The sequence below is a fragment of the Hydrogenophaga palleronii genome, from assembly GCF_031457455.1.
GTDB classification, from domain to species: domain Bacteria; phylum Pseudomonadota; class Gammaproteobacteria; order Burkholderiales; family Burkholderiaceae_C; genus Hydrogenophaga; species Hydrogenophaga palleronii_A.
The window spans coordinates 1-57,212 of the sequence record NZ_JAVDWU010000005.1 but is presented as its reverse complement, the minus strand read 5'-3'; the positions used below and the strand labels follow the sequence as shown (position 1 = coordinate 57,212).

The following is a 57,212-nucleotide window of genomic DNA, read 5'->3' as shown; positions in this document are numbered from 1 at the left end:
CGCCGCCACAGTGCCACCTGTCGCCGGTCGAGCCTGACCTCCTCGGCGATGTCCTTGTTCTGCCAGCCTTGCGCCGCCAGCAGGATGACGCTGGCGCGCTGCTGCACACGAGCCTCTACGCGCCTTCCCTTCGACAACACATGCAATCCGCGCTCGGTTTGCGCATCCAGTTCGATCGCCTCTGCCACTCGCATCGTTTCAACCTCCCGGCGTTTCGGATAGGACCTGTAAATATAAGTTCAATCATTTATGGCGCACTCAACGACACACGAGGGGGCATCGTAGCCAAGCCAGCGCGATCGAACGCAAATCCTTGTGAACGAACTCATAGCTCGTTACATACCGCTGGGTCACAGCTTCTAAAAATGAAGCAACCGGTGCAGGCCTGCCTGCGCAAAACCAATGAACCCTGGGAGTCCATGTATGTCGTGCTACAGCCAGCAGACTTTTCTGCGCGCCATGCGTGTGCATGCCACGCACCTTCACGGTGCCTGCCCTTTGACCTCCTCGATCCGCAGTGGGCGTTGACATGGCACGCGCACACACCCAGTCCCTTGAGGCGCCCGCGCCGGCGGAAGGCGTGCCGGGCACCGTCATTCCTGGCACCGTCATTCCTCTCTACAACGAACACGACCTCGCCCGCAGCCTTGCGCCTTGGGCCAACCTCACCCAGCGCCAGAACCAGGTCAAGGCATTGCTGGTGCTCACCGACCTGAGTGTGCTTGCATTCTGTTTCATCGCCGGGCGTCTGCCGGCATGGTTTCGCGACGATGTGAGCCTCTCGCAGACCATGAGCGTCTGGTTGGAAGCCAATGGTCACCTGCGTCCCACGCTGTTTGCCGCGATTGCCCTGACCATGGTGAGCTGGATGTGGACGGTGCAGGGCCACTACTCCGCCCACCGTCGAAAGCCCTGGTGGGACGAAGCGCGTCAGATGATCCAGGTGATCGTGCTGGCGGCGCTGCTTGACGCCATGGTCATGTACCTCGCCAAGTGGCCGCTCTCTCGTCTCTGGACCGGCGCCACCTGGGGCCTCGTTCTCGTCTGCCTGCCGTTGGCGCGCCTGGCCGTGCGCACCTGCTTGCTGCGCACGGGCATGCTCACCCAGCCTTACGTGCTCATCGGCCACCCCGATGACGTTGAAAAAGCCGCCGCCGCCCTGGCCAGCGAACCGCTGCTGGGCTACCGGCCCGTGGCCGTCGTCTGCCCTGACCCGGGTGCACGGCTGGTCGCGCTCGGGGACGGGCAAGTGGCTGCGCCCACTGCGCTCACGCCTGGCGTGCGCGCCTTCCTCGCCCGGCCCGGGCCCCACCAGCTGGTGGGCGTGCTCGGCATCCGGGACAACAACTGGCTGCGCGAACTCGCGCAGGACCTCATGCTCACCCGCGACGACCTCGTGATGGTCCCCGCGATCGGTGGCCTGCCGATCTACGGCATGGAGGTCTCGCACTTCTTCAGCCACGAAGTCCTGCTTCTGCGCGCCCGCAACAACCTCAATCGCCCCGGTCCGCAGGTCCTCAAGCGCGTGCTTGACGTGGTGGGCGCCGCCGTTCTGCTGGTGTTGCTGGCACCGCTGTTCGCCTGGGTCGCCTGGCGCATCAAGCGCGACGACGCCGGCCCGGTGTTCTTTGTGCAGAAACGCATCGGCGTGGACGGCCAGCTGTTCGACTTCATCAAGTTCCGCAGCATGGTGATGGACGCCGACGGTACGCTCGAACGCTGGAAGACAGAAAACGAGAAGCTCTACGTGCAATACCTGGCCAGCAACTTCAAGCTCGCCAACGATCCGCGCATCACGCGCATCGGTCATTTCATCCGCCGCACCAGCATCGACGAACTGCCCCAGCTCATCAACGTGCTCAAGGGCGACATGAGCCTCGTCGGCCCGCGTCCGCTGCTCGCTCGCGAACTGGGCGAATACGGCAAAAGCATCGCCGCCTATGGCAAGGCCCGTCCTGGCATCACCGGCCTGTGGCAGATCAGCGGTCGCAGCGCCAGCACCTTCCAGCACCGCATCAACATGGACCTCTGGTACGTGCGCAACTGGTCGCTCTGGTACGACCTCGTGATCATGTTGCGCACCGTGCGCGTTGTCCTTCGGCAGGAGGGTGCGTGTTGACCGCAGCCCCAAAACATCCTCAACGCATGAACACCATGATCACTCCCGTCGTTCTCTGTGGAGGCTCCGGCACCCGCCTGTGGCCGCTGAGCCGCAAGAGCTTCCCCAAACAGTTTGTGCCGCTGATCAATGGCAAGAGCCTGCTCCAGCTCACGCTGGAACGGGTTCGCCCGCTGGGCCCCGGCCTCATGATCGTCACCGCCGATGGGCACCGTTTCATGGTGGCCGACGCGCTGCAGGAGATGCCCGGCGCGGCGCAGGTGATCCTGGAGCCCGTGGGGCGCAACACCGCCGCTGCCATGGCGCTGGCTGCCCTGCTGTCGGCGCACAACGGCGAGCCCGATACCCTGCTGCTTTTCTGCCCGTCAGACCACCACATCCCCGACGCCCAGGCCTTCGCCCGCACCATCGAGCAAGGCGTGCCCGCAGCCGAGTCCGGCGCCATCGTCACCTTCGGCATCGTGCCCAGCGCGCCAAGCACGGCCTACGGCTACATCGAGCATGGCGCAAAGCGCGACGACGGCGCCCACGAGGTCAGGCGCTTCGTGGAAAAGCCCAACGCCGAGCAAGCCCTGCAACTGCTGCTCAGCGGCGAGGTACTGTGGAACGCGGGCATCTTTCTGTGTCGCGCCAGCACCCTGCTGCAGGCCCTGCAGCAACACGCACCCGACATCCTCGCCAACTGCCGCGAAGCCCTGCCCGCAACGTTGGCCTGCCCGCCAGAACCCGCAGCCGCCGCCCGGCGCAGCACGGCGATCGAGTGGATCACGCCATTGCCCGGCGCCTTCGCCGCCTGCCGATCACAGAGCATCGACTACGCCGTGATGGAACACCATGCCGATGTGGCCGTGGTGCCCTATCCCGGCGCCTGGAGCGACGTCGGCAGCTGGAACGCCGTGGCCGAACTCTCGCCCACCGATGCCGATGGCAACCGCATCGAGGGCCAGGGCCTCGCCCCGCTTTCGCGCGACACCTACATCCACGCGCCGCACCGCCCCGTGGTGGCACTCGGCACCCACAACCTGCTCATCATCGACACGCCCGACGCCCTGCTCGTGGCCCACCGGGACAGCGCCGAACAGGTCAAGGACGTGGTGGCCCAGCTGGAGCGTCAGCGCTGCGCGCAGGCCGTGGTCCATCGCAAGGTGGCTCGCCCCTGGGGCTGGTACGACAGCATCGATCTGGGCGAACGCTTTCAGGTCAAGCGCATCGGCGTGCGGCCCGGCGCCAGCCTCAGTCTGCAGAAGCACCACCACCGCGCCGAACACTGGATCGTGGTCAAGGGCACGGCCGAAGTCACCTGCGGCAGCGAGACCTTCCTCCTGGCTGAAAACCAGTCCACCTACATCCCCATCGGCGAGCTGCATCGCCTGAGCAACCCCGGCAAGCTGGAGCTGGAAATGATCGAGGTGCAATCCGGCAGCTACCTCGGCGAAGACGACATCGTCCGTATCGAAGACAGCTACGGCCGCGCCACCCTCAACCCCGTGACCACCCCATGAACCAGCCTGAAACCATTTATGTGGCGGGCCACCGCGGCATGGTCGGGTCGGCCATCGTGCGCCACCTGCTCGACGCCGGCCATCCCGCCAGCCACATCGTCACCCGCACCCACGCCGAGCTCGACCTGACCGACCAGGCGTCGGTGCGTGCCTTCTTTGCGCAGACCAAGCCGCAACAGGTGTACCTGGCCGCGGCCAAGGTGGGCGGCATCCACGCCAACAACGTTTACCCCGCTGACTTCATCTACCAGAACCTCATGATCGAGGCCAACGTGATCGAAGCGGCGTTCTGTAACGGCGTGCAGAAGCTGTTGTTCCTGGGCTCCAGTTGCATCTACCCCAAGCTCGCCGCGCAACCCATGAGCGAACACGCCCTGCTCACCGGTCCGCTCGAATCCACCAACGAGCCGTACGCGGTGGCCAAGATCGCCGGCATGAAGCTCTGCGAAAGCTACAACCGCCAGTTCGGCGCCAGCCATGGCGTGGACTACCGCTGCGTCATGCCCACCAATCTGTATGGGCCGGGCGACAACTACCACCCCGAAAACAGCCACGTCATCCCCGCGCTGATCCGCCGGATCCATGAAGCCAAGGTCACGGGCCTGCCCGAGGTCGCCATCTGGGGCAGCGGCCGGCCGATGCGCGAGTTTCTGTACGTGGACGACATGGCCGCTGCCTGCGTGCACGTGATGAACCTGCCCAAGGCCAGCTACGAACAACACACCCAGCCCATGCTCAGCCACATCAATGTGGGCTACGGCAGCGACCTGACCATCGCCGATCTCACCCGCAATGTGGCCGACACCGTGGGCTACGCCGGGGAGATCCGGTTTGACACCAGCAAGCCCGACGGCACGCCCCGCAAGCTCATGGACAGCAGCCGCCTGCACAAGCTGGGCTGGCGAGCCAAGGTCGATCTGCCGACCGGCCTGGCCCTGACCTACCAGGATTTCCTGACGCAATAGCCTCCCCGCGCCCTCTCCCGCCTGCGCAATCGGGCGGGTCGAGCCAACTCAACTTCAACCACCTAGCGAGCGAAACAAGATGACCAAAAACCCCCCCTTCGGTGTCTGGCCCAAAGTCGCCCTCATCACCGGCATCACCGGGCAAGATGGCTCCTACCTGGCTGAGCTGCTGCTCGAAAAGGGCTACATCGTGCACGGCATCAAGCGCCGCAGCAGCCAGTTCAACACCCAGCGCGTGGACCACATCTACCAGGATCCGCACATCGACAACGCGCGCTTTCACCTGCACCACGGCGACCTCAGCGACACCAGCAACCTGATCCGCATCGTGCAGGAAACGCAGCCCGACGAGATCTACAACCTGGGTGCCCAGAGCCACGTGGCCGTGAGTTTCGAAAGCCCGGAGTACACGGTGGACGTGGACGGCCTGGGCACGCTGCGCCTGCTCGAAGCCATCCGCATCCTCGGGCTGGAACACAAGACGCGCTTCTACCAGGCCAGCACCTCCGAGCTCTATGGGCAGGTGCAGGAAATACCGCAGAAGGAAACCACCCCCTTTTATCCGCGCAGCCCCTACGCCGTGGCCAAGCTTTACGCCTACTGGATCGTGGTGAACTACCGCGAGGCCTACGGCATGTACGCCTGCAACGGCATCCTGTTCAACCACGAATCCCCGCGCCGCGGCGAGACCTTCGTCACGCGAAAGATCACGCGCGGCCTGGCCAATATCGCTCAGGGTCTCGAAGAATGCCTCTACATGGGCAATCTGGATTCGCTGCGCGACTGGGGCCACGCCAAGGACTATGTGCGCATGCAGTGGCTGATGCTGCAGCAGGAGCAGGCCGAAGACTTCGTCATCGCCACCGGCGTGCAATACAGCGTGCGCCAGTTCATCGACATGGCCGCCAAGGAGCTGGGGGTCACACTGGCTTTCAAAGGCAAGGGCGTGGATGAACAGGCCGTGGTCGTGAAGGTGGAAGGCGACAAGGCCCCTGCGCTCAGTCCCGGCGACGTGATCGTGAAGGTCGATCCGCGCTACTTCCGCCCCACCGAAGTGGAAACCTTGCTGGGCGATCCATCCAACGCCAAGGCCAAGCTCGGCTGGGTGCCCAAGATCGCGCTGCAGGAGATGGTGTCGGAGATGGTGATCTCCGATCTGAACGACGCACAGCGTCACGCCCTGCTCAAGACCCACGGCTTCGCCTCAACGGTGTCCAGCGAATACTGATCGTCACCTCCCTTCAATGTCTGTTTCACAACCCTTGCGCACACCCGCCCCCGGTCTCTCGTCCATCGCCGGGCGCATCGCCTCGGGCGCGGGCGCATACGGCTATGCGCAAGTCGTCAGCATCGGCACGCAACTGGTGTCGCTGCCGCTGTTCCTGCATTACTGGGACATGGCCACCTACGGCTATTGGCTGGCCCTCACCGCCCTGCCGTTCTACCTGTCGTTGGCCGACGCTGGCATCTCCACCGCGTCAAGCAACCAGATGATCAGCTTGATCACGCAGGGCCAGAAGGCGCGTGCGGCCGAGGTGTTCCAGAGCGCCGTGGCCTTTCTCGCTTCCGTCTCGCTGCTGATCCTGCTGATCATCGGTACCACCCTGCTGCTGCTGCCCGCCACCACACTGACAGCGCCTGAGTGGAAGACGGTGCTCATGCTGCTGTCCATCAGCGTGGTGCTCGGCTTGTTCTGCAGCCTGGCCGAAGTCATCTACAAGGCCACCGGGGGCTATGCAGCGGGCACCTACCTGGTCACCACCGGCCGTCTGGTCGAATGGGCCGGTGGCCTGACCGGCCTGGTGCTCACGCGAAGCTTCATCGGCGTCGCCAGCACGGCGCTCCTGGCCCGACTGGCCTACACGCTGCTCTGCATTGGCCTGAGCCAGCGGCGCACCGACTTCTTGCGATGGGGCGTGCGGCGGGCCAGCCTGACCGACATCAGGCAGGCCGCGGCGCCAGGCGCGCTGTTCCTCTCGCTCTCGCTGACCAACGCCCTGAGCCTTCAGGGCTTCACTTTGCTGGTGGCCGCCACCCTGGGCCCCGCTGCCACCGCCGTGTTCAACACCTACCGCACCGTGGCGCGGATCGTGGTGCAGGTCACCAACGCGCTGAGCAACCCGCTCTGGCCGGAACTCACCGCCCTCAAGGGTCAGAGGGACGATGGGGCTTTCTGGAAGCTCTACCGCAGAGCCAACCGCTTGGGTTTGCTCATTGCGGCCGTCGGTGCCCTGCTGGTGTACGGCGTATCGCCCTGGCTGCTGGAGATCTGGACACACGGCCAGATTCCCTTCACCGCCACCAGCATGGCGCTGTTCCTGTGCTACGCGGCCGTGTGCTCGGCCACCCAGGTCCCTCGCGTCGTGCTCATGTCCATCAACCGCCATGCGGGTCTGGCGGCGCAGAGCCTGCTCGCCGCCGTGTTCTCGCTCGGGGTGGCCTGGCTGGCATGGCGCAGCGCCGGCATGGCTGGCGTGGTGGGCGCCATGGTGGTGGGCGAGGCCCTGGTGTGGCTCACCGCCACGCGTGCCGTGCGTCGACTGCACACGAAAAAGACTGCGAAGACCGCGCCATGATCGTCGACCTGAACCACGCCCCGCCACCTGACACCCACCACGACGTCGTCATCGTCGGCGGTGGCACGGTGGCCTTGTTGCTGGCCGTGCTGCTGGAACGCCAGGGCCAGCGCGTGCTGGTGCTGGAGACCGGTGGTGGCAGCTTCGAGGCGCCGGCACAGGATCTCAACGAAGCCACCGTCACCGGCCGGGCCCATACCGGCATTGCCGTGGCGCGGGGGCGTGCGCTGGGGGGCACCTCCAACCTCTGGGGTGGCCAGCTCACGCTGTTCGTGCCGTCCGACTTCGAGGCCCGCGAAGGCGTGTCCGATGCGCCCTGGCCCATCACTTATGAAGAGCTGCTGCCTTGGTACGAGGCCGTGGCCAAGGAGCTGCGTCTGGCCGATGCGCTCGATGAAAGCACGCCACAGGCGCACAAGCTCTTTGGCGACCATTACCCCGACATCCCCGGGTTCACCCTGTTCCTCACGCGCTGGCTCAAGGAACCCGCCATGGCCCGGCACTTCCGTGAACGCCTGCAGCACGCGCCCGGCCTCACCGTCCTCTTGCATGCCCACGCCACAGGGCTGCACCTGGCGCCCGAAGGCAGCGGCGAGATTGCCTCGGTTCGTGTGGCACGGCCCGACGGCAGCACCCTGCGCATCGGGGGCTCGCGCTTCGTGCTGGCCAACGGCACCATCGAGATCGCGCGCCTGCTGCTCGCCAGTGCGGCCGAGCAACCCGAGGCGCCCTGGGCCGGCAATTCATGGGTGGGTGCGGGCTTCCAGGACCACCTCGAAATGCGCGGTGGCCGGGTGCACCTGCTGGACAAACCCCGCTTCCTGCGCACCTTTCAGAACATCGTGCTGGCGGGCCACAAATACCAGCCCAAGCTGCGCCTGAACACCCCCGCAGGCGCCACGGGCGCTGAACCAGCGCTCAACGTCACCGGCTACTTCGCGTTCGAGTCCAGCGTCGGCGAACACCTGCAGCACCTGAAGGTGCTGGTGCGCTCGCTGCTGCGCGGTGGCCTGCCAAGACAGGGCATGGGCGAGACGCTGCGCCACCTGCGTGGCATGGGCAGCGCCTGGGTGCCGATGATCGTTCAGTACCTGCGGCACCACCGCATCTACAACCCGGCCGACCGGGGGGTCTGGCTCGTCATGCACGCCGAACAACTGCCGCGCAGCGACAGCCGCATCACCCTGGACCCCCGACGCAGAGACCGCTTCGGTGTGCCGCTGGCGGCGCTGGACTGGCGCATTGGCGGTGCACCCGAAGTGCACGCCATGGCGGCCTTTGTGCGCCGCATCGGTGCCAGCCTGCAGGCCGCCGGACTGGCCCGCGTGGAGATCGATGCCATGCTGGACGCCGAAGACGCCGGCGTGCTGGCGCAGGCCACCGACACCTACCACCAGTGTGGCGGCGCACGCATGGGCCACCACCCGCAGGACGGTGTGGTCGACAGCGAACTTCGCGTGTTCGGCACCCGCAACCTCTACGTGGCCGGTGCCGCCGTGTTCCGCACCTCCAGCTACGCCAACCCCACGTTCACCGCCATGGCCCTCACGGCCCGCCTGGCTGACCAGCTCACAGCGAGGACCCCCGCGTGAACACCGCCGCCACCTCCTTGCTGACCAGCCGGCTGGGCTTCGGTTGCGGCCGCCTCAAAGGCGGCGGTGACAAGGCGACCTCCCTGCGGCTCGTTCACGCCGCGCTGGATCAAGGCATCCGCTACTTCGATACGGCGCCCCCCTACGGCTTGGGCGCGTCCGAATCCGTGCTGGGCGAGGCGCTCAATGGCCGGCAGGAAGAGGTGATCGTCGCCACGAAAGCCGGGCTGGCCCGCCCCGCATCACCCGGCCTCATGCAGACAGCCAGGGCCATCGTGAAGCCATTGGCCCGCTGGGTTCCCGGGCTGCGGAACGCGGTGCTCAAGGGCATGTCGCGGCGGGCGTCCCCCGGCAATTTTGAATTCGAGTTCATCGCCCGGTCGTTCGAGGCCAGCCTGACGCACCTGCAACGCGATCGGGTGGACTGCCTGCTGCTGCACGAAGCACGGCCCAGCGATCCGTTGACCCCCCTGCAGCTGCTGCTCGATCGTTATGTCGCCAGTGGTCAGTTGGGCACCTACGGCAGCTCCACGGGCGAACCGGCGAGCGAGCTCGTGCGCTTTGGCGCCGTGTTGCAGTACCGCTGTCCGGCACCAGGTGCCGCAGACACGACGGTCGCCCCCTCCGACGTGCTGCATGGCGCCTTGCGGTTCATCGCACCGGCCATCGGGATCGCGCTGGAGCGCGATCCACAGCTCAAGGCCCAGCTGGCCAGCCTGCTGCCTGCGGGCACCGACCCGGCCACCGCGACGGGGTCGCTGGCCCTGGCCTACGCCCTGGCCCGGTTCGAGAGCCGGGTGCTGCTCTCGACCAACCAGCCGCCACGCCTGATCACCACCCTCGAACAGGTCCGGCACATCACGGCATCGACCGAATGGCGACCCGCCATGTTGGCCCTTCACGCGGCGCTCGAACAGGAGGCAGCGCCATGAACGCGGCCATCCGGTTCGTCTCTTTGTCCATGCTCGGCCTGGCCATCTATGTGGGCGGCTGGTATGTGGGCGGGTCGCTTTTCCAGATCGTGCAATTGGGGGCGATCGGCCTGTTTCTCGCCGCCGGCTTTTTTGCGTTGATCGCCGGCGGCACCCGCCGCATCCAGCTGTGTGCTGCCGAATACATCATCGGTGGTGCGTTCGTGTTTGCGATGCTGGTCGCTTTCGTTCGAGGAAACGCGCTGTCCACCGAGTTCGGCGCGATGTTCCTGCTGGTGCTGGCGGCTGCTGGCATTCTGGCGCGGCAGGACTGGGTGGCCCGCCTCGACCATGTGTTTCGATGGGCCTACATCGCCCTGATCGTCTCCGTGCTGGTGGTCCAGCCAGGTGAGTACCTGACATCGGTGGCGGGCACAGTTGAGCGCAGTGTCGGGTTGGTGCGCTTTGAACCGCTGGGCATGCACCCCAACCTCTGCGGCCTGGTGTATGGCGGTGGCAGCCTGCTGTTCTTCCAGAACTTTCTGGCCACCCCCCGGCTTCTCCAGAAGCTGTTCGCGCTCCTGATGTCCGCGCTGTGCCTGAGTCTGGTCCTGGCTGCCTCTTCGCGGGCCAGTCTGCTCGCCCTGGCCCTGACAGGCGTTGTCGCCGGGCTGCTCATCACATGGCGCGGCTCTCGCCGGGCCCGGATCACCTTGATCCTGTCGGCCATCACGCTGCTGGCCGTGGCCGTGTTCCAGGCAACGGCCATCGCCGACTACCTGACCGTCATCCTCGACCTCGACTCGCCCACGCGCGGGGTGAATTCGGGCGCCACGGGCCGGGAGGTGATCTGGCAGGAAGGCGTGGAGCTGGTGTTCTCCGACCCTGTGCTCTTCTTCACCGGCAGGGGGGTTCGCGCTGCCGGCCCCGAGGTGATCGGTTTTCCGGTGGAGAGCTCCTACATCAATCTTGCGCTCGAGCATGGCGTGGTCTTCGGCCTGCTGATCACCCTGACATTCCTGGTCACCGCATGGCGCACACTTGGCCGCAGCTTCGCGTCGGGTGCGATGAACCCGGTCCTCTTTGTCAGCGGCCTGATGCTGGTGTTCGTGATGCTGCAGTCGATCTTCAACCGCTACCTGGTCGCTGTGGGCAACCCGTATTCGTTGTGGGTGCTGCTGTTGCTGGTGCGACTGAACCTGAACCCCGATCGGCTTGCTTCCCACTCGACCGCCACGCCGCCCTGGCGAGATAACCCCACGCTACAGCACGCCGTTGGCACCCACGCCGCCTCACCACAATGACCTACGTCTTCTGGCATTCCTACCTGATGTTTCACCAGGCCGCTTACATCCGCGCCCTGGCGGAGGTGCCCGGCAACACCGTGCGCTGGTGCGTGACGGAGGACCTGCCCGCCTACTACCGCGAACGCGGCTACCCAGTCCCCGACACCGGCAAGGTGCTCGTGCACATCGCCCCCACGCCGGAGCGCACCGAAGAACTGGCCCGGCTGCCCGGCTCGGTGCAGGTGTTTTTTGGCCTGCGTGGCTTTGCGCTGCCGCTGACCGCCTTCAAGGCCAGCCTGGGTGCGCCGGTGCACCGCTTCCTGATGACGGAAAACCGCTATGAGCCCGGCGCTCAGCTGCTGCCCCGCTGGCTGGTCTACACCTGGGACGCCTTGCGCTACCGGCGCCATCTGAGCGGTGTGTTCTGCATCGGCCATTCGGGCCGCTACGGCGGCGCACGGTTCTTCTCGGCCTGTGGTTACCCCGCGGAGCGCATCGTGCCCTTCGTGCACGTGGTGGACAGTCTGCCGGTGCAACACCGGCCCGTTCAGCGCGACCACAAGGAGATTCTCTATGTGGGGCAGCTGATCGTGCGCAAACGGGTCGATCTGCTGTTGCAGGCCTTCAGCCAGCTCGACCTGCCAACCGCTCGCCTGCGCATCATCGGCAAGGGCGACCAGGAGCAGCACCTCCTGGAGCTCGCGCACCAGCTCGATATCGCCGAACGGGTGGATTTCTCGCCGGGCATGCCCAACGCCGACATTGTCGCGGCCATGGCTGCGGCCGACGTGCTGGTGTTGCCCAGCCGGTTTGACGGCTGGGGCGCGGTGGTCAACGAAGCCTTGATGGTGGGCACCCCGGTGATCAGCAGCGACCGCTGCGGGGCCAGCGATGTGATCGAGAACGGACGCAATGGCTACGTGTTCGAAGCCGGCAACGCCCGCGCGCTGTTGGAGTGCCTGGAGAGTTTCTTTCGCGACTTCCACTGGGACCGGGCCGCGCTCGCAAGCGCGGAGGCCTCCCGCCTGGGCGGCCCGGAGGTGGCCGCGCGCTTTCAGCTGCACGCGCTGCGACTGTTGGCCCCGGACCCTGTGGCAAGTCGGTCCACGGCACCCATGGAGGGCGTGGCCCATCGGGGGCAACAACCATGAACCCCGCCGTCTCAGACACCATCCGCCTGGCACGGATTCTCTGCATCCTGTTGCTGGTGTATGCCCATGCCCAGCCGTACCAGCCCGGTGTGCCCGAGTCCTTGCTCTCGCCCATGGGCTTGATTCACTACCTGCGGCAGTTGCTTGGCCACACCAGCGTGCCCTTGCTCAGCCTGATCTCGGGCTACCTGCTGGCCCGCACGCTCAGCGCCCGGCCCTTTGTGAAAGAGCTCGGCAACAAATGGGTCTCTCTGGTCGTGCCGCTGGTGCTGTGGAACCTGATCTACATCGCCAAGGTGTACTTGGAGTCGGGCCTCGAGACCGCGCCTGCCATCCACGAATGGCCGAACGCCGTGCTGGCCATCAGCGCCCCCCCGGCCATGATGCCGCTCTATTTCCTGCGGGACGCTTTTGTCTGCTTTCTGATCTCGCCAGCGCTCATTTACCTGGCGCGCAAACTGCCCGGCACCACAGCGGCGGCCTTGTTGCTCAACGCCTTGTTGAACATCGACGGTGTGCTGTTCCTCAACAGCGCCATTCCCCTCTTCTACTTTTCGGGCTGCGTGTTGCTGGTGCACAAGGTCGCGATTCCCACCCATGCGCTGCCCTGGAAGCCGGTGTGGGCCGCGGGTCTGGCCATGGTGTTGCTGTCGGTCGCGGCGTTCTACATGCCATCAGAACCAGGCGTATCCGAACCGTCCAGCCTGGTGCACGGCACCGTCGACATCGCGCTCAGGGCGGCGGGCTGTGTGGTCTTCTGGTCCGTCGCTACAAAACTGCTGCACAGCCGGGCCGGCGGGTTCCTCCTGCCCTTCGAGCCGATGGCTTTTTTCATCTTCTGCGCCCACGGCATGGCGGCCGGTCTGTGGTGGATGGCCATCGAGCGTCTGGGCTACACCGACATCACCCCTGTTTTTCTCAGCTACTTCATCCTCTCGCCCCTCCTGTCGCTGGTCACCTGCGTCGGTGCGGTCTGGTTCATCCGCCGCGTGACGCCCAGCGGTTTGTCACTGCTCATGGGCGGGCGCATTCCCAACCAACAACAAATGGCATCCATGTTCAACCCCCTCGGCCACAAACACCTGGCAAGGACCACCGGTGTATGAGCATCTCAAGGAACCTCAAGAGATGAACGTCGGCATTCTCACTTTCCATTTCAGCGACAACTACGGTGCCGCGCTGCAGGCCTATGCCTTGCGTCGCTGGTTGACGGAGCAAGGCCATCACGCCCGCTTCATCGACTACCGGCCGGCGCACATCGAGCACGGTGGCCACCTCAGCATGCCCACCTCACCCGCGAAGCTCAAGGCCAACCTCAAGGTCGTCTACCTGGCGGCGTCGTCGTTCTTGCATCAGCACTTTGGCCACCAAGGCCAAAAGGAGAAGTTCGTCAAGTTCAGGGAGCATTTCCTCGGCATCCCCGGCGGCACGGCGCCCAGCGACAACGATGAGTCGCTTGCACAGGCGCGGTCGTTCGACCTGATCGTGGCAGGCAGTGACCAGATCTGGAGCCCGTCCCAGCATTACGGTTTTGATCCGAACTACTTTCTGGACTTCGCGCAGTCGTTCCCGGCCCGAAAAATCTCGTACGCTGCGAGCTTCGGCAGAGACCGGGTGTCCCCGTCCGAAGCTTCTCAACTCCCTGGCCTGCTGCGCCACTTCGATGCCATTTCGGTGCGCGAAGCCTCAGGTGTCACGCTGGTGGAACAGGCCACCGGGCAAACGCCGGCCAACGTGCCCGACCCGACCCTGCTGCACAACAACTATGCGGAACTGACCGACCGCACGCCGTCCGCAGATGCGGACCCGTACCTCTTCTGCTACGGACTGCGCTCGCCAGACAACATCCGGCAGACGGCCGACCTCATCTCGAAGCACCTGAACTGCACCATCCTCTCGCCGCACAACCCGCACCGACGATGGGTCGAGATCGGTCGCACGGTGCATCCCGATCCCGGCGAGTGGGTCTCGCTGGTGAAGAACGCGCGCTTTGTCGTCACCAACTCTTTCCACGGCACGGTTTTTGCCCTGCTGTTTCGAAAACCTTTCATCGTGGCCGGGCTCACGGGCGACAAAGCCACCGCCAACGCCCGCGCCATCAACCTGTTGCGGGCGGTCGGTCTGGAAAACCGCTTCACACCGGCCTTCTCGGCGCAACAGGTGAAGGCGCTGATGGCCAGTGAGATCGAATGGGCAGACGTGGACCTGCGGCTGACAGCGCTGCGGCAGGCCGGCGACACGTTTCTGAGCACCCAACTGAAGGCGGTGGCCCGCCACACGCAGCCCGAAGGACAACCCCATGAGTGACGCCATGAGCGATGTGATGAATCAAACCGTGAGTGGCCTGCACGCTCTGCGGTACCGCAGCGACTTCACCGCATCGGCCAAGCTGCGAAGGTTCACGTGGGAAGTGGTCTGGCTGCTGGCCTTCCGGCCCACCCCGCGCTGGGCGCTGCACGGGTGGCGGCGCCAGTTGTTGCGGTGGTTCGGTGCCGAGGTGGGCGCCGGCTGCCGGATCGCCCCTTCCTGCCGCGTCTGGGCGCCCTGGAACCTGGTCATGGGCGAATATTCTGTGCTCGGCCCGGGTGTGGACTGCTACAGCATGGGCCGCATCACCATCGGCTCGAAGGTCGCGGTCAGTCAGCGTTCCTTCCTGTGTGCGGGGTCGCACGACGTCCGTTCATTGACCCGGCCCCTGACCACCAGCCCCATCGTGATCGAGGACCACGTGTGGATCGCGGCCGAGAGCTTTGTCCACCCGAACGTGGTGATCCGCGAAGGTGCCGTCATTGGCGCGCGCTCGGTGGTGATCAAGGACATGCCGGCCTGGTCCATCTGCGCCGGCAACCCTTGCCGAAGAGTCAAAAGCCGTGAGCTGAGGGAGCCCCATGTTTGACAAACTGATCAAGGTCACGGGGATCTTCAGCGAAGCCCTGCGCGATGCCATGCTGTTCCTGCGGTTCAACTCGTATTCGCCGTTCGTGGACAAGTCCAGGCGCGCGTTCTACAAAATCATCATCGAGGCCCACACGATCGAGAAGGGGCTGTCGCTGCCCGCTCCCAAGCTGCTGTTCGGCAAGGACAAGATCCGCTTCGTCATGGCCGCGCTCTCGCGATACGACATCCGGCACTCACCGGTGCCTGTCCACATGTCGCTGGGTGCCCTGGAAGCCTATGTGAATTTCCACGCAAGGGCCGGCATGACCGACCCCTTGCTCGACGAGATCACCGGCTACCTGAAGAGCTGGGAAACCCGGCTGCCCAAGCCCTGGAAGGGCGGTACGCGGGACTGCTTGTTCGATGACCAGCCCTCCGGCAACCTGCAGCACCTGCTGGCCAGCCGATCGAGCATCCGGGCGCTGCGACCCACGCCGCTGGACCCGGACCAGATCCTGCAAGCGATCGCGCTCGCGCAACTGGCACCCTCGCAATGCAACCGCCAGGCCTCCCGGGCACATGCCTATCAGGATCCCGAGCGCATCCGGGAACTGCTCGCCCTGCAGGGCGGCTCCCGTGGCTTTGCGGAATCGGTGGGCAACCTCTTCGTGGTGAGCTCGGACATCTGCGCCTGGGGCGGCCCCGGGCAACGCAACCAGGCCTATGTCGACGGCGCACTGTTTGCCATGTGCCTGATGCTGGCCTGCCGGTCGATGGGCTGGGGGACCTGCCCGCTCAACCTGGCGATCGACCACAAGACCGAATCCGCGATCCGCCGCGCTGGCGGCATACCGGCGGGTGAACGGCTCATCATGATGATCGCCTTCGGTGAGCCCATCGCACCTGAAACCCGGGTGGCTTTCTCGCCGCGACGCCCCGCCGCGGAAATTGCCACCCTGCACGCATGAGACGACATTGATGAGCATCACCGCGATCATCCTGACCTACAACGAGGCCCGCCACATTGCGCGGGCCATCCGGTCCATCCAGCCGCTGGCTGAACGGATCTGCGTGGTGGATTCCGGCTCCACCGACGGCACCGACGAGATTGCGAGACGGCTGGGGGCCGAGGTTCACACCAACCCCTTCGTCAACCAGGCGAAGCAGCTTCAGTGGGCCATCGACCACCTCGACATCCATGGCGGCTGGGTGCTTCGCCTGGACGCCGATGAAATCATCGAACCCGACCTGGCCCGCGAGATCACCGAGAAGCTGCCCCGGTTGGCGGCCGATGTGGTGGGCGTGAACCTCAAACGCAAGCACATCTTCATGGACCGCTGGGTGCGTCATGGCGGGCGCTACCCGTTGGTGATGCTGCGCCTGTGGCGCCATGGGCATGGCCGCGTGGAGGACCGCTGGATGGACGAACACATGCTGGTCAAGGGCGGACGCACCGTGACGTTCAACGGCGGATTCGCCGACCACAACCTGGGTGACCTGAGCTATTTCACCGACAAACACAACAAGTACGCCACGCGCGAAGCCATTGAGGTGCTGAGCCAACGGCTCGGTCTGTTTGCGCGGGACCAAGCGCTCAACGCGCGGAGCACCTCAGCCCAGGCCTCATTCAAGCGCTGGGTCAAGGAGCGTCTCTACAACCGCATTCCCTTCACCGTCAGCGCCCCGCTGTATTTCCTGTGGCGCTATGTCTTCCAACTGGGTTTTCTGGATGGCCGCAGCGGCTTGGTTTACCACTTTCTGCAGGGCTTCTGGTACCGCTTCCTGGTGGGCGCCAGGCTCATGGAGCTTGAACGGGCCGTGGCCCACCTCAGCGACAAGGCCGACATCTGCGCCGAACTGAGCCAGCTGACCGGCCTCCGGCTGGCGGTACAGACCGAAGCACTGTCGGTGGCGGAAGTCAGCAAAGACCGCCTCGCACCCCGGGTGTGAACCCGCTCAAAACAACAAGGCAAGGAGGTATTTCATGCGCACTCAAATCCATAACCGAACCACCCCCCAAACCAAGGCGCCGACCGCCTGGCTGGCCCTGGCGGCCGTGTGCCTGGCCGCGCCCGCATGTGGTGGTGGCAGTTCCTCCAGCTCCGGCGCCAGTGGGCAGATGATTTGTACCGATTCCTCGACACCCCCGGGCGCTGCACAGGTGGGTGCACATCAACTCGTCATCTTGGACTGTCCAAAGATCGAGGACGTGGACTTCACCGGAAGGGCCGAGATCCGCAAGTACTACAACGGTCTGTACTTCACCCAGCCCAGATCCCGAAGCCTCTACGAGCAGGCACCCGATGGCCTGATCCTCAAGCGGGGCGGCGTGGTGGCCACGGTGAAGATGACCTCGTACCCCGGACAGTTCCCTCTGCTCAGCGGGGCGCGGCCCTTCTACATCGAAGCGCAGACCACCACGTCCTCCAACCACCCCGACAACTTTCCGGCCATCTGGCTCCTGCCAATCGAACACAACCTGCGCCTGGAGGACGTGTACCCACCAGACCCCAAGCGGTTCGAGCGCTGGTTCGAACTGGACATCGACGAAGGCGGCTTTGGTCCGGGCAGCCACCACACGGCCATCTCATGGTCTGGCATCCATCCCAACTACAGAAAGATCCAGAACCCCAACCCGACGTCGAAGGTGCCGCTGGACCGCACCCAGCCCAATGTCTTCGGCGTCTCGTACGATCCCGCCACCCTGACCGTCAGGTGGTGGGTGAACGGGCAGCAGGTGCTGGAAGCGGGACCCCCTGCTGTCCCCGAGGTTGCCCGGCGCCAGAACTTCTACCTGATCGTTTCCGCACAAAGCCATCGCAACATCAGCGACTACCACATGAAGTTCATGGGCGTTCGCGCCTATGTGGGCAGCGCCGCGCGGGCCGGTACGGCAGATCCCATTGACTCCCCCCCACCGAAAGGCCAATGATGAAATTCCTCTTCTACGGCATCAACTTCGCCCCCGAGCTCACCGGCATCGGCAAATACACCGGCGAAATGGCGCAGTGGCTGGCCAGCGCGGGGCATGAGGTCCGCGTGATCACGGCACCGCCCTACTACCCCGCCTGGAAGGTGGGCGCCGGCTACAGCGCCCGCCACTACCGCACCGAGGCCTGGCAGGGCGTGCGGGTGACGCGTGCGCCGCTGTGGGTGCCGCAGCGCCCTGGTGGTCTCAAGCGCTTGCTGCACCTCGGCAGCTTCGCGCTCAGCAGCCTGCCGGTGCTGCTGGCGCAATGGCGCTGGAAGCCCGACGTGGTGTGGGTGGTGGAGCCGCCCCTGATGTGCGCGCCCGCCGCCGTGGCGTTTGCGTCCCTGCGCGGCGCCAAAAGCTGGCTGCACATTCAGGACTACGAAGTCGACGCCGCCTTTGACCTGGGCCTGATCAAGGGCGCCACGCTGCGTCGCTGGGTACAGCGGGCCGAGCGCTGGCTGATGCGCCGGTTTGACCGCGTGTCCACCATTTCCGGCCGCATGGTGGACCGTGCCGTGTCCAAGGGCGTGGACACCGAGCGTGTGCTGCACTTTCCCAACTGGGTGGACATCAGCGGCATCACTCCACTGGTCGCGCCCAGTCCCTACCGCGATGAACTGGGCCTGGCGCCGGACGCCGTGGTGGCCCTGTATTCCGGCAACATGGGCAACAAGCAGGGGCTGGAAACACTCGCTGAAGTGGCCCGCCTGCTGCAGGACGAACCCCGCATCCAGCTGGTGTTTGGCGGCAACGGCTCCGGGCGGGACGACCTGCAGGCACGCTGCGCTGGCCTGACCAACGTGCGCTTCCTGGATCTGCAGCCGCTGGAGCGGCTCAGCGACTGGCTGGGCCTGGCCGATGTGCACTTGTTGCCCCAGCGGGCTGATGCTGCCGATCTGGTGATGCCCTCCAAGCTCACCGGCATGCTGGCCAGCGGGCGCGCGGTGCTGGCCACTGCGATGCCCGACACCGAGCTGTGTCGTGTGGTGACCCAGGACGCGGCCTGTGGATTGGTGGTGCCACCGGAGAACCCGGCCGCCATGGCCGATGCGCTGCGGGCACTGGCGGCGGACCCGGCATGGCGCAACAGACTCGGCGCCAACGGCCGCCGCCATGCCGAAGCCGAGCTGAGCCAGGATGTGATCCTGCGCCGCTTCGAGATGCAGTTGATGGCCCTGGTGCAAGGTGAACCTGCGCCCAGCCAGTTGCTCCACGCGCAAGAGCCATTGAAGTGAGACGGTATTTAAAGGCCCGCCTCAGGGCCGTAAAGGAGTGCCATATGTACCAGAAACCCATCATCAACTGCCTGCCATGGACGCCTTGGGGCATCGGCTTGATGGCGGCGGTGGCCGCCTGGCCGCTACACGCGCAGATGGCCACCCACGCCACCGGGGTTGAGCCCGTGGGCACGATACAGATGGCTCCCGAGCAGGCGCCCCCCGCGCCCGGGCCGGTGAACCCCACGGCCGCCCATGCCGTGACCGCCGGCGCTTCGCTGGACGCCGCGGGCGCAGCACCCTCCCAGAACGCGGTGACCACGGTGGGCCCGGACTACCGCATTGCGCCCAACGACCTGATCGAGTTCAACGTGTTCGGCGTGCCCGACATGCTGCGCGACGTGCGTGTGAACGCGTCGGGCGAGGTGTCGCTGCCGCTCATTGGCCCGGTGCAGGTGGCGGGGCTCACAGCCCAGGCAGCAGAACAACAGATCGCCGCCAAATACCAGGAAAAGTACCTGCGCAACCCGCAGGTGTCGCTTTTCATCAAGGAATTCACCACCCAGCGCGTCGCCATCGAGGGTGCCGTGACCCGGCCGGGCATCTATCCCGTGACGGGGCAGCTCACGCTGCTGCGGGCGCTGGCCCTGTCGGGCGGCTTCGCGCCCTACGCCGACATCAACCAGATCGTGGTCTACCGCGGCGGCACTGGCGCTCAGCGCGAACAGTTCACCTACGACCTCGACAAGGTGCGGGCCGGCCAGGAAGCCGACCCGGACATCCGCTCGGACGATGTGATCGTGGTCCAGCGCAACGCCCGGCGTGCCGCCCTCAGGGATTCGCTCTTCCGCGACATCCTGGACACGCTCAACCCCTTCCGCTGATACAGAGTCAATCGCCATGTCCTCCAACGACACACACCCATATCCAGCCGTTCCCGGCCCCCGGGGCGCGCTGGCCCTGCGCCGGGATCGTGCCCCTTCACCGCAGATGCTGCCCCGGGGCGAAACCGTGGCACTGGCCGATGAACGTATCGACCTCAAGACCATCTGGCGCGCCCTGGTCAAACACAAGTGGACCATCGTGGTCATCACCACGCTGTGCACCGTGGCCGCCGTGGTGTACACGATGCGAACCACCCCGCAGTACTACAGCTCGGCGTTGCTGCAGATCGACCGCACCGCGCAGAAGGTGGTGGGCTTCAACACCGAAGTGGAGGTTGACGAGGCCCCACTGACCGAACAATTGCGGTTCAGCACGCAAATCGCGTTGATCAAGAGCCGCAGCCTGGCAGAGCGGGTGATCGATGAAATGGGCCTGTACCAACCCGCCACGCCCGTCGATGCGTCTGCCGCTGCCTCCGCCGCCTCGCCCGACGAACCCGGCACCAGCGTCGCCGTCGACTGGACCGGCATCGCACCCGTGGACCAGGCATTGACGAAGACGCTCCAATGGTGGGGCAACGCGCGCGCGCGGCTGACGACACCCGCGGCCGAAACGGGTGCCATCAGCCGAACGGATGCCTTGGCACGGTTTGAACAAGGCCTCCGGGTGGAGCCCGTTCGCAATTCGCGTCTGGTCAGGGTCGGGGTGCTCAACCCCGACCCGGAGCAGGCCGCGCGCATTGCCAACGCCACGGCCAAGGCCTTCATTGCCAGCAACATCGAACGCAAGGTGGGATCGTCACTCTACGCGCGCCAGTACCTGGAGGAGCAGATCCGCCAGACCAAGGCCAAGCTGGAAGAAAGCGAGCGCGTCATCAACGACTACGCGAAGAAAAACGAGATCCTGAACCTGGGCGAAAAAGGCAGCGCGGCCACCCAGACTTTCGTGGACTTTTCGGCTGCGCTGGCCAAGGCGGAGCAAGACCGCATCAGGGCCGAGACGTTGTACAACCAGGTGAAGCTCGACCCTGAAAGCGCGCCTCAGGCGGTGAGCAACGAAGCCATTCGCTCCTACAAGGTACAGCGCGCTCAACTGGAGGCCGAATACGCCAGGGACCTGGCCGTCTACAAACCCGACTACCCCACCATGGTGCAGGCACGGGCCCAGATTGCCGATCTGGAGGGACACATCAAGAAGGAAATTGGCAATATCCTGAACAGCGTGCGCGGCCAATACATCTCTGCCAAAAATGCCGAAGAGCAGCTCAAGGCCCGGGTGGCCAGTACCCGCAGCGAGGTTCTCACCGTGCAGGACCGCAGCGTTGACATGAACCTGCTGAGCCGCGAACTGGACTCCAACCGACAGGTGTATGACAGCCTGCTGCAGCGTCTGAAGGAGGTGAGCGTGACAGCGGGCATCACCACCAACAACGTGAGCATCGTGGACGAAGCGAAGGTGCCGCTGTTTCCAGCCAAACCCAACACCAAGGTCAATATCGGCCTGGGTGTGATGCTGGGCCTGTTCCTGGGCATGCTGGCGGCGCTGGTGCGCGAGCAGATGGACGACTCCGTGAAGAACGCCAATGAGATCGAAAGCCGCTACCGCCTGCCCCTGCTGGGCCTGATCCCGTACACCAGCCAGATGGGGGTGCGCAACAACGCCGTCGCCATGCTGGCGCACCGCGATCCCCGCAGCATCTTTGCCGAAGCCTACCGTTCCATCCGCACGGCGCTGCAGTTCAGCACGGCCGGTGGCGCGCCCCAGCGTTTCATGGTGACAAGCTGTGGCAAAGGCGAGGGCAAGACCACCACGGCGCTTGCGCTGGCCATCAACTTCGCCCAGCTGGGCCAAAAGGTGCTGCTGATCGACGCCGACATGCGCAAAGGTGGTCTGCACCAGATGCTCCAGGTCTCCAACGAGCGTGGCCTGTCCAACCTGCTTCGCAGCGACCGCAGCAGCGACGGATTGATCCAGGAAACCTCGATTCCCAATCTGTCCGTCATCACGGCGGGCCCGGTTCCACCCGATCCGGTGGAGCTGCTGATGGGTTCCAAGCTGAGCCTGCTGCTGGAGAAGGCGCAGGACATGGGCTACACCCAGATCGTGATCGACGGGCCTCCGCTGTTGGGGCTCGCCGATGCCATCGTGCTGGGCAACCAGATCGAGAACATCGTGTTTGCCGTGAAGGCGGGCGGTACGCGCAAGGACACCATCCACGACGCACTGCGTCGCCTGCGCAATGCGGGCCTGGTACCCATGGGCATCGTGCTCACGCACGCTCGAAAAGAGCACGCCGGCACCTACAGCTACGCGGCCTATTACGGCGGCTACGGTTATGGCTACGGCGACGCGTACGCTCCCCGCGCCGACAGGCCGTACCCGGCGCCGGGCATGCACCCCGTCCCGCTGACGGACGGGCCTCGGATCGAGCCCACGCTGGGGCCCTCTTCCGCCGCCAGCGCATAGCCCCCCGCGCAACACCCGCAGCACCAAGGCTGGACCGCAGAACTTCAGCCCTGTTTTCTTTCCCCTGAAGCCGCTGTCGGCGGGATGGGTACGCCAATTGCCGCGACCCCGCCATGAACACGGCGCAGCAAAGCATGAATCAGGGCCAGGGAGCGCGCTGAGTTGACTGGCGCCATCCCCTGCTCGACGCATTTCTTTCCGGCTCAATGATTGTCGCGACCGCCGACCGGCTGCTCGCCATCGAGATCCTGGCGTGCCAGGACAGCGTCGGTGCCACGATGCGGGTCGGCGAAGGGCGGCACATGCGTGATGAACATGCGAAGCGGCTGTAAGCGTCAACCCAAGGAGGCTGCGTGGGACTGGGCACGGAGATTGCCAGGACGGCGCATGGCAGCTGACGACCCACATCCCGCCCCACCGCACAGCACGCCATGCCTGACCTTACCAGCCGCCTTCTTCGCATCGCGCTCGTCGTTTTCCTGTTCGTGCTGGCGGTGACGGTGATGCGCCTGACCGTGGTGGTCAGCGTACCGGTCGCCCTGGCAGGCTTCACGCTGATGTTGGCGCTTCCACTGCAGCGGAAATTGCAGGCACGCGGCATGCGTACCGGGCCGGCCAATCTGCTCACACTGCTGGCTGTGGGCTGCGTCACGGGCCTGTTCCTGTTGCTGCTCTACTGGTTGGGGCAGGCAGTGGTGACGCAGGCACCTGAGTACGGCCCCCAGCTCGATCGTTTGCTTACTCAGTGGCGCAACCGTCTGGCCGACTTGCAAGAGGCCGTTCCGGGTCCGGAAAAGAATTTCGAAGTGGAGGCTGTGGTCGACTGGCTGGTGGGCTGGGTGCCGAGCGTCTTCAGAAGCGTCTATGGCCTGCTCGGTCTGATCGTTCTGACCGCCACCTTCCTGGTGTTGGGGCTGATCGAAAGCCGTGGCCTGGCCGACCGGGTGCGGGGCGCTCTGCGCCCCGCCACGGCGAGGCTGGTGCTCGATGCGACCCAGGAATGGGCCAGCGTGATGAGTCGCTACATGCTGGTGCGCACGGTGATCAGTGCCTTGACCGGGTTGGCGACATGGGTCTTCACATGGGCCGTGGGCCTGGAGTTCGCCGGCGTCTGGGGGATGCTGACCTTCTTGCTCAACTTCATCCCCATGTTGGGCTCCATCGTGGCCGTGGTGCCTCCGGTGCTGATTGCCCTCCTGCACCCTGAGCCCTGGATGGGGTTCACCGTGCTGGCCGGGCTGACCTGCATTCAGCTCTTTCTGGGCAATTATGTCGATCCCCGAATGGAAGGACGCATCCTGTCGGTATCGCCCTTTGTCCTGTTTCTTTCCGTGATCTTCTGGGGCTGGATCTGGGGCATTCCCGGGGCATTGATGGGCATCCCGATCACGGTCGGCTTCGTCATCTTCTGCAAGTATGGCAAGTCCACCCGCTGGCTGGCGCGGTTGCTGGAGCACGACCCCAACCACGGGCGGCACGCGGAAGAACCACAGGGCGAGCAACCACAGGACGCCCGCCAGTAGCATGCCGGCGCCCGGGGCCCGGCCGCCGGGCATGGCCCTTGCCGATGTGAAGGACGCACTCGCCAACGTGCGTAAAGGGTACAACCGACGGGCCAGCCGGCGCTTCGAATCAGCGGCCAGCCCCTTGGGCGCTTTGACCCGAAGACCAGAAAGGAAACACCATGCCACGCAGTAGCATTCAAGGAGCCAGCCGAGCAAGTGAGGAACCCGCAGGCCGCGACACCGCTTCCCTGGGCCCGGGGGACTCCTCCGACAGCGGCAGCGACATGATGGGTATTTCCGACAGCACGGGCGGCGACCCTGCCCTGCCCACGGACGTCGCACTCCGCGACGAACAGCCTCCCTTGGGCCCCTCACCCGAGACGCTGGACTCCGCAGACGACGCCGCTGGCACCGGCGAGCGCCGCAGCGCGGGTGCCGATGGTGGCAAACCGGATGGTTGGGACATCGGCGTTGATCAGGTGATCAACCCCGAAGTCATGGAAGAGGCGGACGAAGACGCCGATGTGGCATTCATTGAAGACACTGACACCAGCGATGCGCTGTTCGAGGACGAGGGCGAGGGCGAGGGCGAGGGCGAGGATGCCGAGGAAGACGACGACGATGCGGCGACGGGCCCCTAGGAGTTTGCGCGGCAGGTTTTCTTACCGAAGGAATTACAGCAAGCCTTACTCACACGTGTGCCTCGCAAGCCATCGGTCTGCGGAAGCCTGGGCGCGCAGCGATGGACAGCGGCGCCATCTCATCAGGCAGAGGGCAAGCGTCGGCACATAGGCCGGCCCCTTCATGACCCGCAGCCATGGCGCTCGTTCATGGGCATGCACCTTGCCGTTGGAACAGCCCTGTGGCCGAACGCGAGCACAGGCACTTGCAACGAATCAGGAGAACGCCATGACAGACATCTCACAGGAGCTTCAGAAAGCTGCCCGCCAGATGGAACAGGGCCGTGCTAACCAGCATTGGCAAAGCCAGACCCAGCGCCCCGGACGCGGCGCACCACCGAACAACACCACCTCTGAGCAAACGCCCGCTCAGCGCCCCGCAGACCCGCAGAAGGACAGCGATCAGTCCGCCGGGCTCTGACCTTTGAATGCAACCCATCAGGAGAGAACGATGCAACAGCTCAAAGACGTGATGAATCGTGACGTTTTCGTGGTTGGCCCCGACTCGAGCCTCATGGAGGCCGCAAGGCTCATGCGTGACGAGAATTTTGGAATGCTGCCCGTCGGTGAGAACGACCGCATGATCGGCACACTGACGGACCGCGACATTGCGGTTCGGGCGGTCGCGGAGAACAAGTCTTGCGACACGCCGGTGCGCGAGGTGATGTCCGAGTCGGTGGTGTGGTGCTTTGAGGACGACACTGTCGAAGATGGTGCACGCAAGATGAGCGATTGCCAGATCCGACGCCTGCCCGTGGTCAACCGCGACAAGCGCCTGGTGGGCATTGTCTCGCTGGGCGATTTTGCTGTGGAAGCAGAGCACATCGAGACATCCGCCGAAGCCCTTGCCGGTATTTCGCAACCCTGAGGAGGCGGCCCCTCTAGAGATCAGAAGCTGTGGGCCAGGCCGACGCCGTAAGCGGTGGTGCTGGCCCCCTCACTCGGGTTATTGCGGCCCGCGCTCACGTAGACACTGGTGCGCTTGGACAGCCAGTAATCAGCGCCCACCCCCAGGAACTTGGATTTGGCCCCGCTTGCGTCCAGCCGGCCGAAGCCAAGCTTGAATTCCGCAGCCCCGAGCCGGTAGGCCGTGCCCACGGTATAGACCTTGGCGATGGCGTCGACCGCGCCTTCGAACTTGCTTCTGTCGTAGGCACCCATCACCGACCAGGCGCCGACGGTGTACTTGCCACCCACGAAGGTGACGGTGTCTTCGCTGCTGTTCTTCGAGTGGGCCAGCATCGCCGAGATCGGTCCCTTGTCGTAGTTCAGCGAAAGCCCAAGGTTGTTGCTGGTGCCGCCATCCGGCCCGATGGAGTCTTCAAAAGAGCCACTGAGGTGGAAGGCGAAGCCGCCGAAGCTGGGGGAGTCGTAGAAGACGCCGTTGGACAGCCGGCCGTACTCGGGTGAACCGTTGTTGCTGGTGCGATCGCTCGTGTAGTTGTAGTGCCAGTACTGCCACGCTGGCGACGCGATCCGGTTGAAGTTGTACCAGGGGTCGTAGGCCCAGTCATTGGCCCAGACCGCGTCCAGCGCGCGGCCGAGTCGCACGCTGCCCCACGCGCCCTTCACACCGACCGTCGACTCGCCATGCCAGAACGGCTTGGCTCCCACGCCTTCCTGCAGGCCAGTGTCCAGATCAAAGCGATGCGACAGCTTGAACGTGGCAGCCAGGCCGCCGCCAAGGTCCTCGACGCCGTTGAACGCGATGTTGCTGCGTTGGATGGTGCCCAGCTGGGTGGTCTTGTCAAAGCCGCGGTACACGCCGACATCGACCAGTCCCGAGATGGTGACAGACGATTGTGCGTGCGCCGACATTGCTGTGAGCAGTAGCGCAGCGACGCTGCAGGGAATGGCAAGCGACTTGAACAGGTGGGTCATTTTTGTCTCCGTCATTGAGTTGGGTTGTGTGAAAGCACGGGAAGCCAGCGGAATGCTAGGGAAGCCATGGCCGCGCCATTGCCCTGCAGCGACGTGAACCAACGGTATTGCGACACCTCGGGACCCAGCACGTGGTGGCGGCGGCCACCTCCCAGCAGGACGGGCGGGTCCAGCCTATTCGCACCGGCCTATTGGGTGCGGCGGCCCTCGCCAGAGAAGCGAACCCCACTACCGGGGCAGCGGCGAAAGGCACGTGCTCACTGCGATTCAAACTGAAGTCGCGTGACGTCGCGCTCCAGTCCTACAAACCGCGCCATGGGAATGGCCTGGGTTTTGTACAAGCCGACCCACACATCCGTGACCCGCTCATCCGCGAAGGCGCGACTCAGTACTTCATTCAGGCGCGTTTCCAGCAACGGCGTGTGCTCGCTCAGCGGCCACTCTTCAAGCATCCATCGGCAGATCGGCTCGTAATCGAAACACTGCGTCAGCGCGGAAGGACAGGTCTGAGCCAGGCCACTGATGCGCAGGCTCACAAGAATCGGCTGCGCTTCGAGCTCATGCGGATAAATGCCAACGCGCAGGCTGGTCTGCAGGGATTCGACGCGAGCCGTCCATCTGGACCGATGTGTCATGGGTCGATCAAGCTGCAATCGGGTTTCAAGCGCTGGGGTTCAGCATTCAACGATGTTGACCGCCAGGCCACCACGCGCCGTTTCCTTGTACTTGGTCATCATGTCGGCGCCGGTTTCGCGCATGGTCTTGATGACCTTGTCCAGGCTTACGTGATGGGTGCCATCGCCATTGAGAGCCATGCGCGCGGCGTTGATGGCTTTGACGGAGGCGATCGCGTTGCGTTCGATGCAGGGGATCTGCACCAGCCCGCCGACCGGGTCGCAGGTCAGGCCCAGATGGTGTTCCATACCAATCTCGGCGGCGTTTTCCACCTGCTCGGGTGTGCCGCCCATGACCGCGCACAAGGCCGCGGCCGCCATGGAACACGCCACGCCGACCTCGCCCTGGCAACCGACTTCCGCACCGGAGATCGAGGCGTTCTCCTTGTAGAGCATGCCGATGGCGGCGGCGGTCAGCAGGAAGTCGGCCGCGCCGCTGGGCGTGGAGGTGGCGACAAAGCGCATGTAGTAGTGCAGCACCGCCGGCACGATGCCCGCCGCGCCGTTCGTGGGTGCCGTGACCACGCGCCCGCCAGCCGCATTCTCCTCGTTCACCGCCAAGGCATAGAGGTTGACCCAGTCCAGCACCTGCAATGGATCGCGGAGCGAGGCCTCCGGATTGGAGCGCAGTTTCCGGTGCAGGTCCGCCGCGCGACGCTTGATCTTGAAGCCGCCGGGCAGCACGCCCTGGGTACGGCAGCCGCGCTCCACGCAGGCCTGCATCACGGTCCAGATCTTGTGCAGACCAGCGTCGATTTCGGCATCGCTGCGCCAGTGCCGTTCGTTGCGGCGCATCAGTTCGGCGATGGAGATGCCGGCGGTCTTGCATTGCTGCATGAGCTCATCGCCGCAATGAAAGGGGTACGGCAGCACGGTCACGTCTGGGGTCAGCACCTTTTGTTTGCTGCCGTCGGCGACCACTTCGTCGCTGACCACGAAGCCACCACCCACCGAGTAGTAGCAGCGGTTCAACAGCTCCGTGCCGGCCGCGTCGAAGGCGATGCAGCGCATACCGTTGGGATGAAACGGCAGGGTCTCCTTGCGGTAGAAAGTCAGGTGATCCTTTTCCTTGAAGGCCACGGCATGCCGGCCCGCCAGGCGCAGCTGGCCACCCGATCGGATCGCCTCCAGCATGTCCGGGATGGCTTCCACATCCACGTCTTCCGGATCGTGGCCTTCCAGGCCCAGCAGCACGGCCTTGTCGGTGCCGTGGCCTTTGCCGGTCGATCCCAGTGAACCATAGAGTTTGACCTCGACGCGCGCACACGCCGCCATCAGCCCCTGGTGCGTCAGGCGTTCGGTGAACAGCCGCGCGGCGCGCATCGGTCCCACCGTGTGCGAGCTGCTGGGTCCGATGCCGATCTTGAAGATGTCAAAAACACTGACTGCCATAGGTGGAAATGTGTGGGTCGCCCCTGCGCTCGGGGTGGATCGGAAAGACGCTCAGCCTCTTAGCGCAACACCACGGTTTTCATGCCGTTGATGAAGACACGCCGCTGCAGGATGAAGCGCAGCGCCCGCGACAGCACCAGGCTTTCCACCAGACGCCCGGCCTGGGCGAGGTCTTGTGGTGTGTCGGCGTGGTCCACGCGTTCGAGCGACTGTTCGATGATCGGGCCTTCGTCGAGGTCGGGCGTGGCAAAGTGGGCGGTGGCGCCAATGAGCTTGACCCCGCGATCGTGGGCTTGCTGGTAGGGCCTGCCGCCCTTGAAGCCGGGCAGGAACGAATGGTGAATGTTGATGACGCGGCCATGCAGTTCCTCGCACAGCTCTTCCGACAGCACTTGCATGTAGCGCGCCAGCACCACGAATTCGGCCCCGGTGTCCGCGATCAGCTGCCGCAGCTTCTGTTCCTGCTGGGGCTTGGTTTCCGCGCTGATGGACAGGTGATGGAAAGGCAGGCCTTCGGCTTCGGCCAGGGGTGCAAGGTCGGGGTGGTTGGAGGCAATGGCCACGATGTCCATGTTCAGTTCGCCGCGCCGCCACTGCGCGATCAGCTCGCGCAGGCAGTGGTCGAACTTGGACACCATGATCAGCACTCGGGTGCGATGCTCCAGGTCGTGCACCTGCCACTGCGCCTGCGGAAAACGCTGCGCCAGTTCGCCGAATGCCTTGCGCAGTTCCTCCACCGGACTTTGCAGGCTGAACACACCCCGCACAAAAAACCGCTGGGTGGTGTGGTCGTCGAACACGGAGAACTGTTCGATGTACGCCCCGTGCCTATCCAGCAATGCCGAGACGGCGGCGACCTGCCCTTGCGCGCTGCCGCAGGCCAGGTTCAGGCAGTAATGGCTGTTGGGTTCCGATTTCATGGTCACGAGGGAGAAAGGGTTGGGGGCACAGCCACCCGTGTCGCACGAGGCCTTCGCCTGGTGCGACACGGTAGGTGGAGAGGAGAAGATCAGGCAGCCAGCTTCAGTTGCTGGTGCGGATCAATGACAAATTTCTTCGGCGCCCCGGCGTCGAACTGGGCATAGCCCTGGGGGGCGTCGTCGAGCGAGATCACCTGCACGCCCACCACATCGGCGATCTTGATGCGGTCCCACAGAATGGCCTGCATGAGCGCGCGGTTGTATTTCATGACGGGCGTCTGGCCGGTGAAGAAACTGTGCGACTTGGCCCAGCCCAGGCCCAGGCGAATGCTGAGCGAGCCTTGTTTGGCGGCCTTGTCCACCGCGCCCGGGTCTTCCGTGACATACAGGCCCGGAATGCCGATCTTGCCGGCCGCGCGCGTGACCTCCATCAAGGAGTTGAGCACCGTGGCAGGGGCTTCTTCCTGCGAGCCCGCATGGCCATGGCCACGCGCTTCAAAGCCCACGGCGTCCACCGCGCAGTCCACTTCCGATGTACCCAGGATCTGTGCGATCTGATCGCCCAGGGAGGCGTCCTGCGACAGATCCACCGTTTCGAAGCCGACGCTGCGGGCATGGTCCAGGCGGGCCGGATTGACGTCGCCCACGATGACCACCGCCGCCCCCAGCAAGCGTGCCGATGCGGCGGCGGCCAATCCCACCGGCCCGGCACCCGCCACATACACCGTGCTGCCGGGGCCGACCCCGGCCGTCACAGCGCCGTGGAAGCCGGTGGGCAGGATGTCGGACAGGCAGGTCAGATCGCGGATCTTTTCGACCGCCTGCGCGCGGTCAGGGAACTTCAGCAGGTTGAAGTCGGCATACGGCACCATGACGTACTCGGCCTGTCCACCGATCCAGCCACCCATGTCGACATAGCCGTAGGCGCCACCCGCACGAGAGGGGTTGACACTCAGACACACACCGGTGTGCTGCTCCTTGCAGGTGCGGCAACGCCCGCAGGCCACGTTGAACGGAACCGACACGATATCGCCGCGCTGCAGTGTCTCCACGTCGCGCCCCACTTCCAAGACTTCGCCGGTGATCTCGTGGCCCAGCACCAGTCCGGCCGGCGCGGTGGTCCGGCCTCGCACCATGTGCTGGTCAGAGCCGCAGATGTTGGTGGTGAGCACCTTGAGGATCACGCCGTGCTGGGCCGTGGCGCCCAGCGGATTCACCAGTTTGGGAAAGGGGATGGACTGCACCTCGACATGGCCCTGGCCCAGGTACACGACGCCGCGATTTTCTGACATGGGAGTCTCCTTCGTATGGCTTGCAATGGCTTGAATGCCTGAGATTTCAGGCATGTGTTGCCACGTTCAAGTCAGGCCATTTGGAGGCTCGGTGTCGTGACAGCACCACCGCACTTTCACAGATTGCGGTGGCGGGACTTTGCTCAGAGCGACGCGGAGTTGTATTGCAGCGGCGGCTCAGAGGCTGGGCGTTTTTCGAGCATGCCCGAGCAACGCGCCCAAGCGTGCCCAATCAAGGCGCAAAGCACAGCCATAGCTTGCGCTATGGCGCGCATTTGCAACTCAGAGTGGGTGCGCTTGGGCGTGGTGAGCAGGTAGGAGCGAAAGACTCTCAGCCTCTCACTCAAGCCACGCGGACCAGGTTGGCCCGGCGCTTGCGCGGCGGCACCGGTCGTGCGGCGGCGTCGGTCACCTGGCGGCGGCGCTCTTCGCTCGGCGCGTGCCCGAACAGGCTGCGGTAGGCCTTGCAGAAATGCGACGACGACTGAAAGCCACAGGCCACCGTCACCTGCATGATGGGCTGGCTGCTGTGCGTCAGCAACTCCTGGGCGCGACGCAGTCGCAGGTTCAGGTAGTACTGCGCGGGGTTGATGCTGAAGTAGCGGTGAAACAGGCGCTCCAGCTGGCGGAGCGACAGTCCCACCGCGCTGGCAAGTTCGGCCAGGGGCAATGGGTCTTCGATGTTGACCGCCATGATTTCGGCGGCATCGGTCAGATGCTGGTAGCCTGGGCCGATGCACTCGGGTTGCGGGATGCGCTGCCGGTCGTTGTCGGCACGCAGGCGCTCCACGATGAACTGCTCGGAGATGTCCCTCACCAGCTTGGCGCCGTGCCGGTCGCGTATCAGGTGCAGCATCAGATGCAAGGGGGCCGTGCCGCCCGAACAGGTGAAGCGGTCGCGGTCGATGATGAACACCTCGGGTGCAAACCGGACCTTGGGAAACTCCTCGCTGATGGCGGCCAGGTTTTCCCAATGGATGGCGCACCGGTAGCCGTCGAGCAGACCTGCGCTGGCCAGCGCAAAAGAGCCTGTGCACAGCGCACCCATGACAGTCCCGTTGGCCATGCATTGGCGCAACAGCCGCCGCACCGCGTCGTTGGTCTCCTGGCGGATGTTGATGCCGCCACAGACAAAGACGATGTCGCACTGCGCCAGTTCGGCCAGATCGCCCAGACCGTGCACGGCCAGGCCATTGCTGGCCACGGCAGATGACTGATCCGGCGCCACGGCGGTCCATCGGTACAGCGATCGCCGGCTGATGTAGTTCGCCATGCGCAGCGTCTCCACCGCATTGGCAAACGCAATCATCGAGTAGTTGTTCAGCAGGATGAACCCGATGTGGACCGTCTCCCCTTGGGACTTGTAGAGCTTGCCGCCCGTGGCGGCAGACGGAGGCTGGGAATCGGCGGGGGTGCGTGGCATGGGTCGCTCCGATGGATCGTCAGCTCTTGTTGTTCTCTCGGGCGGCACCAAAGCTCTCGGTGAGGCGGTCCAGGATGATGGCCAGCAGGACCACCGCCAGTCCGCTCTCGAAGCCCAGGCCGATATCGAGCCGCTGGATGCTGGAGAGCACATCGTTGCCCAGGCCCCCGGCGCCCACCATGGAAGCGATGATGACCATCGACAGCGCCATCATGATGGTCTGGTTGACGCCGGCCATGATGGTGGGCATGGCGATCGGCAGTTGCACCTTGAACAACAGCTGGGTGGAGGTGCAGCCAAACGCGTTGCCCGCTTCCACCTGTTCGGCGCTCACCTGGCGGATGCCCAGGCTGGTCAGGCGCACCACGGGTGGCATGGCGAAGATCACGGTGGCGATGATGCCGGGCACCCGGCCCAGACCAAACAGCATGGCCGCCGGGATGAGGTACACGAAGGCGGGCATGGTCTGCATGAAGTCCAGCAAGGGCCGGACGACGGCGTTCACACGCCCGGCGCGCGCACACCAGATCCCCAGCGGTATGCCGAAGATGAGGCTGATGGTGGTGGCCGAGAGTGTCAGTGCCAACGTGACCATGGTTTGCAGCCAGAAGCCGGTGACCACGATCAGCGTCAGCGCCAGGGCCACGAACAGCCCGAACTTCCAGCCCAGGCGGCGCGCGCCCACGCCCACGGCCACCAGGATGACCAACCAGAATGGCAAGGACAGCAGGCCGATCTCCACCCAGTGGGCAAAGCGCTCCACCACCACGCCAATGGCGTCGAACACCGCAGCGCCGTTGTCCAGCAGAAGCTGCACGCCGGCGTTGACCCACTCGCCCAGGGGAAGCAGGTCGCTGGAAGCCTCGGTGACCCGAGTCAGCAGATCAGACATGGCGGGCCTCCTGAGCCATTTTGACGAGCAAGCTGCGGGCAGAAATGGAGCCCAGCAAACGGTCGGTGGCATCGAACACGCCCACCGGTTGATCGATGCTCAACACGATCTTCATCGCATCGGGCAAGGTGGTGTGGGCGGCCAGGCGCGGCCCGCCGTTGTAGGCGTGGCCGTTCAGCCCGGGGTCCAGCAGGTCGGCAGCGGTGAGGTAGCGCGAGGTGTCCACCCCTTTAAAGAACCTGCGCACGTAGTCGTTCGCTGGCCGGGTGATGATTTCATGGGGCGTGCCTTCCTGCACCAAGTTGCCGCCTTCCATGATGGCGATGCGCGTGCCAATGCGCAAGGCCTCTTCCAGGTCGTGGGAGACGAACAGCACGGTTCGTTGCTGCTTGCTCTGCAGGTCAAGCATCAGGCCTTGCATCTCCACCCGTTTGAGCGGGTCGAGCGCGGAAAAGGCTTCGTCCATCAGCAGGATGTCGGGGTCCACCGCCAGCGCGCGGGCGAGCCCGACCCGCTGTTGCATGCCCCCGGACAGCTGCGCGGGGAACTTGGCCGCGTAGGTCTCCAGGCCCACCTGGTTCAGGACCTCCATGGCGCGTGCCTCGCGCGCCTTGCGCGGCGCGCCCGCCATCTCCAGGCCGAAGGCGGCGTTGTCCAGCACATTGCGGTGCGGCATCAACGCAAACGACTGGAACACCATCGCCACCCGTCGGCGCCGCCACTTGACCAGTTCACTCTGCGGCAACGCAGCAATGTTCTCGCCGTCGATGTTGATCGTTCCGGAGGACGGCTCCACCAAGCGGTTGATGAGCCGGATCAAGGTGGACTTGCCCGACCCCGACAACCCCATCAACACATAGATTTCGCCAGGTGCCACATCAAAGCTGACGTTGTTGACGCCGACGACGTGCCCGGTTCGAGCAAACACCTCGTCTTTGCTGAGGCCCTCTGCCAGCAACTTCTCGGCCTCTGAAATATTTCGTCCGAAGATCTTGTAAAGATTTCGAACACTGACTTTGGGGTTTTGCATCGCGGGTCTCGTCTCTTGGTCTCTTATTTAGGTATGTCGGTGCTGCTCTTCTGAGCAAGCACCGTGCCACTCTATGGGTGGCTGATGGTGGTTCAAGCGGTTGCTTTCGGGCATAGGAGAACCCCTAATGCCGTCGGAGCCCCCCACCATGGGCACAGACGGTGCATGCAATGTCCATGGCCGGGCACATCTCGCGCCGCCGTCACCGTTCGAGTGCGACATTGCTCGTGGGCTTGCTGCAGCAGGGCAGGATCCAGCCCTGATCCACTTCGCGGGCGCGAATGCCACCCGCGTGGTTCATCTGAACCTGGCCGGACACCTTCCTGGTTTTGCAGGTGCCGCAGACCCCGCTGCTGCAGGAAGACGGCAGTCGCAAGCCGGCAGCGGTGGCGGCCTGGAGAATCGTCTGGTCACTGCGACAGGTAAACGACTGGCCCGTCTTCTGCAGTTCGATGTGGTGCACGTCAGAAGCGCCGGCCGCACCGGCGTCGGCCGCAGGCGGTGGCGGCACATCCAGCGCCTCAAACAGGAAGCTCTCTTCGCGGTAGCGCTGCATGTCATAGCCAGAGGCCGCCAGCAGGCCGCGCACACCGGCCATGAAGAGCGCGGGGCCACAGGTGTAGACATCGCGCAGCAGGAAGTCGGGTGCGATGTGCGCCAGGCGCGCAGCGTCCATGCGCCCGAGATGCCCGGCGTAGGCGCTGCCGGGCAGCGGTTGGTCGCACACGTAGGCCAGCCGCAGATGCGCCATGTTGCGCGCCATCAGGGTCAGCTCTTCGGGGAACAGCAGGTCGGCGGGCGTGCGCGCGCAGTGCACGAACACGATGTCGGCATCGCTGCCCAGGTCGTGCAAGGCGCGGGTCATGGACATCAGCGGTGTCACACCGCTGCCGCCCGAGAGGAAAAGGTAGCGCTGCGCGGGCGCATGGCTGAAGCAGCTGAACACGCCAGCGGGACCGATCGCCCCCAGCGACATGCCTGCCCGGAAGTGGTCGTGCAGCCAGTTGGACACGGGGCCGCCCGGCACGCGCTTGACGGTGATGCTCACAAGATCGGGGCGTGTGGGCGTGCTCGACAAGGTGTAGCAGCGGTTGATCTTGCTGCCGTCGATCTCGAGTTCCAGCGTGATGAACTGCCCGGGAAGATAGCGAAAACTGCGCGGCCCTTCTGCCGCCAGCACAAAGGTTTTGACGTCGTGTGTCTCCTGGCGCACCTGCACGCAGCGCAGGGTTTCGTCCCGGTCGGAAGACCAGGACGGCGACGCAGGGGCTGCGAGGTCGGGCACGTGAAGGAGTGTGGCCATGGCGTTGTCGAAACCAATGACAGAGTCAGTTACAGCGTCAAAGCGGTCAAGCGCTTCACGTACCAGTTGCAGAATTTTTCCACCAGGCCTTCGGTGTAGGGCGAGTACGGTCCGGGCTGGTAGGCGCCGGTCGCGATGCCGATCTGCGACTCTTCGACCAAGCGGCGGTCTTGCGCATTGGTGGCGTTCCAGACGGCCGTCAGGTCTTCCAGCTTGTAGTCCACACCTTCCACCGCGTCCTTGTGCACGCACCAGATGGTGCGCACCAGGGTCTTGGTGGCGGAGATCGGCAGCACGGAAAAACTGACGATGTGGTCGCTCATGAAGTGGTGCCACGAGTTGGGCTGGGTCCAGAACGACAAGCCGCCCAGGGCCGGATCGACGAATTCGCCCAGCAGCTTCTTCGAGGCCACACCCGTGTGCATGGTCTGGGACTGGCCCAGGCGATCCAGCGGCAGGCGCTTCGTGCGGAAGCCGGTGATGCGCTCATCGAGCACGTCGATTTCCTTCGACGGCAGGCCCATGCCCTCCCAGCGCGCATGGCTGGCGGTGGTGATGTCTTCGAAGCGCTGCTGCTCGGCCGCGTTCTGCACGTCGGGCGTGTAGCCAAAGCCGAATTCGTACATGGAGACGGTCAGCTCGGGGTGGTTGGTCACGCAGTGGTAGCACTCCCGGTTGTTTTCCATGGTGAGCTTCCAGTTGCAGTCTTCCACCAGGTCCACCATGGTGGCGACCTTGCACTGGTCGAGTCGATGCGGTGCCAAATAAGGCGTCATCTGCGCCACCATCTGCTCGAAATCTTCCGGCGGCTCATCGGCGAGGCAGATGAAGATCAAGCCGGCCAGGCTGCGCGCGTGCACGGTCTTGAGGCCCATTTCCGTGGGATCGAAGTCTGCGCCCATGTGCTTGGCGTGGATCAGCTTGCCCGTGAGGTCGTAGGTCCACTGGTGGTAGGGGCAGACGATGTTGCCCACCTGGCCCTGGTGGCTGGCGCACAGCCGCGAACCGCGGTGCCGGCACACGTTGTGAAAGGCCTGCACCTGCATGTCGTCATCGCGCACGATCAGGATGGAATGGTTGCCGAAGTCCACGGTGATGTAGTCACCGGGCTCCGGTATCTGCGGTTCAACGGCGACAAACACCCAGTGCTTGCCGAAGATGTGCTCCATGTCGGCCTTCAACAGCGTGTCGCTGAGGTAGAAGGGTGCGTCCAGGCTGTAGCCCGGGCGGCGACGCGCCAGCATCTCGCGGGTGAGAAGCGTCTGTGCAGAAATGGACTGTGACATGGTGTTGTCTCTTCAGAATGGGACGAGGGAGTGCGAGCGCAGGTAGTCCAATACCGCCTGGGCCTTGCTTTGGGGAGTGCCGGCGTGCAGCACCGTGCCGCCGGTCGAAGGAGATTCAATCGCGCCCATCATCCGGGCATGTCCGCTCTGCTGGCTTCGCGCTTCAAGCAAGAGGCGGCGCTTGTTGCCGGGCACGCGCTGGGCCGCGTGGATCGTGGTAGACGCCGATGCGGGAGCCTGCTGACGCAGGATCTGACCAGCCATGGCACTCGCCAGCGAATGGCGCAGCGAAGGCACCGCCGCCGCGCTCACCGCCAACACCGCTGGTGGGTGCACGCGCAGCCGGCGCCGGGCACCCTTGGGCAGGGCCTGGGTCACGATCCAGGCGTCGCCTTCCGCTTGCACCGCCAGCACGTCGACGACCACCTGTCGTCCGAGCGCGGCGCCCAGTGCATGGGGCAGCACACCCGTGCCGTGTTCCGATGCCGAACGGGTACCGGTCAATACCCAGGGCACCTCGTGCAGGGCCGGCAACAGCGCCGAGCTCAGGTCGGCGTGCGAATCGCATTCCAGCACCTCGATCCGTGGCGCGCCCAGGGCCAGGTAGTCGCGTGCCACGCTGTCGGGCAAATCACCCGCCGAGAGCAGACGCACGCTGTCGGAAAGACCCAGGGCCAGTGATGCGGCGACGCCATCGGCACGGCTGCGAACGGGTCTGCCGCTGACCGGGTGGTGGGTAGCTGCCACGAGAACGGTGATGTCGCTCATTGCACCTCCTTTTGATGCCGCACCAGTTCCAGCAGGGCCTGCATCAGGGCGCTGCTGTCTTCGACCACGGTCAGGTCGGCGCGGCGAGCGATCGGTGCCGACGCATCGACGTTCACCGCGATCACATGGCGGCAATCCTTGATGCCTTGCAGGTGCTGCACCGCGCCCGAGATGCCGATCGCGAGATAGCCGGAGGCAGACACGGTTTTGCCGGTGGCCCCGATCTGCTGGGCGCGCGCGAAGCGGCCATCGTCCACCGCGACGCGGGAAGCACCGACAGCAGCCCCCACTTCCACCGCCAGCGAGTGGAACAGCGGCAGGTCGGTGACGCCGTTGCCGGCGGCCAGGATGAAGTCGGCCTCTTCCAGCGCCAGGGTTTGGGGGTCACCGGTCTGCACGCCCAGGTCCTCAATGCCGTGTTCCTGCGCCGCAGGCAGCCGCTGCGCAGGCTCGCTCACGCCCAGTCCCACGAACGGCAGCTTGGTGTTGGCCACACCTTTGGCCAGCAACATCACCTGGGCATGCGGCAGCAGCCAGTCCTGCCCGGCGCCTGCGGGCACACGCAGGCTGTCGGCCCCCATTTCGGCAACGCCGCAGGCCAGGCTCACCCCGGTCTGGATCGCAAAGCGGCGGCCCAGCTGGCCGTCAGCCCCGCCGTCGGCCAACAACCAGCGCTGGGGTTTGAAGTCTGCCTGCAGGCGTTGCAGCCATTGCACACAGGCGGCAGGCTGGTAATGGCGCGCATCAAAATCTTCGGCCACGATCAATCGGTCCACGCCCAGCGCGGCCACATCGTCGTGGCAGGCGCCCAGCACGGCCAGAATCACTTCGGTGTCGGCACTGGCCAGGATCGCGGCGGCCGCGATGGCCTGGCGGGCCTGGTCGCTCAACGATCCGCGCTCCGCATGCGTGACCACCAGGGTGGCGAGGGCAAAGGGACCGGCGCTGCGCACCGGTTTGGCGGCAGGCGCATGCGCGAGGCTGGCGGCCAAGCGCTCGCCTTCGCTGCTGCCCAGCACAATGCGCCGCAGACCCTGGGGCGTGAGGATGGCCGGCCGGCGCGGGTCGATGCGGCGCAACGGGTTCAGAGAAGCACTTGCCGCGTTCATGGGAATGTCTGTGCTCATGCGACCTCCAAGGCCTGGGCCAGCAGTTCGGCCACATCGAGCACCTCTGGGCGCGGCCCCACCACACCCTCCAGCATGGCGGTGCAGTTCGGGCAGGCGACGGCCACCACGCCCGCACCGGTTTGCTTCGCGTCGGCGATGCGGATGTCGGGGATGCGCGTGGCGCCCGGGATGTCGGTGTATGGTGCGCCGCCGCCGCCACCGCAGCAACGGCCGCGCTCGCGGTTGCGCTCCATCTCCACGACCTGGATGCCGATGCCTTTGAGGAGGTTACGCGGTGCGTCCACTTCGCGGCCATAGCGACCCAGGTAACAAGGGTCGTGGTAGGTCACGCCCTCAAGCTTGAGGGCGCGGGTGGGCTTGAGTTCGCCCTTGGCCAGCAGATCGGAGAGCAACTGCGTGTGGTGCCAGACGTCGAAGTGTCCGCCCATGGCCGGGTACTCGTTCTTCAGGCAATGGAAGATGTGCGGGTCGGGCGTGACCACATGGGCAAAGCTTCGCGCCGTCAGGGTGGCAATGAGCTGCCGCGACAAGCGCTGGAACCCCGCCTCGTCGCCCAGGCGGCGCGCCAGGTCGCCACAGTCGGTTTCCGCAGCACCCAGCATCGCGATCTTCAAGCCGGCCTTTCGCAGCGTCTTGATGAAAGCCCGCAGCGTGCGCTGGTAGCGCATGTCAAAACCGCCCTCGCCCACCAACACCAGCCACTCTGTTCTTTCACCCGCCCCCAACACCGGCACGTTAAGGTCGGCAGCCCAGTGGTGGCGCGCGCCCAGCGGGAAGCCGCCCACGGTGTCGGTGTCGCGCAGCTGTTCCAGCGCTTCCATGCCCTTGTTCGGCACCGTGCCACCCACCAGTGTGAGGTGGCGGCGCATGTCCACGATGGCGTCCACGTGTTCGATCAGCATGGGGCATTCCTGCACGCAGGCGCGGCAGGTGGTGCAGGACCAGAGCGTGTCGCTGTTGACCAGTCCGTTCACGATCGGCTGACCGGGCGCGCCGCGATGCTGACCAACGGGCTGTCCCGGGTAAGGGCTGCCCGCGTAGCCGGCGTCGGTGCTGTCGCTCATGCCAACCACCATGTCCTGGATCAGCTTCTTGGGGTTGAGCGGCTGGCCCGCAGCGAACGCCGGGCAGGCGGCTTCGCATTTGCCACACTGCACACAGGCGTCAAACGACAGCAGCTTGTTCCAGGCGAAGTCCGCCGGCTTGCCCACGCCCATGTCGTCAGCGGTCAGGCTCAGGGGCTTCAGTGCCGTGGCGAAACGCTTGTCGCCAAAGCGCTCGGGGCGCGGGTGCAGGCCCAGGTGCAGCAGGCCGGCCACGGCGTGTTTCATCGGGCCGCCCAGGCCGATGCCCAGCGCCAGTTCGGCCACACCGGCAGCGAACGCCAGGCTGATCAAACCGGCCAACCAGGGTGCCAGCGCGGTGCCGGTCAGTGCCACGGCACCCACCAGCACCACCGCCGCTGCGAACAGCATCAGCGCGTACGGCAGGCGGCTCCACGACCCTTTGGACAGGCGCGCCGGTGCGGCGCGGCGGCGCCAGGCCATGGCGGCCGCGCCAGCCAGCATCAGAAGGCCGGCGAGCAGCAGCACGGCGTCCAGGCTGCGCCAATACAGAGCGAAACCGTAGTTCAGCGCGACCAGCAGCAGCGCCAGGATGGCGCCCCCTGCCACGCCCACGTGTGCCCGGGCCACAAAGGGCTCCCTCGCCACCACATCGTGCAGATCAACAAAGTAGCGCTTCGGTATCAGCAGCAGACCGCGCAAGTCCACCGGGGCTGCGCGGCCTGCTCGCCACAGCAGCCCGCGCCGGGCCATGCCCAGGACCAAGCCCAGCACGGCCATCCAGAACAGCGCGCTCACAAGGTTCTGGAGCTGCATTTCAGACCTCCACAGTGCCGGCGAGAGACCCGCAGCGCATGAAATGGTCCAACCCAGGGGCACCGCCGGGCCGGCTTTGCTGGGCCTCAGAGGCTGGGCGTTTTTTGGGCGTGCCAGAGCAACGCGCCAGAACGTGCCCAATCAAGGCGCAAAGCACAGCCGTAGCTCGGGCTACGGCGCGCATTTGCAACGCCGAGTGGGTGCGTTCTGGCGTGGTGAGCGGGCATGAACAAAAGACGCTCAGCCTCTCAAGTGCCGCCCCCCTGGAGGGGGGAGACGCGAAGCGGCGCAGGGAGTGCTTCCGTTTCATCTAGAAATCCTTGCACAGGCGCAGCGAGTCGTAGATCGCGGCGTGGATGTTGTGCATCGAGACGCAATCGCCGACGCGGTAGAGCAGAAAGTTCCCGTTGCCGGTGGACAGGCTCAGGCCGGGTTGCGGCAGCGCGTCGTACAAGGCGTCGATATCGGTCTGGCCCTTGTTGAGCGAGAGCGGTTTGAGCTGGCCGTACAGCGCGTCGTTGGGCAGGATGCCGTTTTCGATCACCACCTGGTCCACGGCGCGCTCCTCCAGCGCCTCGGTGTATTCGTTCTTCAGCACCGCGATCAGCTTGTCGCCTTCGCGGTAAACGCGTTCCAGCCAGAAGTTGGGGGTCTGGATCACGCCGTTGGCGTAGAGCTGGCGGTAGAAGATGGGGAAGGTGGTGCCGCCCACGTCGTCGGCCACCTTGACGTCGGGCGTGACGATCTCCACCAGCTTGCCGCGCGCCGCGATGAAGTCGGCCACACCAGTGCCAGCGTGGGTGCTGATGCTGTCGTAGACCAGCACGTTTTCACCGGGTGCCACCGCGCCCGACAGGATGTCCCAGCTGCTGACGCACAGGCCTTCTGCAGCCCCCCAGGCAGGCGTCTGCCCGGTGTGGGGCACGCCGCCGGTGGCCAGCACCACGATGTCGGGCTGCTCGGCCTGGATCATCTCCAGGGTGGCGGCCACGCCCAGCCGGCGGTCCACGCCCAGGCGCACGGTCTCCATGTCGAACCAGCGGATGATGCCCGCCATCTGCTCGCGCTTGGGCGGTTTGGCGGCCAGGTTCACCTGCCCACCCACCACGGTGTTTTTCTCGAACAGCACCACCTCGTGGCCGCGCTCGCGCGCCACGCGCGCAGCTTCCAGGCCAGCCGGCCCGGCGCCCACGACCACCACCTTGCGGCGCACACCCTGGGTTTTTTCAATGGTGTGCGGCATGGTCTGCTCGCGGCTGGTGGCGGCGTTCTGGATGCACAGCACGTCCAGGCCGTTGTACTGGCGGTCGATGCAGTAGTTGGCACCCACGCACTGCTTGATCTGGTCTTCCTTGCCGTCGCGGATCTTGATGACCATGTGCGGGTCGGCGATCTGCGCGCGCGTCATGCCCACGAGGTCCACCATGCCGGTGGCCAGGATGCGTTCGGCCTGCGACGCGTCGCGAATGCTTTGCGCATGCATCACCGGCACCTTGGAGACCGATTTGATGCCGGCGGCCAGATGCACAAAGGGCTCGGGCGGCAAGGCCATCGGTGGCATGCAGTTCACCAGCGTGTTGTGGGTGTCGGCGCCCGAACCCACCACGCTCAGAAAGTCGATCAAACCGCTTTCGGACATGGCCTGGGCGATCTCCTTGGCCATGTCGTGGCTGATGCCGTCTTCGTGGAATTCGTCGCCGCACATGCGCAGGCCGACGCAGAAGTCAGACCCGACCTGTTCGCGCACGGCCTGCAGCACTTCCATGCCGAAGCGCAGGCGGTTCTCCAGACTGCCGCCGTATTCGTCAGTGCGGTGGTTCACACGCGGGCTCCAGAACTGGTCGACCAGCTGCTGGTGCGCAGCGGAGATTTCGATGCCGTCGAGCCCGGCATCTTTCACGCGCTTGGCGGCGCGGCCGTAGTCGGCCACGATGCGGCGGATCTCTTCGATTTCAATTGTCTTGGCGTTGCCGCGGTGCACCGGCTCGCGAATGCCCGAAGGGCTGACCAGGTGCGGCCAGTCGAAGCCGTGCCAGGCATTGCGCCGACCCATGTGGGTCGCCTGGATCATCAGCTTGGCGCCATGCTTGTGCATGGTCTCGGCCAGCGTGGCCAAAGGTTCGATTACAGAATTCGTCGCCAGGTTGACCGAGCTCCACCACGACCAGGGGCTGTCGCGCGACACCGGGCTGGAGCCGCCGCAGATCGCAAGGCCCACGCCGCCCTTGGCTTTCTCTTCGTAGTAGCGGATGTAGCGCTCGGTCGGGTGGCCGCCTTCGGCGTACACCTCGGCATGCGCGGTGCTGACGATGCGGTTGCGCAGCAACACCTGGTTCAGGCGCAGGGGCTCAAACAAATGCGGATAGCGCATGATGAATATTCAGAGTGGGCTGACCGTGAACTCGCAATGGCCGTGGCCCTCAGCCGCGCATTGCGTCTCCTGGCTGGTGGTGCGCACCGCCGAGCCGCTGGTCTCCAGCACCCAGTCCATGGCGCCCGAGAACCAGCCGGCGAACAGGTAGCAGACCTTGCTATGGTCCACAGGCACACCGGCAATGCCTTGCGCGAGCACGAACACCGAGTGCGCCAGCTTGATGCGCGCGTGGCCGGTGGCGGCGTCCGCTTCGATGAAGGAAAACAGGCCCCAGCCGCGTTGCGACAGGCGCTTGAGGTAGTGCTCATACACGGCCATGCCGCTCAGGCCGTGGGTGGCGGCTTCCTGCTGGCACCAGAAAAAAGCCGAGCGATGCCCGGCCTTGTACAAGGCTGGTGCGTAGACCTCACGCCCCACCACGGCTTCGGTCTCGACATGGTTGTTGACGAAGAAGTGCCGCGGCACATAGATCATCGGCAGACCGTCGGTGGTCCAGATGCCGGTCTGTGCATCGACGTCAATCGGGAGTTGCGGATTCATCTCTGGGGTCTCGTGGTGGTTTTGTATTCGTGAAAAATCTCGGGGCGTGCACGCAGCGGGAACGCAGGTAACACCTACCCTGCCCCGTTCTTCCTGTTCACAGTGCGGGACTGCACCGGTTTGCACAGACCGCAGCGCGGCCTGTGCGCCGGGGCCTCAGGAAACCCAGCCCGCCACGCGCTCAGGGTTTTCGGCGATCCACTTTTCGACAGCCTTCTCGGGCTTGAATCCGCTTTCGACGGACAACATCACCGCGCCGATTTCCTCCGGCTTCCAGGAGAACTTCTTCAGGAAGGCCACCACCGCAGGCGCCTTGGTGTTCAGGCCCGGGTTGATCACGCTGTCCACATGTTCTTCGGCGCCGTAGACGTTCTTCGGATCTGCCAGGAAGCGCAGCTTGTACTTGGCGAACATCCAGTGAGGGATCCAGCCGGTCACGGCGATGGATTTCTTCGCGCGGTAGGCGCGGTCGAGTTCGGCTGCCATGGCCGGGCCGGAGCTGGGCAGCAGGCGCATCTCCAGACCATAGGCCTTGATGGCTTCTTCGGTCTTGCGCATGACACCGGCACCTGCGTCAATGCCGACGATGCGGTTCTCGAAGTCGGCGCGGTGATCGTTCAGGTCGGTCAGGCTGGTGGCCTTGACGTAGTCAGGCACGATCAGGCCGATCTTGGCGCCGGGGTAATTGGCACCGACGATTTCCACCTTGTCCTTGAAGTTGCTCAAGTAGGACTCGTGCGTGATCGGCAGCCAGGCCGACAGCGTCATGTCCAGATCGCCACGCGCCACGCCTTGCCACATGATGCCGGCGGCCAGCGGCACCAATTCCACCTGGTGGCCCAGCTTGCTGCGGATGATGGCCGCAGCCAGGTGGGTGGTGGCCACGCTGTCAGACCAGCCGTCGACGAAGCCGATCTTGAGCGTGGGTTTGGCCTGGGCAAAAACGCTCATGCCGGACGCCGCCAGCGCGGACACGCCCAGCGTTTGTGCCAGAAATTTGCGGCGAGCGCGGACGGAAGAACTTTTCGGTTGGGTCATCATGGGAACACTCCTGGTTGAAAAAGGAAACGAGAACAACGTCTGCCGGGAGCCAGAGCCTGTCAACAGGCCCTAGGCACCCCACACTTCAGCAAAAACACGGAGCCAGTTGCGCCCCATGACCTTTGTGATCTTGTTCGCCGGCCAGCCAGCGCGTTCCATGGCCGCGGTCAGGTTGGGCATTTCGCCGATGGTTCGAATACCCAGCGGGTTCTGCACCGTGCCGAAGTTGGTCAGGCGCCGGCCGCGGCCCTTGTCGTGGGTGATGTGGTCGAAGAAGTCCTGGCCGTAGCCTTGCGTGTGGTCGGTTCCCACACCCACGCAGTCTTCGCCCACCAGGTTGATCACGTAGTCGAGTGCTTCCACGTAGTCGTCCACCGTGGCGTCCGTTCCGCGCTTCAGGAATGGCGGGAACATGGTGACCCCGATGAAGCCGCCGTGGTCGGCGATGAAGCGCAGCTGTTCGTCGCTCTTGTTGCGCGGGTGCTCCTTCAGACCGGCGGGCAGGCAGTGGCTGTAGGTGACCGGCTTTTTGGATTCGAGGATCGCTTCCTCGGAGGTCTTGGCGCCCACGTGCGAGAGGTCCACCATGATGCCGACGCGGTTCATCTCGCCGATCACCTCGCGCCCGTAGCCGGAAAGCCCCCCGTCGCGTTCGTAGCAGCCGGTGCCAATCAGGTTTTGCGTGTTGTAGCAAAGCTGAACGACCCGCACGCCCATGTCGGCAAAGGCTTCCACGTAGCCCAGGTGGTCCTCGAACGCGTGCGCGTTCTGGAAGCCCAGAATGATGCCGGTCTTGCCGTCCTTCTTGGCCTGCTCGATGTCGGCGGTGCTGCGCACCAGCGTGAGCAGATCGCTGTTGGCGCGGATCATCCCCTTCATCTGGGCGATGTTGTGGACGGTGCTCTTGAAATCGTCCCACACCGACACGGTGCAGTTGGCGGCGGTCAGCCCGCCTTTTTTCATGTCCTCGAAGACCTCCCGGTTCCACTTCGAGATGATCAGTCCGTCGATGATGATGGCGTCTTGGTGCAGAGTGCTCATGGCAATGTCCGGTGGGCGGGGTTTCAGGCGTAGAGGGGGAAGCGGGCCGTCAGCGCTTTGACCCGGGCGTAGACCGAGGCTTCGGTGGCGGCGTCACCGTCTGGATTCGTTTTCAACTGGTTGAAGACTTCCAGCATCAGGCGGCCGATCTCTTCAAACTCGGCCACGCCAAATCCGCGCGTGGTGCCCGCTGCGGTGCCGACGCGGATGCCGGAGGTGATGGTCGGCTTCTCGTCGTCGAAGGGGATGCCGTTCTTGTTGCAGGTGATGCCGGCGCGCTCCAGCGCCACTTCGGTGGTGTTGCCCTTCAGGCCCAGCGGTCGCAGGTCGACCAGCAGCAGGTGGTTGTCGGTGCCACCGGTGACCAGATCCAGACCACCTGCCTTGAGCACCGCGCCCAGCGCCTGGGCGTTGGCCACCACTTGTTCGGTGTAGGCCTTGAAGCTGGGCTGCAGCGCTTCGCCGAAAGTCACCGCCTTGGCGGCGATCACGTGCATCAGCGGCCCGCCCTGCGAACCGGGGAACACCGCCGAATTGATCTTCTTGGCGATCTCGGCATCGTTGGTGAGGATCACGCCCCCACGGGGACCGCGCAAAGTCTTGTGGGTGGTGGACGTAGTCACATGGGCGTGCGGCACCGGGCTGGGATAGACGCCCGTGGCCACCAGGCCGGCCACGTGCGCCATGTCCACCATCAGGAAGGCGCCGACCTTGTCGGCAATGGCGCGAAAGCGCGCCCAGTCGATGGTGCGCGGGTAGGCAGAAAAGCCCGCGATGATCAGCTTGGGCTGGTGCTCGACGGCCAGGGCCTCGACCTCGTCGTAGTCAATCAATGAATCTGCGCGGCGCACGCCGTATTGCACCGCCTTGAACCACTTGCCCGACAACGCCGGCTTGGCGCCGTGCGTGAGGTGGCCACCGGCCGAGAGCGACATGCCCAGCACCGTGTCGCCGGGCTGCACCAGGGCCAGCATCACGGCGGTGTTGGCCTGCGCGCCAGAGTGGGGTTGCACGTTGGCGAACTCACAACCGAACAGCTGGCGCAGGCGATCGATGGCCAGGCTTTCCACCACGTCCACATGCTCGCAGCCGCCGTAGTAACGCTTGCCCGGGTAGCCCTCGGCGTATTTGTTGGTGAGCACCGATCCTTGTGCTTCGAGCACGGCGCGCGAGACGATGTTCTCGGAGGCGATCAGCTCGATCTGCTCGCGCTGGCGCTGCAACTCGTGGCCCATCGCGGCATTCACGGCCGGGTCGGCCTGGGCCACACCGGCGGAAAAGAAACCTTCAGTCTGCATGGTTCGCTCTCTCAGACAATTTCGAACAAGGGGGTGAACATCGGGTCGGCGCATTGCGCCGGGGTGGTGATGCACAGGCGGTAGGGTTGGGCGGTGCGTTCCAGCAGGCGCCAGGTGTAGTCGGCGAAGCTGCGGCGGAACACCAGCACCACGCCCGCTTCGTCGGTGCGCACCACGGTGAACCCGGTCTTGGAGGCCACGGTGCTCGCACAGCGGCCCACTGCCAGGCTCTCGAAGTCGTAGGGCCCGAGCTGGCGCAGCAGCAGCATGTGGTCGGGCCCGGCGACGCGCAGCGCCGTGAGGCCGCCGCTGTTGTCCACCACCTGGGCGAAAACGTCCTGCAGTGCGGAGGTCAGCGCGAGCAGCAGCGCCTGGCGTTCCGATCGTTTGCAGACCAGCAGCCATTCGTCTGGCGAGACCCACAGCACCGCACCGGCGGGGGTGGACAGCGCCGTCATCGGCTGGGTCGGCAAAGTCTGGCCCAACACGCCGGCCACACGGGCCATGAAAGCGTCGTCGTCGGGCTTGCCGCGCAGCACGATATAGCCCATGTGAGGCAACTCGCTCATGACCACCCGGTTTTGCGGGGCGGGCGCGGCGGCGCGCTCAGGCAACTTGAAGGCGTGCAACGGCGATTCCAGCATCACGTTCGGCGGATTAAACATTTTGACGATCGCCTTTCACATCCACGAACACGCTGCCACTGACCTTGGCCGGTGTGACCTTGCCATGGGCGTGCACATACAGGGTTTGTTCCTTGCGCTGCAGGCCACCAGCGACCACAGCCATGGCGATGGAGCGGCCAAGGAAAGCGCTGTGGTAGCTCGATGTCACATGGCCCAGCATCTGGTTGGTCGTGCCGGTGGTGGCGCTCTCCATGATTTGCGCACCCTCGATCAGCACAGTGCCCGGGTCCTCGGGCAACAGCCCCACCAGCTGCTTGCGCCCTTCGCGTGCCGTGTCGCTGCGCGACAAGGAGCGCTTGCCCAGGAAACTGAACGGCTTTTTCATGCCCACCGCCCAGGCCATGTCCAGGTCCAGCGGGCTCATCGATCCATCGGTGTCCTGGCCGACGATGATGAAACCCTTCTCAGCGCGAAGCACGTGCATGGTCTCGGTGCCATAGGGTGTGATGTCGAACTCCGCGCCAGCGGCCATCACCATCTCCCACAGCGCGCGGCCATAGCCGGACTCCACGTTCAGCTCATACGACAGTTCACCCGAGAAGCTGATGCGGAACACCCGCACCGGCAGGCCACCCACCGTGCCGGCGCGCCAGTCCATGAACTTGAAGTTGTCGGGCGACAGGTCGATGTCGGTGCACAGCTTGGCCAGCACGGCCCGTGACTTCGGCCCCACCAGGGCGATGGTGGACCAGTGGTCGGTCACCGAGGTCATCCAGACTTTGAGCTCGGGCCATTCGGTCTGGTGCCAGCGCTCCAGCCAGTTCAGCACCCGGGCCGCGCCACCGGTGGTGGTGGTCATGTAGAACTGGTTCTGTTCGATGCAGGCGGTCACGCCGTCGTCCATCACCATGCCGTTTTCATCCAGCATCAGGCCGTAGCGGCATTTGCCCACGGCCAGTTGGCTCCAGGCGTTGGCGTAGATGCGGTTCAGGAACTCGCGTGCATCGGGGCCATCGATCTGGATCTTGCCCAGTGTGGAAGCGTCCATCACCGCCACACCATGGCGGGCCGCCAGGCATTCGCGGGCGACCGCAGCATGCAGGTCTTCGCCGGCTTTTGCAAAGTACCAGGGGCGCTGCCACTGGCCCACCGGCTCCAGCGCCGCACCGCGATGCACGTGGGAGGCGTGGATGGCGCTGTAGCGGTTCGGGTCGAACAGCTCTTCGCGCATGGTGCCCGCCAGCGCGCCCAAGCTCACCGGCGTGTAGGCCGGGCGGTAGGTGGTGGTGCCGACCTCATTCACCGGGCGCTTGAGCGCGCGGGCGGTGATGACGAAACCGTTGACGTTGGACAGCTTGCCCTGGTCGGTGCCGAAGCCCAGCGCAGTGTAGCGCTTGACGTGCTCGATCGAGTGGTAGTTCTCGCGCACCGCCAGTTCGATGTCGGCGGCGCTGACGTCGTTCTGGTAGTCCACAAAGGCCTTGGCGCCCGCGCCTTCGGGTTTGCCGTCCGGCAGGCGGAACATCGGACGAAAAGCCAGGCGCGGGGGTGCAGCGCAGGAAGGGGTTTGCAAGGGCTCACGCTTGCCACAGGCGCTCAACACCTGCTGCATCGCCTCGGTGGTTTGCACCAGCGCATCGGCCAGCTCGAACGCACCGGTCACCGAACCGACACAGGCCACGCCTTTGCGCCCGGTGCGCGGCGCCACAAAGGCGGCCACCGACTCGTCCCACTGCGGGCGGCTGCCATCGTGGCAGAACAGGTGCACGGTGGGCGACAGGCCGCCGGAACTCAACACCACATCGCAGGCCACGTGAACACTTTTGCCAACGACTTCGTCGCGGTTGGCGTGCAAGGGCACCAGGTTGACGCCTTTGACTTCACTGCCTCCGGTGACTTCGGCAATGCCATGGCCGGCCATCACGGTGTAGCTGTCGTTGCGGGCCATGGCGTTGTGGCGCACATCGGCCACCGTGACGGCAGCGCCCGCTTTGGCCAGGCCTTCGGCACAGTCGTGGATCAAATCGCTGGTGCCGCAGATGACCACCCGCTGGCCCACGAGCACACCGTAGCGATTCAGATAGGTCTGGCCTGCGGAGACGGTCATCACGCCCGGCAGGTCGTTGTTGCCGAACACCAGCGGGCGCTCGATCGAGCCCGTGGCCAGCACCACCTGGTGCGCGCGGATCTTGTGCATGCGCTGGCGCGGCAGATGGGTCAGGCGCTGCGACGGCGCGAGATGGTCCTGCACCAGTTCCACGGCTTGCACCAGGTTTTGCTCGTACATGCCAAAGGCGGTGGTGCGGGTCAGCACCGTCACGTGCGGCATGTCGGCCAGGGCGGTTTTCACCGACCGGATGTAGGCATCGCTGCCGCGACCATCGATCTGCACCTGCGGCACGGACAGCAGCCAGCCGCCCAGTTCATTCTGTTCGTCCAGCAGCACGGTCTTGAGTCCGGCACGGCCCGCCTGCAACGCGGCCAGCAGGCCGCAGGCGCCACCACCCACCACCAGCACGTCCACGTGGTGGTGCAGGTGGTCGTAGTTTTCCGGGTCCGGTTCCGTCGGTGCGTCGCCAAAGCCAGCGAACTTGCGGATCACGGTTTCATAGAACGGCCAGAGCTTTCGCGGCCACTTGAAGGTCTTGCTGTAGAAGCCCGCCGGCATGAAGCGCGCACCCTGACCGAACACCGACTTCAAATCGAAGTCCAGCGAAGGCCAGCCTGAGGTGGAGCGGGCGATCAGGCCGTCGTACAGCTCGACCTGGGTGGCCTTCACGTTGGGCACGGTGAGTGCGCCCACGCCCAGTTGCACCAACGCGTTGGGCTCTTCCGCCCCGGCACCGATGATGCCGCGAGGGCGGCCGTATTTGAAACTGCGTGCCATGCGGCGCACGCCATTGGCCAACAGCGCCGACGCCAGCGTGTCGCCAGGATGGCCTGCGTACTCGCGGCCATCGAATGTGAACCGGATCGTGCGCGTGCTGTCAATGCGCGCTCCGGTCTGTGCAACCCGGGTAGCGGTCATATTGCCTGCTCCTTGGCCATGTCTTCCAGGAACAGGGTCTTGCCTTCGGCCAGCGTCCAGCTGCCGGCGATTTCGTAGGTGGCGGTGTTGCGCTTCACGGCAAACACCTTGCGGCAGCCAGCCGTGTGTTGCCACTGCTCCCAGAACCACCCCTTGGTGTTGCGGCGCATGAACACGTAGTCGCCCCAGGTGGCGTCGTCCACGGCTTCTGGCTGGAGCGGGCGCGGAATGTAGGCTTCGCCGGCATGGCTGAACTCTTCTTCGTCCCGTGTTTCGCCGCAGTGCGGGCAATGAATCAAAAACATGTCAGTGGGCGACGCCTGCGGCGCCGTGTTCGTCGATGAGGTGACCCGAATGGAACCGGTCAACAGAGAAGGGTTTGGCCAGCGCGTTCGGCGCGCCCTGGGCCAGCATGTCGGCGAACACATGGCCCGATCCCGGCGTGGCCTTGAAGCCGCCCGTGCCCCAGCCGCAGTTGAAGAACAGGCCTTGCACGGCGGTCTTGGAAATGATCGGGCAGGCGTCAGGCGTCACGTCCACAATGCCGCCCCACTGCCGGTTCATGCGCACGCGGGAGAATTGGGGGAAAAGCTCGATGATGGCTGCGGCCGTGTGCTCGATCACGTGCGGGCTGCCGCGCTGGCCATAGCCCACGTAGCTGTCGATGCCTGCACCAATCACCAACTCACCTTTGTCGGACTGGCTGAGGTAGCCATGCACGGCGTTGGACATGATCACCGTGTCGATCACGCGCTGCATGGACTCGGACACAAAGGCCTGCAGCGGGTGGCTTTCCAGCGGCATGCGCAGACCGGCCATCTTCGCCAGCACCGACGAATGACCGGCGGCCACACAACCCACGCGCTCGGTCTTGATGGCACCCAGGCTGGTCTGCAGCCCGCGGATCCTGCCGCCTTCAATGTCCATGCCGGTGACTTCACAGCCTTCGATCAGGTCCACGCCCAGGCGGCTGGCGGCGCGCGCAAAACCGCGGGCCACGGCGTCGTGGTGGGCGATGCCGGCACGCGGTTGCCAACTGGCGCCCAGCACGGGGTAGCGACGGCTGCGGCTGCAGTCCAGTTGGGGAATCTTTTCTTTCACCTCCTGCGCGTTGAGCACATGGGCATCAATGCCCTGCAAGGCGTTGGCATTGACCCGGCGTTCGATGTCGCGCATGTCCTGCAAGGTGTGACCCAGGTTGAACACGCCGCGCTGGCTGAACATCACGTTGAAGTTCAGGTCTTCCGTCAGGCCCTCCCACAGTTTGAGCGAGTGTTCGTAGATCGCCGCCGACTCGTCCCACAGGTAGTTGGAACGCACGATGGTGGTGTTGCGTGCGGTGTTGCCGCCACCCAGGTAACCTTTTTCCAGCACGGCGATGCGCCCGACTTGGGGGTGGTTTTTGGCCAGGTAGTAGGCCGTGGCCAGGCCGTGCCCGCCGCCGCCGACGATGACCACGTCATAGGACGGCTTCAGCGCAACCCGCTCCCAGGCGGGTTCCCAGGTCTGGTGGTTCTTGAAGCCATGCTTGAGCAGACTCCAGAGTGAGTAATGTTGACCGCGCATGTTCGCTTGTGTTGAGGCCCAAAAGATCTGGCGCCATTGTTGGATCTCGCCGCCACGCGAACTTGCGCCAACCGGACGCGCAATGGCCAAATTCCGACATGGCACCGGGCATTGGGGACAACCCGGGGGCCGAAAAAGCGAGCAGCCAGGCGCTTGCGCGCCCGTCATCAGGGCAGCCACTGAGACCTGCCAGTCGTGCATCAACAGTTGCGAACCTGGCAGGGAGCCGTCGCCATAGAGAATGGCGAAATCGAAGCGCTCCTTGCGGAACTCGGTGTCCCAGATCGACGTGGCCAGTTCGATGTCGACGTCGATTCGCGCGGCCGCCCGCTGCCGCAGGCATGGGATCAGCCAGCGGGCTGCCAAAGCAGGCATCGCCAGGATCTTCACAGTGGGGCGACCACTGGCGGCGTGTGCCAGGCTGATGCAGGTCGAGGCCTTGGACCGTCAACCGGGTAAGGACAGGTCCCGATCCAACATGCAATCAATGAAAGCACCCAGTACCGCTGATCGGTGACGGCGGTTCGAGTAATAGAGGAACAGCCCCGGCCGCGTGAATGACCAGTCCGCGAGGACCTGCACCAGCCGACCCTGATCAAGATGCTCATCCATGCGTTCAAGGTCGAAGACATAGGCAATGCCCAGTCCCTCCAACGCAGCGCCGACACCGGTTTCTGAATGGTTGGTGATCAGCGGCCCATCCACCGCGACGTCAAGCCGCCGTCCCTTCTTCTGAAACTCCCAGTGATAAGCACGGCCGTCCGCCTGCAGTCGCCAGTTGATGCAGGCATGGCTATGCAGGTCGGTGGGTGTACGCGGTGTGCCACGGTGTCTCAGGTAGTCCGGCGAGGCGACCGCCTTCATCTTCACGTCCGGCGTCAAGCGCACGGCAATCATGTCTTTTTCCAGCCGCCCGCCCACGCGGATACCCGCATCGAAGCGGCCGGCGACGATATCGCTCAGCCCGTCGTCGACCACGATGTCCAGTGCCACGTCTGGGTGCGCACGATGAAACCGGCCAAGGCGTGGCGCAATGACCTGTCGCGCGGCCATCCCCAGCGTATTGATACGCAGTGTTCCGCTCACCTGTCCCGCAGCGGCACTGGCCTCGGCCACTGCGTCGGCCATCTCGCGAAACAGCGGTGCGATGCGGGCGTAAAGCTGCTCTCCGCTGGCCGTTGGCGCCACGCTGCGCGTGGTGCGGTTCAACAGACGCGTGCCCAGCCGGGCTTCGAGCAGCCGGATGGTCTGGCTCAGGGCTGAGGGCGAAAGGCCCAAATGTGCTGCCGCGCGCGCAAAGCTCTCGCGCTCGACCACCGCTGCAAAGGCCTTCAGTTCAGCGAACTCGGATCCACGCATTCTGTATCGTTTTCTACATAAGCTGTGCAAATTTTAGGTCATTCACTAAACCAATCCGCAGATGCATTCTGTGCACTTCATCAACCCAGGAGTTCGAAAAATGACCACTCTGATCCTGCCCGACCCCATTGCCGCCTACTTCGCGGCTGACCAGAAGGCACCCGAAACCGTTGCCCGCTGCTTCACGGCACAAGCCACCGTGAGAGACGAGGACAAGACCCATTCCGGCCGTGACGCCATCGCCGCATGGAGGTCGGAGGCGGCGGCCAAGTACACATACACGACTGAACCTTTCGAGCTCGATGTGAATGATGGCCATCCCGTCGTCTGTTGCCATGTGGCTGGCAACTTTCCTGGCAGCCCGGTCGACCTTCGGTACCACTTTCGCCTCGAACGCGGCTTGATCGCATCACTGGAGATCGCCCCATGAGCTTCGACCTTCAACTGCAAGGGCTGCGAGCGCTGGTAACCGGTGGAACCAAAGGTGTGGGCGCGGCCGTCACGCAAAGTCTGCTCGATTCGGGTGCGCGGGTGATGGCCACGGCACGTTCCGTACCTGCGTCTTCGACCCCGGACGTGATCCATGTGGCCGCCGATCTCTCCACGGCCGAAGGGGCGACGGAGGTGGCGCAGGCGGTTCTCAGACACTGGGGTGGCGTTGACATTCTGGTCAATGTGCTGGGGGGATCCAGCGCGCCGGGCGGGGGCTTCGCGGCCCTGGACGACGCCCAGTGGGCCAACGAGCTGAACCAGAACCTGATGCCCGCCGTGCGCCTTGACCGTGCATTGCTGCCAGCCATGCTGGCCCAAGGCTCAGGCGTCATCGTGCACGTAAGCTCGATTCAGCGCCTGTTGCCGCTGCCGGAGTCGACGACCGCCTACGCGGCGGCCAAGGCAGCCCTGTCCACCTACAGCAAGGCATTGTCAAAGGAGGTCACACCCAAGGGCGTTCGCGTGCTGCGCGTCTCGCCCGGATGGATCGAGACTGAAGCCGCCGTGGCGCTGGCAGGACGCCTGGCCGCCGAGGCTGGCACGGACTACGAAGGTGGCAAGCGGATCATCATGCAGTCGCTGGGTGGTATCCCGCTCGGGCGGCCGTCCAGGCCGCAGGAAGTCGCTGACCTGATCAGCTTTCTGGTGTCACCGCGCGCAGGCTCAATTTCAGGTTCGGAGCACTTGATTGACGGGGGCACGGTGCCGACTGTTTAGGAGCACGCCGGTCACGAAAATTATGGGAGTTTCGCGGCAAAAGTTACCGGCTGCTCAGGCTGGTTGCGGTCAAACGATTTCGGTGACGAGAGTTTTTCGAGGCGCCGTAAATCGGCCGTTCACCTCTCAGGTTCGCAAGGGACCCCTCGACCACCTGAACCGGTCGCTCGACAAGATCGACGTGTGCAAGCTACGAGAACGACCGCATACACCGAAGACGCAACGGACCGGATGCAGGCGCCTGGCTGAACCGGTCGATGGGTGGTTCAAGCGTGCAAACTGCAAGCGCCGTGCCCCCCGGGTGAGCGCGGGTGTCACACCATGGAGCGATTCCTAGACCCCGTCGGCGATGCGCATCACGATGCGCCCCTCGACGTCGCCGGCTTTCAAGCGCGCGAGGATCGCGTTGACGTTGTCGAGCCGGTCTTCGGCGAAGGTCGTGTGCACCTTGCCTTCGCCAGCGAACGCAAGCGCCTCCTGCAAGTCCTTTCGCGTGCCGACGATCGAGCCGCGCACGGTCTTGGCGTTGAGCACCATGTCGAAGATCGGCAGCGCGAAGTCGCCCGGGGGCAGGCCCACCAGCGCCATCGTGCCGCGCTTGTGCAGCATGCCCAGCGCCTGCGAAAACGCGGGCCGCGACACCGCGGTCACCAGCACGCCATGGGCGCCGCGTATGGCGCGCTGCACTTCCTGCACCGGGTCTTGTGTTTTTGCGTTGATCACCATGTCGGCGCCCAGGGACGTTGCCAACGCCAGCTTGGCATCGTCGATGTCGACGGCGATGACGTGAAATCCCATCGCCTTGGCGTACTGCACCGCGAAGTGGCCCAGGCCACCGATGCCGGAGATTGCGACCCAGTCGCCGGCCTTGCAGTCGAGCATCTTCAAGCCCTTGTAGACCGTGACGCCAGCGCACAGCACCGGCGCAATCTCGGCGAAGTCCATGTTCGCCGGCAGGTGGCCGATGTAGCCGGGATCGGCCAATACGTACTCGGCATACCCGCCGTTGACGGTGTAGCCCGTCATCTGCTGCTCGTCGCACAGGGTTTCCCAGCCGGTGATGCAGTGCTCGCAGTGGCCGCAGGCGGTGTGCAACCAGGGCACGCCGACACGGTCGCCTTCCTTGATGCCTTTGACGCCGGCACCGAGCGCGGCCACGAAACCGACGCCTTCGTGGCCAGGGATGAAGGGCAAGGCAGGCTTGACGGGCCAGTCACCTTCGGCGGCGTGCAGGTCGGTGTGGCACACGCCCGAGGCGACCACCTTGACCAGCACCTGACCGGGTGTGACTTCGGGGACCGGCACTTCTTCGATCCGCAAGGGCTGGCCGAAGCCGTGGACGACGGCGGCTTTCATCAGTGTCATGGTGATCTCCAGACGAGTTGGATGGATCGCACAATCCGCAAGACCGCGCGATCCTGGGCGTCCAGCCTCCCATACGGCGGTCCTTGAACGAACGACTGGGCCGTGATGAAGCGGCACAGCACGAAGCTGGCAAGGTGCGCCGAATCGCCACCTGTGTCTGTGTGCCAGCGCACACGCAGCGTGTGTCTTGAGTTTCCTGGGTTATGAGCTTGAGATATTTGCTGTGTATACCCAGCGATCTAAGTTGATGCTAGCTGAGGTTGATCGACCTATGCAGTCATTCACGGCTTACAAATCAATGACTTGCAGCAACGTATGACAGCGCGACCAGCATCACCATATGACACCAAGCAGGAACGGCAGAAGCCGGACGACGTCGGTGTGTCACATGCAACACCTGAAAGGCCCTCATTCATGTGCGTTGTAGCCAGCAGAGCACTCGACCTTTGGGCTCCTCCCACCCCTTTTTGAACAGGCTTTGCTCCAGACGAGACCTCTTCAGAATTATCCGAAACAGCGCCTCACGGCTGAATCACCCCGGGAAGGAGACGGTTAACCCCGAAGTGTTCTTATGGCCGGAGATACGGCAACCCGATACCATGCTTCGCGCATACATGTTCGTAGTGTTCAAGCGCCTCTGCCAACTGATCTTTCATGTCGTCAAGCTCGGCCGACAGGTCATCCAGGTGTCGCGCATTAAGCGACCGAACGACTTCGCCCAGCCGCCCAACAAGCCCGTGCAAGGTATCGCCCTGGACCACAATCCCTGGGAATGCCCGATCTGGTAGCTGGACAACAGCAAAATTGATTGGCCTACTCAGAAGGCGTATCGCTTGGTTCGTTGAATTCGAATCGCTCATTTCGGCTTAAAAGTGATGTGGGGTTTGTCGGTATCCACAGTCCCCCTGTGGAAGTCCTGGTTACGCGGTTCGCCTATGCCTCGCGGCCCCTCCGGTGTTGATTCATCAACACAACTGAGCCAGTGATCACGTCGAATATTGAGCCACTGGGTTGATGGATGTTCTGGCTACTCGGTTGTGGATAAGGGCGGATTCAAGTCTGAAGATGGCATGGTCCGCCCACCTACAGCGCTGCTGCTGAAATGAGGCTGCCATCGGTCGACGGTGGGACCTCGCAGATACGGCATCCGAGTGCCAAAGTGGAGGTTCTTGCAACCACTTGATCTGG

51 protein-coding genes (1 of these 51 running past the window's edge) are annotated in these 57,212 nt (G+C 64.8%); 25 read left to right on the top strand and 26 right to left on the bottom strand.

Features of this window, described 5'->3' with window-relative positions:
* Positions 1–194: the beginning of an IS630 family transposase gene (locus J2W49_RS12895; RefSeq protein WP_310316491.1), read on the bottom strand. 859 nt of this gene lie to the left of the window's left edge; only the first 194 of its 1,053 coding nucleotides appear in the window; it begins with the start codon at positions 192–194; its stop codon lies beyond the left edge, outside the window.
* Positions 195–529: 335 nt separating this feature from the next.
* Here J2W49_RS12895 and wbaP point away from each other — a divergent pair, with 335 nt between their 5' ends.
* The 23 genes from wbaP to J2W49_RS12780 all read left to right on the top strand — a co-directional run bounded on the left by wbaP (position 530) and on the right by J2W49_RS12780 (position 25,574).
* Complete coding sequence (wbaP, locus tag J2W49_RS12890) at positions 530–2,119, top strand: undecaprenyl-phosphate galactose phosphotransferase WbaP (protein ID WP_310316488.1); 1,590 nt, start codon at positions 530–532, stop codon at positions 2,117–2,119.
* A 26-nt stretch (positions 2,120–2,145) separates the two neighbouring features.
* Positions 2,146–3,621 carry a mannose-1-phosphate guanylyltransferase/mannose-6-phosphate isomerase gene (locus J2W49_RS12885; RefSeq protein ID WP_310316485.1) on the top strand — a complete coding sequence of 492 codons (1,476 nt, stop codon included), beginning with the start codon at positions 2,146–2,148 and terminating at the stop codon, positions 3,619–3,621.
* Positions 3,618–4,586, top strand: a complete 969-nt coding sequence (fcl, locus tag J2W49_RS12880; RefSeq protein ID WP_310316482.1) for a GDP-L-fucose synthase — start codon at positions 3,618–3,620, stop codon at positions 4,584–4,586. The genes J2W49_RS12885 and fcl overlap by 4 nt, the downstream gene beginning before the upstream one ends.
* A 79-nt stretch (positions 4,587–4,665) precedes the next feature.
* On the top strand, positions 4,666–5,814 hold the full coding sequence (gene gmd / locus J2W49_RS12875) for a GDP-mannose 4,6-dehydratase (protein WP_310316480.1): 1,149 nt from the start codon (positions 4,666–4,668) through the stop codon (positions 5,812–5,814).
* 16 nt (positions 5,815–5,830) lie between these two features.
* Entirely contained in the window at positions 5,831–7,162 is a 1,332-nt protein-coding gene (locus J2W49_RS12870) for a lipopolysaccharide biosynthesis protein (RefSeq protein WP_310316478.1), read from the top strand.
* The gene (locus tag J2W49_RS12865; protein ID WP_310316475.1) at positions 7,159–8,754 is read left to right on the top strand and encodes a GMC oxidoreductase; all 1,596 of its coding nucleotides are present in this window, start codon (positions 7,159–7,161) and stop codon (positions 8,752–8,754) included. The genes J2W49_RS12870 and J2W49_RS12865 overlap by 4 nt, the downstream gene beginning before the upstream one ends.
* Positions 8,751–9,686 carry an aldo/keto reductase gene (locus J2W49_RS12860; RefSeq protein ID WP_310316472.1) on the top strand — a complete coding sequence of 312 codons (936 nt, stop codon included), beginning with the start codon at positions 8,751–8,753 and terminating at the stop codon, positions 9,684–9,686. The genes J2W49_RS12865 and J2W49_RS12860 overlap by 4 nt, the downstream gene beginning before the upstream one ends.
* Positions 9,683–10,969 carry an O-antigen ligase family protein gene (locus tag J2W49_RS12855; protein ID WP_310316468.1) on the top strand — a complete coding sequence of 429 codons (1,287 nt, stop codon included), beginning with the start codon at positions 9,683–9,685 and terminating at the stop codon, positions 10,967–10,969. The genes J2W49_RS12860 and J2W49_RS12855 overlap by 4 nt, the downstream gene beginning before the upstream one ends.
* Positions 10,966–12,102 (top strand): glycosyltransferase, encoded by a 1,137-nt coding sequence (locus J2W49_RS12850; RefSeq protein WP_310316465.1) that lies wholly within the window; start codon positions 10,966–10,968, stop codon positions 12,100–12,102. The genes J2W49_RS12855 and J2W49_RS12850 overlap by 4 nt, the downstream gene beginning before the upstream one ends.
* Positions 12,099–13,208 carry an acyltransferase family protein gene (locus tag J2W49_RS12845; protein WP_310316462.1) on the top strand — a complete coding sequence of 370 codons (1,110 nt, stop codon included), beginning with the start codon at positions 12,099–12,101 and terminating at the stop codon, positions 13,206–13,208. The genes J2W49_RS12850 and J2W49_RS12845 overlap by 4 nt, the downstream gene beginning before the upstream one ends.
* A gap of 22 nt (positions 13,209–13,230) precedes the next feature.
* Positions 13,231–14,409 carry a polysaccharide pyruvyl transferase family protein gene (locus J2W49_RS12840; RefSeq protein ID WP_310316459.1) on the top strand — a complete coding sequence of 393 codons (1,179 nt, stop codon included), beginning with the start codon at positions 13,231–13,233 and terminating at the stop codon, positions 14,407–14,409.
* Positions 14,402–14,998 (top strand): LbetaH domain-containing protein, encoded by a 597-nt coding sequence (locus J2W49_RS12835; protein ID WP_310316456.1) that lies wholly within the window; start codon positions 14,402–14,404, stop codon positions 14,996–14,998. Before J2W49_RS12840 ends, J2W49_RS12835 begins: the two co-directional genes overlap by 8 nt.
* Positions 14,991–15,947: a nitroreductase family protein gene (locus J2W49_RS12830; RefSeq protein WP_310316453.1), complete on the top strand. Its 957-nt coding sequence runs from the start codon at positions 14,991–14,993 to the stop codon at positions 15,945–15,947. The genes J2W49_RS12835 and J2W49_RS12830 overlap by 8 nt, the downstream gene beginning before the upstream one ends.
* A 10-nt stretch (positions 15,948–15,957) precedes the next feature.
* Positions 15,958–16,929 (top strand): glycosyltransferase family 2 protein, encoded by a 972-nt coding sequence (locus J2W49_RS12825; protein WP_310316450.1) that lies wholly within the window; start codon positions 15,958–15,960, stop codon positions 16,927–16,929.
* A 34-nt stretch (positions 16,930–16,963) separates the two neighbouring features.
* A complete protein-coding gene (locus J2W49_RS12820; RefSeq protein WP_310316447.1) occupies positions 16,964–17,911 on the top strand; it encodes a LamG domain-containing protein in 948 nt (315 codons plus the stop codon).
* The gene (locus J2W49_RS12815) at positions 17,911–19,188 is read left to right on the top strand and encodes a glycosyltransferase WbuB (RefSeq protein WP_310316444.1); all 1,278 of its coding nucleotides are present in this window, start codon (positions 17,911–17,913) and stop codon (positions 19,186–19,188) included. The genes J2W49_RS12820 and J2W49_RS12815 overlap by 1 nt, the downstream gene beginning before the upstream one ends.
* Positions 19,189–19,232: 44 nt before the next feature.
* Positions 19,233–20,054, top strand: coding sequence for a polysaccharide biosynthesis/export family protein (locus J2W49_RS12810; RefSeq protein WP_310316441.1), 822 nt, complete (start codon positions 19,233–19,235; stop codon positions 20,052–20,054).
* A 16-nt stretch (positions 20,055–20,070) separates the two neighbouring features.
* A complete protein-coding gene (locus tag J2W49_RS12805) occupies positions 20,071–22,521 on the top strand; it encodes a GumC family protein (protein ID WP_310316438.1) in 2,451 nt (816 codons plus the stop codon).
* Positions 22,522–22,727: 206 nt separating this feature from the next.
* Positions 22,728–22,853, top strand: coding sequence for a hypothetical protein (locus J2W49_RS12800; RefSeq protein WP_310316435.1), 126 nt, complete (start codon positions 22,728–22,730; stop codon positions 22,851–22,853).
* A gap of 99 nt (positions 22,854–22,952) precedes the next feature.
* Positions 22,953–24,044 (top strand): AI-2E family transporter, encoded by a 1,092-nt coding sequence (locus tag J2W49_RS12795; RefSeq protein WP_310316432.1) that lies wholly within the window; start codon positions 22,953–22,955, stop codon positions 24,042–24,044.
* 161 nt (positions 24,045–24,205) lie between these two features.
* A complete protein-coding gene (locus tag J2W49_RS12790) occupies positions 24,206–24,667 on the top strand; it encodes a hypothetical protein (RefSeq protein WP_310316429.1) in 462 nt (153 codons plus the stop codon).
* 268 nt (positions 24,668–24,935) lie between these two features.
* Positions 24,936–25,127, top strand: a complete 192-nt coding sequence (locus J2W49_RS12785; RefSeq protein WP_310316426.1) for a hypothetical protein — start codon at positions 24,936–24,938, stop codon at positions 25,125–25,127.
* Positions 25,128–25,157: 30 nt separating this feature from the next.
* The gene (locus tag J2W49_RS12780) at positions 25,158–25,574 is read left to right on the top strand and encodes a CBS domain-containing protein (RefSeq protein WP_310316423.1); all 417 of its coding nucleotides are present in this window, start codon (positions 25,158–25,160) and stop codon (positions 25,572–25,574) included.
* Between the two features lie 20 nt (positions 25,575–25,594).
* Here J2W49_RS12780 and J2W49_RS12775 read toward each other — a convergent pair whose 3' ends face one another.
* From J2W49_RS12775 to J2W49_RS12665, 23 genes are all read right to left on the bottom strand, one after another.
* Positions 25,595–26,587 carry a porin gene (locus tag J2W49_RS12775; RefSeq protein WP_310316421.1) on the bottom strand — a complete coding sequence of 331 codons (993 nt, stop codon included), beginning with the start codon at positions 26,585–26,587 and terminating at the stop codon, positions 25,595–25,597.
* A gap of 257 nt (positions 26,588–26,844) precedes the next feature.
* Positions 26,845–27,222 (bottom strand): hypothetical protein, encoded by a 378-nt coding sequence (locus J2W49_RS12770; protein WP_310316418.1) that lies wholly within the window; start codon positions 27,220–27,222, stop codon positions 26,845–26,847.
* A gap of 39 nt (positions 27,223–27,261) precedes the next feature.
* The gene (locus tag J2W49_RS12765; protein WP_310316415.1) at positions 27,262–28,653 is read right to left on the bottom strand and encodes an L-serine ammonia-lyase; all 1,392 of its coding nucleotides are present in this window, start codon (positions 28,651–28,653) and stop codon (positions 27,262–27,264) included.
* Positions 28,654–28,712: 59 nt separating this feature from the next.
* Positions 28,713–29,573 (bottom strand): formyltetrahydrofolate deformylase, encoded by an 861-nt coding sequence (gene purU / locus J2W49_RS12760; protein WP_310316412.1) that lies wholly within the window; start codon positions 29,571–29,573, stop codon positions 28,713–28,715.
* 89 nt (positions 29,574–29,662) lie between these two features.
* The gene (gene fdhA / locus J2W49_RS12755; protein ID WP_310316409.1) at positions 29,663–30,865 is read right to left on the bottom strand and encodes a formaldehyde dehydrogenase, glutathione-independent; all 1,203 of its coding nucleotides are present in this window, start codon (positions 30,863–30,865) and stop codon (positions 29,663–29,665) included.
* Positions 30,866–31,208: 343 nt separating this feature from the next.
* Positions 31,209–32,288 carry a GlxA family transcriptional regulator gene (locus tag J2W49_RS12750; RefSeq protein ID WP_310316407.1) on the bottom strand — a complete coding sequence of 360 codons (1,080 nt, stop codon included), beginning with the start codon at positions 32,286–32,288 and terminating at the stop codon, positions 31,209–31,211.
* Positions 32,289–32,307: 19 nt separating this feature from the next.
* On the bottom strand, positions 32,308–33,180 hold the full coding sequence (locus tag J2W49_RS12745) for an ABC transporter permease (protein WP_310316404.1): 873 nt from the start codon (positions 33,178–33,180) through the stop codon (positions 32,308–32,310).
* A complete protein-coding gene (locus tag J2W49_RS12740) occupies positions 33,173–34,210 on the bottom strand; it encodes a quaternary amine ABC transporter ATP-binding protein (RefSeq protein WP_310316401.1) in 1,038 nt (345 codons plus the stop codon). Before J2W49_RS12740 ends, J2W49_RS12745 begins: the two co-directional genes overlap by 8 nt.
* Positions 34,211–34,412: 202 nt before the next feature.
* Positions 34,413–35,513, bottom strand: a complete 1,101-nt coding sequence (locus J2W49_RS12735; RefSeq protein WP_310316398.1) for an FAD-binding oxidoreductase — start codon at positions 35,511–35,513, stop codon at positions 34,413–34,415.
* A 29-nt stretch (positions 35,514–35,542) separates the two neighbouring features.
* Positions 35,543–36,799, bottom strand: a complete 1,257-nt coding sequence (locus J2W49_RS12730) for an aromatic ring-hydroxylating oxygenase subunit alpha (RefSeq protein WP_310316394.1) — start codon at positions 36,797–36,799, stop codon at positions 35,543–35,545.
* Between the two features lie 12 nt (positions 36,800–36,811).
* The gene (locus J2W49_RS12725; RefSeq protein WP_310316391.1) at positions 36,812–37,567 is read right to left on the bottom strand and encodes a hypothetical protein; all 756 of its coding nucleotides are present in this window, start codon (positions 37,565–37,567) and stop codon (positions 36,812–36,814) included.
* Positions 37,564–38,694 (bottom strand): electron transfer flavoprotein subunit alpha/FixB family protein, encoded by a 1,131-nt coding sequence (locus J2W49_RS12720; RefSeq protein ID WP_310316388.1) that lies wholly within the window; start codon positions 38,692–38,694, stop codon positions 37,564–37,566. Before J2W49_RS12720 ends, J2W49_RS12725 begins: the two co-directional genes overlap by 4 nt.
* Positions 38,691–40,577 carry a (Fe-S)-binding protein gene (locus J2W49_RS12715; protein ID WP_310316385.1) on the bottom strand — a complete coding sequence of 629 codons (1,887 nt, stop codon included), beginning with the start codon at positions 40,575–40,577 and terminating at the stop codon, positions 38,691–38,693. The genes J2W49_RS12720 and J2W49_RS12715 overlap by 4 nt, the downstream gene beginning before the upstream one ends.
* Positions 40,578–40,887: 310 nt before the next feature.
* Positions 40,888–42,948 carry an oxidoreductase gene (locus tag J2W49_RS12710; protein ID WP_310316382.1) on the bottom strand — a complete coding sequence of 687 codons (2,061 nt, stop codon included), beginning with the start codon at positions 42,946–42,948 and terminating at the stop codon, positions 40,888–40,890.
* Positions 42,949–42,957: 9 nt separating this feature from the next.
* Positions 42,958–43,491, bottom strand: coding sequence for a DUF5943 domain-containing protein (locus tag J2W49_RS12705; protein WP_310316380.1), 534 nt, complete (start codon positions 43,489–43,491; stop codon positions 42,958–42,960).
* Between the two features lie 156 nt (positions 43,492–43,647).
* Complete coding sequence (locus J2W49_RS12700; RefSeq protein ID WP_310317317.1) at positions 43,648–44,442, bottom strand: glycine betaine ABC transporter substrate-binding protein; 795 nt, start codon at positions 44,440–44,442, stop codon at positions 43,648–43,650.
* Positions 44,443–44,601: 159 nt separating this feature from the next.
* Positions 44,602–45,573 (bottom strand): dipeptidase, encoded by a 972-nt coding sequence (locus tag J2W49_RS12695; RefSeq protein WP_310316376.1) that lies wholly within the window; start codon positions 45,571–45,573, stop codon positions 44,602–44,604.
* Between the two features lie 23 nt (positions 45,574–45,596).
* The gene (locus J2W49_RS12690; protein ID WP_310316373.1) at positions 45,597–46,871 is read right to left on the bottom strand and encodes a serine hydroxymethyltransferase; all 1,275 of its coding nucleotides are present in this window, start codon (positions 46,869–46,871) and stop codon (positions 45,597–45,599) included.
* Between the two features lie 11 nt (positions 46,872–46,882).
* A complete protein-coding gene (locus tag J2W49_RS12685; RefSeq protein WP_310316370.1) occupies positions 46,883–47,536 on the bottom strand; it encodes a sarcosine oxidase subunit gamma in 654 nt (217 codons plus the stop codon).
* Entirely contained in the window at positions 47,529–50,525 is a 2,997-nt protein-coding gene (locus J2W49_RS12680; protein WP_310316368.1) for a sarcosine oxidase subunit alpha family protein, read from the bottom strand. Before J2W49_RS12680 ends, J2W49_RS12685 begins: the two co-directional genes overlap by 8 nt.
* Positions 50,522–50,830 carry a sarcosine oxidase subunit delta gene (locus tag J2W49_RS12675; RefSeq protein WP_310316365.1) on the bottom strand — a complete coding sequence of 103 codons (309 nt, stop codon included), beginning with the start codon at positions 50,828–50,830 and terminating at the stop codon, positions 50,522–50,524. Before J2W49_RS12675 ends, J2W49_RS12680 begins: the two co-directional genes overlap by 4 nt.
* A gap of 1 nt (position 50,831) precedes the next feature.
* Entirely contained in the window at positions 50,832–52,091 is a 1,260-nt protein-coding gene (locus J2W49_RS12670; RefSeq protein ID WP_310317314.1) for a sarcosine oxidase subunit beta family protein, read from the bottom strand.
* A 447-nt stretch (positions 52,092–52,538) separates the two neighbouring features.
* Positions 52,539–53,450: a LysR family transcriptional regulator gene (locus J2W49_RS12665; protein WP_310316359.1), complete on the bottom strand. Its 912-nt coding sequence runs from the start codon at positions 53,448–53,450 to the stop codon at positions 52,539–52,541.
* Positions 53,451–53,550: 100 nt separating this feature from the next.
* Between J2W49_RS12665 and J2W49_RS12660 the strand changes: the two genes are divergently transcribed.
* Together J2W49_RS12660 and J2W49_RS12655 are read left to right on the top strand one after the other, a co-directional pair.
* Positions 53,551–53,880, top strand: coding sequence for a nuclear transport factor 2 family protein (locus J2W49_RS12660; RefSeq protein WP_310316356.1), 330 nt, complete (start codon positions 53,551–53,553; stop codon positions 53,878–53,880).
* Positions 53,877–54,659, top strand: a complete 783-nt coding sequence (locus J2W49_RS12655; protein ID WP_310316353.1) for an SDR family oxidoreductase — start codon at positions 53,877–53,879, stop codon at positions 54,657–54,659. The genes J2W49_RS12660 and J2W49_RS12655 overlap by 4 nt, the downstream gene beginning before the upstream one ends.
* A 333-nt stretch (positions 54,660–54,992) precedes the next feature.
* Here J2W49_RS12655 and J2W49_RS12650 read toward each other — a convergent pair whose 3' ends face one another.
* Both J2W49_RS12650 and J2W49_RS25745 read right to left on the bottom strand, forming a co-directional pair.
* Positions 54,993–56,024 (bottom strand): zinc-dependent alcohol dehydrogenase, encoded by a 1,032-nt coding sequence (locus J2W49_RS12650; protein WP_310316352.1) that lies wholly within the window; start codon positions 56,022–56,024, stop codon positions 54,993–54,995.
* Between the two features lie 569 nt (positions 56,025–56,593).
* The gene (locus tag J2W49_RS25745; protein WP_405001018.1) at positions 56,594–56,884 is read right to left on the bottom strand and encodes a DUF6959 family protein; all 291 of its coding nucleotides are present in this window, start codon (positions 56,882–56,884) and stop codon (positions 56,594–56,596) included.
* Between the last annotated feature and the right edge of the window lie 328 nt (positions 56,885–57,212).

Excerpts from the sequence above, each read along its gene's own strand:
- wbaP (WP_310316488.1), top strand. The coding sequence starts at position 530 with ATGGCACGCGCACACACCCAGTCCCTTGAGGCGCCCGCGCCGGCGGAA.
- J2W49_RS12885 (WP_310316485.1), top strand. The coding sequence starts at position 2,146 with ATGAACACCATGATCACTCCCGTCGTTCTCTGTGGAGGCTCCGGCACC.
- fcl (WP_310316482.1), top strand. The coding sequence starts at position 3,618 with ATGAACCAGCCTGAAACCATTTATGTGGCGGGCCACCGCGGCATGGTC.
- gmd (WP_310316480.1), top strand. The coding sequence starts at position 4,666 with ATGACCAAAAACCCCCCCTTCGGTGTCTGGCCCAAAGTCGCCCTCATC.
- J2W49_RS12870 (WP_310316478.1), top strand. The coding sequence starts at position 5,831 with ATGTCTGTTTCACAACCCTTGCGCACACCCGCCCCCGGTCTCTCGTCC.
- J2W49_RS12865 (WP_310316475.1), top strand. The coding sequence starts at position 7,159 with ATGATCGTCGACCTGAACCACGCCCCGCCACCTGACACCCACCACGAC.
- J2W49_RS12855 (WP_310316468.1), top strand. The coding sequence starts at position 9,683 with ATGAACGCGGCCATCCGGTTCGTCTCTTTGTCCATGCTCGGCCTGGCC.
- J2W49_RS12850 (WP_310316465.1), top strand. The coding sequence starts at position 10,966 with ATGACCTACGTCTTCTGGCATTCCTACCTGATGTTTCACCAGGCCGCT.
- J2W49_RS12845 (WP_310316462.1), top strand. The coding sequence starts at position 12,099 with ATGAACCCCGCCGTCTCAGACACCATCCGCCTGGCACGGATTCTCTGC.
- J2W49_RS12840 (WP_310316459.1), top strand. The coding sequence starts at position 13,231 with ATGAACGTCGGCATTCTCACTTTCCATTTCAGCGACAACTACGGTGCC.
- J2W49_RS12835 (WP_310316456.1), top strand. The coding sequence starts at position 14,402 with ATGAGTGACGCCATGAGCGATGTGATGAATCAAACCGTGAGTGGCCTG.
- J2W49_RS12830 (WP_310316453.1), top strand. The coding sequence starts at position 14,991 with ATGTTTGACAAACTGATCAAGGTCACGGGGATCTTCAGCGAAGCCCTG.
- J2W49_RS12825 (WP_310316450.1), top strand. The coding sequence starts at position 15,958 with ATGAGCATCACCGCGATCATCCTGACCTACAACGAGGCCCGCCACATT.
- J2W49_RS12820 (WP_310316447.1), top strand. The coding sequence starts at position 16,964 with ATGCGCACTCAAATCCATAACCGAACCACCCCCCAAACCAAGGCGCCG.
- J2W49_RS12815 (WP_310316444.1), top strand. The coding sequence starts at position 17,911 with ATGAAATTCCTCTTCTACGGCATCAACTTCGCCCCCGAGCTCACCGGC.
- J2W49_RS12810 (WP_310316441.1), top strand. The coding sequence starts at position 19,233 with ATGTACCAGAAACCCATCATCAACTGCCTGCCATGGACGCCTTGGGGC.
- J2W49_RS12805 (WP_310316438.1), top strand. The coding sequence starts at position 20,071 with ATGTCCTCCAACGACACACACCCATATCCAGCCGTTCCCGGCCCCCGG.
- J2W49_RS12800 (WP_310316435.1), top strand. The coding sequence starts at position 22,728 with ATGATTGTCGCGACCGCCGACCGGCTGCTCGCCATCGAGATCCTGGCG.
- J2W49_RS12795 (WP_310316432.1), top strand. The coding sequence starts at position 22,953 with ATGCCTGACCTTACCAGCCGCCTTCTTCGCATCGCGCTCGTCGTTTTC.
- J2W49_RS12790 (WP_310316429.1), top strand. The coding sequence starts at position 24,206 with ATGCCACGCAGTAGCATTCAAGGAGCCAGCCGAGCAAGTGAGGAACCC.
- J2W49_RS12785 (WP_310316426.1), top strand. The coding sequence starts at position 24,936 with ATGACAGACATCTCACAGGAGCTTCAGAAAGCTGCCCGCCAGATGGAA.
- J2W49_RS12780 (WP_310316423.1), top strand. The coding sequence starts at position 25,158 with ATGCAACAGCTCAAAGACGTGATGAATCGTGACGTTTTCGTGGTTGGC.
- J2W49_RS12775 (WP_310316421.1), bottom strand. The coding sequence starts at position 26,587 with ATGACCCACCTGTTCAAGTCGCTTGCCATTCCCTGCAGCGTCGCTGCG.
- J2W49_RS12770 (WP_310316418.1), bottom strand. The coding sequence starts at position 27,222 with ATGACACATCGGTCCAGATGGACGGCTCGCGTCGAATCCCTGCAGACC.
- J2W49_RS12765 (WP_310316415.1), bottom strand. The coding sequence starts at position 28,653 with ATGGCAGTCAGTGTTTTTGACATCTTCAAGATCGGCATCGGACCCAGC.
- purU (WP_310316412.1), bottom strand. The coding sequence starts at position 29,573 with ATGAAATCGGAACCCAACAGCCATTACTGCCTGAACCTGGCCTGCGGC.
- fdhA (WP_310316409.1), bottom strand. The coding sequence starts at position 30,865 with ATGTCAGAAAATCGCGGCGTCGTGTACCTGGGCCAGGGCCATGTCGAG.
- J2W49_RS12750 (WP_310316407.1), bottom strand. The coding sequence starts at position 32,288 with ATGCCACGCACCCCCGCCGATTCCCAGCCTCCGTCTGCCGCCACGGGC.
- J2W49_RS12745 (WP_310316404.1), bottom strand. The coding sequence starts at position 33,180 with ATGTCTGATCTGCTGACTCGGGTCACCGAGGCTTCCAGCGACCTGCTT.
- J2W49_RS12740 (WP_310316401.1), bottom strand. The coding sequence starts at position 34,210 with ATGCAAAACCCCAAAGTCAGTGTTCGAAATCTTTACAAGATCTTCGGA.
- J2W49_RS12735 (WP_310316398.1), bottom strand. The coding sequence starts at position 35,513 with ATGGCCACACTCCTTCACGTGCCCGACCTCGCAGCCCCTGCGTCGCCG.
- J2W49_RS12730 (WP_310316394.1), bottom strand. The coding sequence starts at position 36,799 with ATGTCACAGTCCATTTCTGCACAGACGCTTCTCACCCGCGAGATGCTG.
- J2W49_RS12725 (WP_310316391.1), bottom strand. The coding sequence starts at position 37,567 with ATGAGCGACATCACCGTTCTCGTGGCAGCTACCCACCACCCGGTCAGC.
- J2W49_RS12720 (WP_310316388.1), bottom strand. The coding sequence starts at position 38,694 with ATGAGCACAGACATTCCCATGAACGCGGCAAGTGCTTCTCTGAACCCG.
- J2W49_RS12715 (WP_310316385.1), bottom strand. The coding sequence starts at position 40,577 with ATGCAGCTCCAGAACCTTGTGAGCGCGCTGTTCTGGATGGCCGTGCTG.
- J2W49_RS12710 (WP_310316382.1), bottom strand. The coding sequence starts at position 42,948 with ATGCGCTATCCGCATTTGTTTGAGCCCCTGCGCCTGAACCAGGTGTTG.
- J2W49_RS12705 (WP_310316380.1), bottom strand. The coding sequence starts at position 43,491 with ATGAATCCGCAACTCCCGATTGACGTCGATGCACAGACCGGCATCTGG.
- J2W49_RS12700 (WP_310317317.1), bottom strand. The coding sequence starts at position 44,442 with ATGAGCGTTTTTGCCCAGGCCAAACCCACGCTCAAGATCGGCTTCGTC.
- J2W49_RS12695 (WP_310316376.1), bottom strand. The coding sequence starts at position 45,573 with ATGAGCACTCTGCACCAAGACGCCATCATCATCGACGGACTGATCATC.
- J2W49_RS12690 (WP_310316373.1), bottom strand. The coding sequence starts at position 46,871 with ATGCAGACTGAAGGTTTCTTTTCCGCCGGTGTGGCCCAGGCCGACCCG.
- J2W49_RS12685 (WP_310316370.1), bottom strand. The coding sequence starts at position 47,536 with ATGTTTAATCCGCCGAACGTGATGCTGGAATCGCCGTTGCACGCCTTC.
- J2W49_RS12680 (WP_310316368.1), bottom strand. The coding sequence starts at position 50,525 with ATGACCGCTACCCGGGTTGCACAGACCGGAGCGCGCATTGACAGCACG.
- J2W49_RS12675 (WP_310316365.1), bottom strand. The coding sequence starts at position 50,830 with ATGTTTTTGATTCATTGCCCGCACTGCGGCGAAACACGGGACGAAGAA.
- J2W49_RS12670 (WP_310317314.1), bottom strand. The coding sequence starts at position 52,091 with ATGCGCGGTCAACATTACTCACTCTGGAGTCTGCTCAAGCATGGCTTC.
- J2W49_RS12665 (WP_310316359.1), bottom strand. The coding sequence starts at position 53,450 with ATGCGTGGATCCGAGTTCGCTGAACTGAAGGCCTTTGCAGCGGTGGTC.
- J2W49_RS12660 (WP_310316356.1), top strand. The coding sequence starts at position 53,551 with ATGACCACTCTGATCCTGCCCGACCCCATTGCCGCCTACTTCGCGGCT.
- J2W49_RS12655 (WP_310316353.1), top strand. The coding sequence starts at position 53,877 with ATGAGCTTCGACCTTCAACTGCAAGGGCTGCGAGCGCTGGTAACCGGT.
- J2W49_RS12650 (WP_310316352.1), bottom strand. The coding sequence starts at position 56,024 with ATGACACTGATGAAAGCCGCCGTCGTCCACGGCTTCGGCCAGCCCTTG.
- J2W49_RS25745 (WP_405001018.1), bottom strand. The coding sequence starts at position 56,884 with ATGAGCGATTCGAATTCAACGAACCAAGCGATACGCCTTCTGAGTAGG.